Origin of the sequence: Limnothrix sp. FACHB-406 (assembly GCF_014698235.1) — a bacterium.
In the GTDB taxonomy this organism is placed as follows: Bacteria; Cyanobacteriota; Cyanobacteriia; order CACIAM-69d; family CACIAM-69d; genus CACIAM-69d.
This window is the reverse complement of the sequence record NZ_JACJSP010000004.1, coordinates 113,633-171,303: the sequence shown is the minus strand read 5'-3', so window position 1 is coordinate 171,303 and position 57,671 is coordinate 113,633. Positions and strand designations below refer to the sequence as shown.

Genomic DNA, 57,671 nt, shown 5'->3' with positions numbered 1-57,671 from the left:
GTTGTGGATGTTGTGACTGAACCCAATGGGATTGGGCAGATCGCCCGATCAAGATTCAATCGACTTTCTCGGGAATTCGCAAGGCTGTGGACGGGCTGCCCTAAACCCTGGAGTTGATTTGGGCGATCGAGTTGACCCTAGGGCAGATCCTTCTAAAATTGAGAGCGATTCCTGACCGTAGCGATTTGGATTCGCCTGCGAAGTCCTCGCGGGTCGAAACACCATTGCTGGCTATCGGTTTTTCAGGCTTCATTTCACGGATTTCGATATTGTTTTACCGCCGCTACTTGGCAACCCCGCGAGTTTTATGATGCAGATCCTCGCCCTCGTACCTGGTGGCATTGGCGACCAGATCTTATTTTTCCCCGCCCTGACCCAACTGAAGCAGACCTACCCGAAGGCGCAGATTGACGTGGTGGTGGAGCCGCGATCGGTTGCGGCCTACCAGGTCTGTGCTTCGGTGCGCGACACGATCGCCTTTGACTTCAAGGATCGCAACAGTCCCGCCGACTGGGGCAACCTGCTGGGCACCATCCGCGATCGGGAATATGACGCGGTGCTGTCGCTGGGGCGGCGGTGGGCCGTGGGGCTGCTGCTGTGGCTGACGGGGATTCCCAAGCGCGTGGGCTACGCGGCCGGCGGCAAGATGTTTTTGACCGATCCCGTGCCCCTGAATTTGGAGCAATACGCGGGCGATCTGTACCACGACTTGGTGCGCGGCTTTGGAATCACGGCTCCCCGGCCGGCCCTGTCGCTGCAAGTGCCCCAAAAGGAACTGGCCTGGGCTGAAGCAGAGCAGGCCCGCTTGGGGATCAAGGGCCAGGGTTATTTGCTGGTGCATGGTGGCTCCAGTGCCATGGCCAAGCTGAAGGGCTTTGATAAGGTCTATCCGGTGGACTCCTGGAAGGCGGTGTTGACCAAGGTGCAACAGGCCAAGCCGGAACTGCCGATCGTGCTAGTGAAGGGGCCTGACGATACGGATTTTGTGGCTACGTTGCAGGCCGCTTGTCCGAGCCTGAAACTGGTGACTCCCAACAACATTGGTCAACTCGCGGCGATGACGGCGGGGGCGAATGTGATGCTCTGTGGCGACAGCGGCCCGATGCATATTTCTGTGGCCCTGGGCACTTACACGATCGCCCTGTTTGGCCCCACCGATCCCGCCAAGCTGCTGCCGCCCGGTGACGATCGCTTCGTGGCCATCAAGTCCCCGACCGATCGGATGAGTGACATTCCCCCCAGCGCCATTCTGGAGAAGTTGGGTGTCTAGACCGGCGGTATTTCTCGATCGCGACGGCGTATTGAACCAAGAGGCGGGCTACATTCACCGCCTCGAAGACCTGCACCTAATCCCCGGCACAGCCCAAGCGGTGCGGCAACTGAACGAGGCGGGCTGGTTTTGCTGTTTGGCTTCCAACCAAGCCGGCCCAGCCCGGGGCTACTATCCCCAATCCCACGTAGACGCGCTGCACGATCGGCTCTGTCGCCTGCTTGACCAAGAAGCAGGGGCCAAGCTGGATGCGCTCTATTACTGCCCGTACCTGAGCGGCCCCGAAGGCGGCAAAGATCCAGAGTTCACCCGCTATAGCACTTGGCGCAAACCCAACACCGGAATGCTGGTGGCGGCCGCCTGGGATTGGGATCTCGATTTGTCGCGCAGTGTGATGGTGGGTGACAAGGCGACGGATATTGACCTAGCCAAGAATGCCGGTTGTACGGGCATTTTGGTGACGACGGGGTTTGGGGAGCAGGTGTTGGCGGGCAACTATCAACACGCGACGCAGCCGGACTTTGTGGCGGCTAATTTGCTAGAAGCGGTGCGGTGGATTTTGCGATCGCCCCGATAGTCTCAATTGCTCAACGGCTTTGAACGGCTTTGCTAATTCAATCTCAGGCGGGCGATCGGCTCCCCGATCGCCCGCCTGAACCCTAAGTTTTGGAGCGATCGCGCCGATCGGGCTGCGGAGACATCTCCGGCATAAAGGTTGGCACTAGGTTTGGCTCCCGATGTTTCACGGCTGTCACCTCCGGCGGCAACTCCGATAGCTGGGCATCGCCATCGGTTGCATCATCCTGTGGCAACCAGCCCACCAACGGCAGCGGCAACAGGGTTGACAAGTTGGCGATCGTCACCAACAACCACAGGCGATCGAAGTGGGTTTCATCCACCCCCAACCAATGGGTCAGCAGGGCCCCAAACTCACTGGACACCGCCCCCGCCAGGTTATAAACCGACATCAACAGCGCAAACAGCGTTGCCTCCACCCCCGGCGGACAAAGCCGCGCCGACAGCACCAACACCGGCATGAAGGTAATTTGTCCCGCCACGGTCAAAATCAGGCTATCGCCCAAGCTAAACCAGCGGTCATCAATGCCCAAAGCCCGGTTGGCATGGGTCACCAACAGCAGCGTTGTCATCCCCAGCGCCGTGGAAACCAGCGTGCTCCAAAGGAAAATTTTGCGGAAAGGCACGGTTTTGAAGAACCGCTGAAATGCCCAAACCCCAATCAAGGCCGCCACACTGGTCACCAGCCGCACCCGCCCCAAAAACTCCGGCGGAAACTGCAACTCATTGGTGGTGAAGTAGAAAAACGCCGTATCCGATGAGGGCGTGGCCTGCCAAAGGAACAGAAACAGCGTGGGCAGCCAAATCGCCTTCTGGGAAACCGCCTGCCATAGATCTCGCGCCTGCTGTTGAACCACGCTCAGGTCTGGACGGGCGGTTAAGGGGGTTTCGTGGATCGCAAAGGCCCCAAAACAAACCAACAGCGGAAACATGGAGGTCATCCAAAACACCGTTTGGGCGCTGAACTGCTCCAACAACACGCCGCTGAGATAGGCCGTCAACAGGCCCCCCAGCGCCGAAACCCCCCAACAAAGGGATTGCAGGGATCCGGCCGTGCCCGTGGACTCGTTGCGGGCCCGTTCCACCACCAAGGAATCGGCAATCACGTCACTGACGGCCACGGCCAGGGAAGAAAGGGCGATCGCCAGCATGGCCGCCCAGCCCGTATGCACCACCGTGGCCATCGCCACCCAAGCCAAGGCCCCACCAATGCCCGACAGAATGAGGTAGGGTCGCCGCCGGTAGCCCAAAATAGGCAACCCGTCAGACATAAACCCAAACAGCGGTTTCACCATCCAGGGAATGGCCACAACCCCCATCAGGGCCGCCACTTCCGCCGGACTCAGGTGCAACTCATCCTTCAGGAAAAAACTGACGGCCAAACGAGCCAGCCCCAAAATGCCCTGCACCAGATACACCAGCAAAATGGCAATCAGTTCCGGGGTTGGCTCGTTGCCAAAGAAAAGCTTTTCTACGATCACCGAGCGCAGACCAGACGATCGCCCCGTTGGCGGATCCTGGGGTGCGATCGCGTCGGAGCCGGAACTGATGTTTTGGTTCGGTGCAATGGCCATTGATAAGTTTCTAGCAAAAAAACTTCATAATTCTAAGCCTCTCCATCATAGCGGGCTTCCCCGACCCGATCGGCAACCCAGCGGGCGATCGGTCTCGTCCGTCGCGCCAAGAGACCCAAGCTCAGATCCATGAAATTAAATTCATATTGGGTCTGTATCTGGGGAATCTGTGCCGGTTGAGTCTATATCTGTAGATCAATAAGATTTTTCCTCAAGCAATGGGCAAAATGACAGTTTCGAAAAAGGGGGTTCATCCCCAAGGACTCAAAATTGTTTGCTTTATTGGGCTAATTATTTTGGGCTTACTCGGTAACTACTACCGAGCAAAGTTATTTTTAGGCGTTGATTTTATCTTTGGGAGTGTGGCCGCTCTACTGGCGGCACGATTCTATGGGCCCCTTTGGGGTGGCATTGCCGGGGCAGCGATCGGGAGCTATACCTGGGTGCTTTGGAGCCACCCCTACGCCATGATTATTTTCACGGTGGAAGCGGCCCTGGTGGGGTGGGTTCGCCAGCGCCATCGCCAAAGTTTGCTGTTGCTGGATGGTCTGTATTGGCTGGTGGTGGGATCGTTGTTGGTGGCTCTGTTTTATGGGGCCCTGTTGCAGGTGGGCGTTTTACAGGTGCAGCTCATTTTGCTGAAACAAGCCCTGAATGGGGTCTGTAATGCTCTAATTGCCAGCGGCATCCTTGGAATTTTTTCTTTTTTAGGACAGCGATTTCCACAAAGGTTTCAATCAGTTCGCTGGCCGTTACGGGATGTTTTAAACGATATTTTGGTGGCTTTTGTGTTGCTGCCGATTATGTTGCTCTTCACCCTGGATGCCAACCGAATGTTGGTGGATTTGGAGCGATCAGTCAGGACAGATTTACAACTGGCAAGTGCGCCAATCATTGAGCAAATTCGCAATTGGCAGCGACAAATTTGGGAAACAGCCACGGATTTTTCCCAACTCAAAGCGGAGTCCTTGACCGAAGCTCAATTAATCACGGCCCTGGAACAGAATGTGCTGATTGATGGTCTTTGGGTGCTGGATTCCAAACTACGTTTTCTGACCCAGGCAACCAATAATCCTGATGTGTCTCTCAGCCTTCAGTCCCTATCGCAGTTGGAGCTACGTGAAAGTCAACTCAATCAGCTTCAAGCCTGGCGAATTGTGGCAATTCCGAAGGACAAAACTGGCGATGAGCATCAGCTTTGGTTGGTGCGGCCCTTAACCCAGGGGTTGGAGTCCACGGGATTTTTAATTGCCCATCTGCGGTTCGATCGATTCATTGATGCGCTCACGAGTCCGGTGAAAATTTACGATCAGGCGGTGGGCGCGGTGTTGGTGAATGAAAACCAGCAAGTGATGGGCAGTGTGAATCCGGCCTATGAACCGCAGGATAGTTTTAATCTGAGTCAGCCGAAAACTTGGGTTAGGCAACTGGGAACCAGCAGCGCCGAGTTTTATCAGGTTTTGACCAACGATCCCGCTCGGCCGCCCATGGTTCGTGCTCGCCAGTCCACCTATTGGCTTGATAGTATCCTGCCGGGCAATTTAGGTTGGCATTTGTGGATTTCATTCCCCGCGCAACCCCACCTGGATGATTTGCAGGTGGACTATAACCAGCGATTTGGGATTGTGATGCTGGTGGTCTATGGCAGTATGCTGGCGGCCTACTGGGTGAGCAAGGCCTTGGTTAAACCCTTACAAATTTTGGCAAAAATCACCACAGACCTGCCCGATCGCGTGAATAATCAACAAGATGTGGATTGGCCACAAAGCCCAGTTCAGGAGTTTGATCAACTGTCAACCAATGGGCAGTTAATGGCCGAAAGTTTGCGGGAAAGATTTCTGGAAATTCACCAGGCAAATGAGCAATTGGAGCAGCGGGTGGCAGAGCGCACGGAGGACTTGGAAGCAACCCTCAGTCAACTAAAACAGACCCAAACCCAGCTCGTTCAAACGGAAAAAATGTCAAGCCTGGGAGGATTAGTGGCAGGGGTAGCCCACGAAATCAACAATCCTATTAACTTCATTGCGGGCAACTTAACCCACGCGGAAGAATATGTTCAAAGCCTGCTGAAGGCGATGAGTTTGTTTGACACATTCTATCCAGACCCAGAGCCAACCTTGCGCGAAGCTTTAGAGGAGTTGGAGCTGGATTTCTTGGTTGAGGATTTGCCAAAAACTTTTCAATCGATGCAGTTGGGTGCGCGGCGCGTGCAGGACATTGTGCAATCGTTGCGGACTTTCTCTCGAATCGATCGAGCAGAGTTGCAAACGTTTGACTTACATGAGGGCATTGATAGCACATTAATTATTTTGCAAAACCGGCTGAAGGGCCGCTCCGATCGCTTGGCCATTGAGGTAATTAAGCAATATGGCCCATTGCCGTTGGTGGAATGCTACGGGGGACATCTAAATCAGGTGTTTATGAATTTGTTGGTGAATGCGATCGATGCGATCGACCTGCGGGATGCGGGCCGAACCCTTGCGGACATGCGCCAAAATCCCAGCCGCATTGAAATCACCACGGCCACGTTGAATCAGCAATTGGTGATTGTTCGGTTTCGAGACAATGGCCCAGGAATGCCACCGGAGGTACGCGATCAAATTTTTGAGCCGTTTTTCACCACCAAACCCACGGGCAAAGGCACGGGCTTGGGCCTGTCCATTAGCTATCAAGTGATTGTGGAACAGCACGGCGGGGCGCTGACTTGCCAGTCCAGTCCCGATTGGGGCACGGAGTTTTACATTGAGCTGCCGATTTGCGGATCCAGCAAGCCCCAAAACACAATTCACCCGGGGCCCCGATCCACGGCGACGGTGTAGCCCGGTTCGATCGCCCTCCCCGATCGGCCATTTCTCCACAGCAGGCTGAAAAACCCTGGAAATCTTGCGATGATGGGGCTGATTTTTAGGCCTCGCTTCAGGAGTCGATCGTGCCCTCGCGTCGTACCGTCACCCGCTGGATTGCCCAAGGGGGATTGTTGGGATCCATGGGAGCTGCCATGGGCCAGCGGGCCAGCGAGCTGCGGCAACAGGCCGAGGCCGCGCCGTTAATTCCTGGACAACCCGCCGCCTGGGCCGATCGACTGCGGATGGCCGATCGCTTGGCCCAAGAACAGTTGGCCGCCGCCCAAGATCCCCGCGCCGAAGTGGAACTGCTGATTCCCAGCTTTTTGGGTAACCAAGCCCGCCGGTTCTATGGCCGAGGCATTCCCCAGGGATTGGGGGTACGGCGCAAGTTTTTTTTGGGATCCGGCCCAACAAGGATTGGGCGGCGATTGGAGGTTTGGAGCGGTGCGGGCTGGACGGGGCAATGCACCCTCGTGCGCGATCGGGGACGAGACTATCTGCTGATTGGCGCGTTTGACCACCACCTGCGCAAAATTGACCTGCAAACTTGGCAAGAGGTTTGGCGCTATCGATTTGACGACGTGCTGAAGGGAACAGCCACGATCTACATCGATCGCACCGCACCACCACTCGATCAAGTGATTGTGCTTCAGGGCAGTCGCCAGGGGGTGAATGTGCCCTTTACGGCGCGGGTGGTTCCCAGTTTGCGGGCCATTTCCTTTCGCACGGGCCAAGAGTTGTGGCGGTGGAACGTGCGCCAAACCGCCAGCTACAGCCGCGACAACGACAGCAGCCCCCTCGATTTGCGTAATGGGCTGCTGTTTAATGTGGGCGAAAACGGGATTGGTTCCTTTTTGGGGGCCGCGCTGAACACGGTCACCCAACGGGACGGCATCACCCAACCGGCGATCGCGGGGGAATTGCTGTTCTATGCCCCGGGCGATGGGGCCCGCCATGGCGGCAACCTGGTGGCGGAATCTTCCCCGTCACGACTGGGCGATCGGCTGTTTGTGGCGGCTGGCTCCGGTCACATTTATGGCGTTGACCTGAACAGTCGGCAAATTGACTGGGATTTCTTCACCGGTACGGATATTGACGGAACGGCGGTGGTTTCGCGCGATGGCAAGCTCTTTTGCGCGATCGAGCGGCAATATACATCCGGGCCCGGCGGTCTTTTTAAACTGAATCCGGCCAGGCCGCCCGCCGAGGCCGTGGAATGGTTTTTGCCCACCGGCTCCTTGCGCTACCAAGATTGGCAGGGTGGAATTATCGGCTCAGCGGCCCTGAATGATGACTATCGCGATCGGGGACAGCCGCCCCTGTTTGCCACGGGGGCGATCGATGGAATCCTCTACATTGGCTCCCAGTTACGCACCACCGGCCTGGCCCATTGGGGGCCGCAGCGGGATGGGCCACACAACTCGCCCTACGTGGCCTTTCAAACCCGGATTGGCCCCACCATTTCCACCCCGATTTTCACCGAGGGCGATCGCCTCGTGGCCGCCAGCTACGACGGGGTGCGGCTGTTTCAGTTGCGCTTTTTGCCCACCCAGTCCCAAGACCCGGCCGCTTTGCCCAATGGTCGGGGCCAGTGGTTTCGCTTGGAGGTCACTCTGTTGGCGCACTTTGCCCCGGGATCTTCCTTTGAGGCCACCCCGATCGTCTGGGATGGAACGGTCTATCTGAGTGGGCGCGATGGCTGGCTCTATGCCCTCGGCTAGTTGATCTTGGCGAGGCCCAAAACCTAACGGATGATCCTGATCGGGTCAGGTTTGCATAATTTTTTGAAGCTTTCTCGATAGATGACTAGTACAAATTTTTGAATGCAAAACAAGACGTAAAACGAGACGGATGGTTATGCGCCGTCTTCGTCATTTCTCGTCCTCTATTTTGCACTGAATTGACTTGACCTTGAGGGTCAACCAAAAGCAGCTTTCTTCACCAAAAGCTGTGCGGATTTGTGCTGTCTGAAATTTCCATCCTTTCAGGATCATCGATCAGGGAATTGAGCATGTGTTACGTTGTCGAATTGCCCGATGGCTCCTATTATGTCCCCAACGGTTCAGTGCCCGACGCTTGCAAAGCAGTCCACTTTACCGACAAAGACGAGGCCGCCGCGATCGCCAAGGCCAAAAAAGGGAAGGTCAAAGTCTGCACCTTAAAGGATGCCGCGCCACCACCAAAGGACAACAGCCAGCTTTGGGTGATGGGGCTAATTTTTATTGGAATTGCAACTTTTCGAGATCCCACCAACTTAGAAATTTTGCAGCGCATTACGCGCTTGGATCAGCCCAGCAATGGAGTCACGACCGGAACAGTGCAGTTCACCCCTTCCTGGTCAGATTGTCTGTGGTTTTGAGGTCAATTCAAGACTGGTTTTTAGACTGGTTTTGAGGCTGGTTCTGAAAGCCTCTTGATTCAGTTTTCCAATCCCGACTCAGTACCATTGATGATGGGGGCAAGGGGCTGAAGCCCCTTGTCTTTTTAGGGTGTCCTCTGTCTTTTGGTTGGTCTTTTGGTTAATCCTTTGCTATGTCGCCTCTTGTCCTGGCTTGCCTACTAATCCCCGAGGCAAATTCCCAGGCCCCGTGCGGTTTTCAGCAGCGTATCATTGGGGTCAACGATGCGGCAGTGGGAAATGGCCTCCAGTACGGGCACACTCACCACCTGGCGCTGTTGCCAAGTCACCACCCGATCGAACTCGCCCCGAGCAATCAGATCCACTGCCTCCACGCCAAAGGCCGAGGCAATCAGGCGATCGAGCGGCGAGGGCACGCCACCGCGCTGCACATGGCCCAGCACGGTGACGCGGGTTTCAGCGCCAGTGCTTTGGGCCAGCTCCTGGGCCAAATATTGCCCAATGCCCCCCAGGCGACATTCCCCAAAGGCCTGGGTTTGCGTCACCACGTCACCGCCGCTGGTGCAGACCGCTTCGGACACGATCACCACGGAAAAGGCCTTGCCAGCGGCCTGGCGATTGCGAATGGCCTGGGACACCACTTCCAGCTTGTAAGGAATTTCGGGAATCAAAATCACCTGGGCCCCGCCCGCAATGCCGGCGTGGAGGGCGATGTGGCCCGCGTCGCGCCCCATCACTTCCAGGATCATGACTCGATCGTGGCTGGCGGCGGTGAAGTGGAGCCGATCGAGAGCTTCCGTGGCAATGTTCACGGCTGTGTCAAACCCGATCGATTGTTCTGTGGCGGCCACATCGTTATCGATCGTTTTGGGAATCCCCACAAAGGGCACACCCACTTTCGTCATCAGATCATGAAGAATTTTCAGGCTCCCATCGCCGCCAATGCCAACAATGGCCGATAGCTCCAACTCCCGACAGCCCTTGGCAAAGTCCAAGGTGCGATCGTGCATCGTGCCATCGGGCAAGGTCACCTGAAAGGGTTGGCCCCGGTTAATGGTTCCGAGCAGGGTTCCCCCCAAGGTTAACCACCGCTCAACCTTGTCCGGTGTCAGCAGCAGGGCTTCGGTGGGCTGCCGAGTTAGCCCTTCCGTACCGTGGCGAATGCCCATCACTTCCCAGCCGTAGCTGGCAGCCCGCATCACCACACCCCGAATGGCAGCATTTAGCCCTGCGCAATCTCCGCCGCTGGTCAGCACTCCGATTCGTTTTATCTCACCCATAGGATTGCATCTCTTATGCAAACGCTGCTCATGGGCGATCGTACGCGATCCCAACGGTGGGGCAAGCCTGTGTTAATAACTGCAATGGGATTGGGCGATCGAGATGGGGCGATCGCGATGGGATGATCACCCTATTTCGATCGCCCTGCGACTCCTGGCCTAGACCGTGCCGCTGGAAACCGCTTCCGTGGGCGATCGGGGAACCGTGCGAGCCACGCGGGCCCGTTGCCCCCAAGTGAGGTCGATCGCATAGCACCGGGCCAGCACCCGCAACCACAGACCCGGCGCGCGCTGCTCCAACCAGGGCTGAATTCGGCGGGCGATCGCCGGTAGCCACCCCAGCAGCCAAGCCACCAAGCTCGACAGGGTAAAGGTGAGATAGCTGCCCATCCAGCGCCACAGATCCCAAGGGCCCGCCGAATCCCAAATCCACCACAGCAGCATTGGATTTTGCACCGCCGCCTTCAGGGCCAGGCGATTGAACAACCACCAATCAAACCGATCCTTAATGAAGCGATCGGCCACATCCTCCTCGGCATCGGCCAGCAGGCCAAAGAAGGTGTTCAGCATGGAATTCACCCGCTGGGGTGGCAGCGTGCGACCCGTGGGAACCATCATCCCCTTCGAGAACATCCAGGTGACCGCCACGTTGCTTTGGTAGGCCCGGATTGAACCCAAGTCCTGTTCCGTCAGCAAGTCATGTTTCAAGGCCGTATCCAGCAAGTCTGTGAGCCGGCCCAAGTTGCGAATCATGGAACCAAAACCGGTGAACACCAGGGGAGATTGCAATGAAGCGGCATCCCCCAGAGCCAAGAGGCGATCGAACGAGACGCGCCGCTCGCCCTCGCTTTGGCTGAAGTGACCGGGAATATAGCCAAAGGTGGCCTTGCCCCAGGTCAGCTTGTCCAAATCGCAGCGGCGATATTCCGGCAGGATGCTGAAAAAGTCCTCATACATTTCCAGCAGGGAACCAGGATTTTCGGGGTGAACTTGGTGGTAGTGGAACAGATAAACGGTCACGGCCTTGCCGCCAATGGGGAACAGCTCCCAAATCAGTTGCCGGCCACGGGAAATGTCCCCATGGCTGAACAGCACGTCGCCATAGTCCAAATCCCAGACCGGCCAATCAATTCCATTGGCAATCACGGCCCCCACCGTGGGACAAACGCTATCGAAAGCGCGGGTTCCGTTCAGTTGCCAGGCGATCGGGGAAGCCGTGCCCATGGCATCAATCAGCAACCGACCGGCCACTTGGCGAGTTTCCCCCGTGGGCAAGTGTTTGGCGGTCATGGTGATTCGATCGCCCATCACGTCCGCCCGTTCAAATTCCGTTTCGTCCCAAATGTCGCCGCCCGCTTCCCGCAGCTTTTGGCCACAGAGCTGAATGATGCGATCAGCCGCGATCGCCACATTCAGCACCGTCGGCGTGTGCAGCACATTGGCCCGCGCTTGCGGTGGATTGTTGGCATCAAAAAACTTGTGAAACCCATCGCGATATTCCGTGGCGATCAATCCTTCCACCTCAGCGGGCGTGAAGAGGCCCAGGTCGATCGGCACTTGCAACTCTTCCCGGGAAATATTCCACTCCCGATTCATGCGGCCAAAGGGCAACCGCTCCAGCAACAACACCCGATAGCCCAACCGCGCCATCATCGCCGCATGAATTACCCCCAAGGCCCCGCCCACATAGATCAAGTCATAGGTAATGGCCGGCAATGGGTCGGGGTTTTGCCCCTGAGAAGTTTGGCCCTGAGAAGTCGCGCCCTGAGAAGTCTGGCCCTGAAAAATAACCTGCTTATGTTGCTGAGGATTCCGCACCGCTTCCCGCCAGCGCTTTTCCCACCAATAGGCCCGCAGCAAATCCCGTTCACCATTGGGCATCCGTTGAAAATACTTAGCGGTTTGTGGATATTTGGGCGCAAGGGCCTCGAAAATATTGCTCTTTGTTAAGTCAATCTCAGGAAGCTCCGGGTAGGTGGTGGGGAATTTTTCGGCCACCTGTTGCCGCAGGGCCCGCACCAAGGCCCCTTCCCCCGCGATCGGGCGATCGCTCCACCGAAACAGCTTCAGATAGGTGGTGCGCTGCAAAGACCAAACGCAACCCGCCACAGTTTCCCCATCCCGATCGCCCGCCGGTTGCCAGCGAAACCCCGTGGGAGCCGCTACCTTCACCCCGCTGGGAACCATAAACTCTTGCTGCAACCAGTTCAGCACCGTTGCGGCTTCCGGAGTCGGCACTTCCAGATAAAGCAGTTCTTTCATGGATTGGGTTCTGATTACTCAAATCGTAAACGGGCGTAAAAAGAAGCGTTTTGCAACAAACTTGCAACCAAAGCGGGAGTGTTTCCTTTTTTAGGGTGAAGTTTTTCAGCCCTTGGGGTGCTGTGGACGCTGCAAAGCTCGCCTGAAAAGCATCTCAGGCTTTGGCGATCGTTTCCATCATCGCGTGTTTCCGAGGCCCTAGCCAAGCGACGGATCCCTGCTTAGCGGCCACGAACCCCGGAGGCGAGATGGTTTCACCTGTGATCTTAAGCAATCCTGGAAATATCCTTGACAGATGAAAGAAATGCGCTATCCTTCCGTTTACTCAAAATAATTAATAAACTTTACAGAAGTTTACAAATATCGAGAGTAATTGCCTAAGCTGACTTAACAGGGCTGACTTGGCAGGGCCGATCGCATCGGGATCGCTCCCTGAAGATTCGGAATTGCCCCGCCCGTATTGACCTGTTCTGTATTGACCTGTCTGTGAACACCTTGCGGGTTCCCTGGATCTGCAAGCGGTCTGGGGACAGGCGAGCTTGATCAAGCCGGATGGTTGATGGGTTGCCCCACCGCGCCACCGAATGGCCGACCTCGCCTGTCCCCAGGATGCCCAATTGAATTGGGTTTTGACTGGGGTTGGATGGGGGTTTCAGCGAGATTGCTACATGAGATGGCTACCCGAAATTGGGTTATCTCTTCCCGATCGCGCCTGCCCCTGCCAACCCAAAACCGGACAAATCTGTGGGCCCCAGTGCTCGTTGCCCGTTGCAGTTTCGCTTGCTGTCCTTGGGAAATAAACTTCCCGATCGCTCCCCGCTCAACACACCTTTTCGATTCGGAGTTTCGGTTGTGAATGCGTTTAATCCAACTTATGGCCAGCCGCGCCCCCGACGGGCGGAGTTAATCCCCTCAGGTGAAGGGTTGATCGATTCGATCGCGGATGCCATCACTGTGGCGATCGCGGCGGCCCGGGCCAAGGGCCAATCCTTGGAAGATCTGACGGCGGAAGTGCTGGCGGATGATAACTTGCTGGATGGCGAGTCCCGGCGCTGGCTGAGTGATGTGGTGGCTCGCACCTGGGAACAACTGCACTAGGCGATCGTAACTAGGCGATCAAACGATCAAACTAGGCGATCAAGCGATCAAACTGCGCAATCGCGGCTAGAGAGTCGCCCCTAGGCAACCCAGCGCCCGATCGCCACGCCCAAGGTGGCCACTCCCGCCATCACCAACAGGCGTTGGGTTTGGGACAAATTTTGCTCAACCATGATTGTCCAAAGGGGCATGGCGGAAAAGGTGAAGGCCAAGGCTCCCACCATGCCCAGCCAGACAACCCCCAATGCCAAATTAATGACCGTGACAGCGGAAGCCAAGGCCAACAGCGCGTTGCGCAGGGCCCCGCTCCAGGAAACATGCATCAGAAATTTGGTGAGCAGGCCAACGGTTAACCCGGTGGCCCCACCCAGCAGAATGCTCAATACCTGCTGAGGCAGCGGAACCGCCAGAACGATCGCCATGGCCCCGCCGGTTAGGGCCAAAAAACCCCATTGCAACCCCGCCATCCCCGCCAAGGAACTACAGGCCAGCAGCAACCAACTGTGGGGCGGTGGATCCAAAACGGCAAGGCTGCTGCCCCAGAGCGCATAACCCAAAAGCCAGAGGGTTAACAATGGCAACGGTAGGCGCTGGCCGGCTTCCCAAAGGTTCGCGGGTTTGGGCGGCGGCGGCGGCGGTCCGGCGTTGGGAACGGCAAAGTTGGGATTACTCAACAAATAGCGATGGGGCCGATCGGGTGGGGGTGCGTTTGTTGTTGCATCGGTGGGTTCGATCGCCTCGGTCACGGCGCGATCAACAGGATTCGATCGCCCTACATCGATCGCCCGATCGGTGGTTGGTGGCGCTGGGGGCAAGGGATCGACGGGGCCCGGTTGCCAATCGGCGCTGAAGGGTTGTCCATCGGGCATGGTGGCGGCGGTGAAATCCCCTTGGGCGATCGGTTCCGAGTCCCAGTCGAAGATCGCGTCGGTCAAGTCCGCGGCCGCAAAACAAGCCCCGGTCAAAGTTGCGCCGGTTAGGTTTGCCCCCCGCAAATTCGCCTGCCGAAAGTCAGCCGCCGACAAATCCGCCCCTTGCAGTTGGGCTGCCGATAGTTGGGCATTGACAAAGCTGGCTCCGCTAAAATTCGCCTTCTGGGCATTGACGCGATCGAGCCGGGCCGCACGCCATTGGCTTTCCGTGGCCGACACCTTCAGCAACGTGGCCCCGCTGCAATCCGTTTCGCTCAAATCAGCCCGATCGAGCTTGGCTTGGCGCAGGGACAGCCCCACCAACGACAGCTTTCGCAAACATTGCCCTTCCAGACTCACCCAAGGAAAGTCGCGCCGTCCCCGATCGAGCGCCAATTGAAACTCCGACAACTCCATGGCAACGAATCATCCCCCTACCGCGCAATGCGGCAACCCATGGCGTTAAGCTATGGAGCAGACTCCATCAGCAATCGTTCCCTATTTTGGCTTCAAAAGCAGCTTGACCCATGCCTCGAACTCAAAAAAACGACAATTTTATTGACAAAACCTTTACGGTGATGGCGGACTTGATTCTGAAAGTGCTGCCCACCAACAAAAAAGCGAAAGAAGCTTTTGTTTATTACCGAGATGGCATGTCTGCCCAAGGCGAAGGTGAATATGCAGAAGCCTTGCAAAACTACGAAGAAGCCCTGAACCTAGAAGAAGATCCCTACGATCGCAGCTTCATCCTGTATAACATGGCCTTGATTTTTGCCAGCAATGGCGAACGGGACAAAGCCGTTGATTACTATCACCAAGCCCTTGATCAGAATCCGCGAATGCCCCAGGCCTTGAATAACATCGCCGTGATTTATCACTACAACGGCGAGCAAGCCCAAGCCAGCGGCGAAGATGAAGCAGCCGAGCGTTGGTTCGACAAGGCGGCGGAATATTGGAAGCGGGCCATTCGCTTAGCACCCAACAACTACATCGAGGCCCAAAACTGGTTAAAAACCACCGGTCGATCGAACATGGATGTCTTCTTCTAGGTTGATTTTCCCATCGTTTTTCAATCGATTGGATGCTCATTTTTGAGTTGAGATCTAGATTGATTCCTGAGTCAATAGACCTCTTGCATCAATCAGAATCCTAATCCTAAATTCCTCTCCCAGATTACTGATTGACTGACAAAACGCTCAAACGCTTGGTTCTCCGGTAGGTTGGATTGAGCTTTGGGAAACTCAACTCGATTACTACGAACCCTGCTGTTGTTGGGTTTCGTACCTCAACCCAACCTACAAGATGATTGTTGATCAGCCGATCTTGAGCAGAGGAATTTTTGGAAAAGAGGTCTCATGATCTGGGCAAATTCTTTGAATCCCAGGTAATGACGACAGGCCCTAGGGCGATCGCCTAGTATTGCCACTTAGGATTCAATTTCTTGATCTGTTGAGATCCTGGAAATTGACCTTTCAACAAGCAAACCATCGCAATTAGAGCTGCTATGAGCCTCAGTTTGGACGAAGTTCGCAAGGTTGCCCATTTGGCGCGAATTCAACTGACTGCTGAAGAGGAGGAAAAATTCGCCGCCCAACTCAACAACATCCTGACCTATGTGGAACAGTTGAGCGAGTTGGACGTGACCGATGTGGAACCCACCACCCGGGCGATCGATGTGAATAACGTGATGCGTCCTGATCAACTCGATCGCTACACCGATCGGGAAGGTCTGTTAGGATGTGCGCCGGATCGCGATGAAGATTTCTTCAAAGTGCCCAAGATCTTGAACAGCTAAACGGGCGATCGGGTTAGGAACTCTGACCCGTCCAAAAATTACACGGGGTGGGCGGATTCAATTCCGCCCATTTTTATGGCTCACGCAAGCTGGCTCATGCAATATCGACGATTTGGCAAAACCAATCTTCAACTATCCGTCTTTTCCTTGGGGACAATGCGGTGCTTGGATTCTGCCGAGCAGGCGGCCGAAGTGTTTGCTCGGGCGATCGAGCTGGGAATTAACCATTTTGAAACCGCTCGGGGTTATGGAGCCAGCGAAGTTTTTGTTGGCCAGGCGATCGCCCAAGGAATTGTGCCGCGCGATCGAGTCATTCTCACCAGCAAACTATTACCCACCGGCAGCCCAGAAGAGATCGATCGGCAACTGACCGAATCCCTGGAACGCCTGCAAACGCCCTATTTAGATTGCCTAGCCATTCATGGGGTGAATCTGCCAGAACATTTGGATTGGATTCAAGACCAACAATCGGGAATGGCCGCGTTGCATCGGGCCCTAGCCGATGGTCGAATTCGTCATTTGGGATTTTCCACCCATGGGCCCTTGGCTTTGATTTTGCAGACCATTGCCACCGATCAATTTGAGTTTGTCAATTTACATTTCAATTACTTTTTTCAACGCAATGCCCCCGCTGTTCAGGCGGCCCTCGATCGGGATTTGGGCATTTTCATCATCTCCCCCGCCGACAAAGGGGGACAGCTCTACACCCCGCCGCCTACTTTGAGCCAACTCTGTGCGCCCCTGTCGCCCTTGGGAGCCGGTTACCGTTGGCTGCTGGCCCAACCGGGGATCACCACCCTGAGCGTTGGCCCCGCCAAGGTGGAAGAGTTGGGGGCGATCGAACCCTGGATTGAGCGCACCGAACCCCTCAGCGCGGAAGAGCAGGCAATTTTTAATCGGCTCGATCGACACCAAATTGCGGCCCTCGAAACCGATCGTTGTGCCCAATGCTATGCCTGCTTGCCCTGTCCCGAGGAAATTCAAATTCCAGAGGTGTTGCGGCTGCGTAATCTGGCGGTGGCTTTCAAAATGGTGGACTTTGGGCGCTACCGCTACGGCATGTTTGAAAATGCTGGACATTGGTTTCCAGGACAACGGGGCGATCGCTGCACGGAATGTGGGGATTGCTTGCCCCGTTGCCCCGAACAATTAAACATTCCCGACCTGTTGCAAGACACCCACGATCGACTCAGCGGCCGTTGGGGTCGTCGCCTTTGGGATTAGGCAACTGGATATCAGCATCGTGAAGGGTTTCAGGAAATATTTGAAAGAGTATTTGAAAGGATGTTTGGAGGAATATCTGAAGCCCGTAGGGTGGGCACTGCCCACCGAGCCGTTGCCTCATGGTATCTGTGATATGGCGTGCCAATTATTTTAGGTAAAGGCTGTATCTCTTCAGATATCTGAAGAGTGACTTTCGGCACAGCTCAAGCAATCATCATCGTCGGGGCAAGGGGCTTAGGGCATGTCGTCGTTTAGCCCGAAGCCCTAGATATGCCGTTAGCGGATCGTGGGGAACAAGATGCTCAAGCCCCTTGTCTTCGTCAGTTGGTGAGACCCGCAAGGTAGCCGTTTAGGCCTTTCAGACATCCCCTGAGAGCTGAAAGTAATTGCCGCCATCCAAATCTAGATAACAGTACAAACTTGTTTGAATTTCGTTTCTAAGCCGAAGTTCAGATCGAGGTATAAATTTTTTTGAGTTCCTCGTAAAACCTAGCAGGCAGCAGGTCAGACTGTTTTCTGATTTTTTCACTTTATTCTTTAATACATTACGCTTCAAATTGATTCAAGAAGTGAATTTTTTAGATCGTTTCTAAATATTTTTCAAATTATCTCCAAAGCATCTTTAAGTTTCTTTTGAACCATTTATAAAACACTTCTTTGTTATTTTTGCGACCATTTTTGCAAAAATACTACGTAATCTTTACAACACATAGACAGGGGATCTGAAATATACTGAAAATACACTCAAAATCTACCCAGATCAGACTTAAGACCCTTCTAGAAAATAATTCAAACATTAAATCTTTCTTAAAGATCCAAGAGATTCGAGTATGGATTTGAACCTTTAATCGAATCCGGATTCAAGAACCATTGTTGATGATCTTTAAAAAACACAGAGGTTTCTAAAGATTGCTGATAGTAAAAGCTAAAAAAACAAAAAGATTCCTCTATTTTCATGGCAAACGCGCTACATCTGACATAGGGAATTTTGAGCCTTTGAACCTGGTTCCTAGTCCCTGCTAAGGAAACCAACCTAAGTAAACCTGTATGTTTGATGCCGCTCCTTTGGGAGAATATGCCATGGCCAGCACTCAAGACGAGCAATCGTTGACGATGAGAGCCGAAGAAATTCGGGTCGTTGGCGTTGTCCAAGGAGTCGGCTTTCGTCCCACGGTTTATCGACTAGCGATCGAATGTGGACTGATGGGATCGGTGGCGAATGATGGAGTTGGCGTGGTGATTCGGATTGCGGGATATCCGGATCAAATTGATGTTTTTTTACAACGGCTTTATCAGGAAAAACCGCCCCTTTCCCGCATTGATACGCTGATCCGAACCCCGATCGCCCTGTCGGAATTGATGGAGCCAGGACTGCCGTTGCCGAGTGGCAACCTACCCGCTGTTTCTCCGTCGGAATCTGGTGCATTGGGCAAGTTGGCGGCCCCTGAGCAATTACCTGAGAAACTACCCGCAAAATCAGCAACCGAATCCGCGACAGAGCGGCTAACAAACTTGCCCACCGGGCCATCCAGGTTCACAGCGACCTTCGAGTCTGGATCCGACGATCTCACTTGGGATGAACATTCGATCGCCCTGGGGCAACAAACGGCGATGCAACTTCAGCGAAATCGCCAGGCAGCCCAGGCCGATGGCCATCCAAACAGTCATCAAGGGCCATCGATCGGGGACAAACCCCAGGGCCCCCGCTGCCCTTTGCATTTGCGACCAAAACATCGCCCTACCTATGCCCATGGACTGGAGGAGGAGTCGGTGGTGGCGAGGGAAACCGCGCAGCCCGTTCCTTGGAGGGCCGTGGCGGTTGCCGATGACGGCACGATCGAGCGACAGGCTGGGAAAACCTACGGAGAAGTGATGGCGATGGATCCTCGGGAAGGATCAAGCGTGGGGCAAGGGGAAGCGGGCAACCATGGCCGATCGCGCTGGTTAGACAGGGGCCCCGAAGGTGAGCGGCCGTCCCCGATCGACCCTGAGCATGGCGCGGAATCCGAGAGCGCTGGGCCGTTGGATCAGGTCGATCCGGTGCGGACTGAGTTGAATGGGCATTCCGGTGCGGATCAGAGGGATTTAGGCGATCGGGATGATCCCCGCTCGGCCGTTGATGGCAACGGAGCCGCAGCCCCCGCCAGCGATTCCCTGTCTCGATCGCGTTTGGATCAGTTGTTTGATAGCTCACCCACGGCTGCTCCCAGCGAACCATCGGGCGATTGGGGGCCGCGTTCTGGCATCCGTCCTGATGTCCGTCCTGGCATCTCAGATCGGCGATCGGGCGATCGGGTGGGGCCCAGCGATCAAGATTTGAACCATGGCCCGTCGGATCCCAAGTTAGATGCCAATCGGTTGGATCACGGTCTAGGCCAAGATTTAGCTCAAAACTTACATCAGCCCCTGGATCCAGAACTTTCCAACTCCTTGGCAGAGGAGTTGGCGGAACTCTTGGAGCCGGCCATCGATCGGTTGCGGCCCTTGGAACCGACGGAACCGCCCACGACTCCCCTCGGGCCGATCGTGCCGGTGGTGGTGGATGATGCGGATCCGGGGCCAGCGTTATATACGCCACTGCAACCCCCAACCCCGATCGTGTCTCGATCGGCTCCCTTGCCGGTTTCCCATCGCAGCCAAGCCCTGGATTTGTCCTCGGCGGAACTCCTGGGGCGATCGCCCTTGTCTTTCCGGATTTTGGAGAGCCAGTCGGGCCCGGTGCGCACCCAAATTGCGCCGGACACGGCTACCTGTGCCGCCTGTCTGCGGGATTTGCACGATCCCGACAGTCGGTACTATCACTACCCCTTCGTGAACTGCACCCATTGCGGGCCGCGGCTGACGGTCATTCGCTCCCTGCCCTACGATCGGGTGCGCACCAGCATGGTCGGGTTTCAGCTCTGTCCCGACTGCCAACGCGATTACGATAATCCGGGCGATCGCCGCTTCCATGCCCAGCCCACGGCCTGCCCGGAATGCGGGCCGCGCATTTGGTTTGAGCGACCCAGCCAGCAACGGCCGATTGTGAAGGATGAGCAGGCGATCGCCCAAGCAGCAGAAGCCATTCGCCAGGGGGCGATCGTGGCCATCAAAGGCTTGGGCGGCATCCACTTAGCCTGCGATGCCACCCAGGAAGCCGTGGTGCAACGGCTGCGGGCCCGCAAACATCGCCCCCACAAGCCTTTGGCGGTGATGTCCCGCAATTTGGAGTCCGTGCGGCAGTTTTGCGTAGTCAGTGATCACGAGCGATCGCTCCTCTTGGGGGGGGCTGCCCCGATCGTGCTGCTCACGATCCGCGATCCCCATTATTTGGCCCCGTCGGTGGCTCCTGACATGACGGAGGCGGGGGTGATGTTGCCCTACTCTCCCCTGCACCATCTCCTGATGAGCGCGGTGGATCGGCCCATTGTGCTGACCAGCGGCAACCGGGCCGGCAATCCCCAATGCATTGACAACCACGAAGCCCATCTGCAGTTGCAGTCGATCGCCGATGCTTTTTTGCTCCACAACCGATCGATCCTGAATCGGGTGGATGATTCGGTGGTGCGGGTGTTGCCCACTTCAGTGCAGGTGATTCGCCGATCGCGCGGCTACGCTCCCAGTTCCATTAACCTGCCGCCGGGCCTCACCAACAGCCCGCCGATCTTGGCCCTGGGCAGCGATCTGAAAAACACCATTTGCCTCTCGCGGGACGGACAAGCGATCCTCTCGCCTCACCTTGGAGATTTGGACTCACCCGCCTGCCTCCAGGCCTACAGCACCGCGATCGCGGACTTGCGCAACTTGTTTGACCACCGCCCCAGCGCGATCGCTGTGGACTTGCACCCGGATGGCCAAGCCGTGAAGGTGGGTGAATCCTTGGCCAAGGCCTTGGAAGTGCCGTTGTTGCGCATTCAGCACCACCATGCCCACATTGCCGCCTGCTTGGCCGACAACCAATGGGGATTCGATCGCCCGCCCGTGTTGGGCATTGCCCTGGATGGATTCGGTTGGGGCAGCGATGGCACGGTTTGGGGCGGCGAGCTGCTGTGGACAACCTACGAGCAATATCACCGAGTCGGGGCCCTGTGGCCGGCACGGTTACTGGGGGGCAACCGCGCTGCTCAGGAGCCTTGGCGCAATCTATACGCCCAGTTCCACGCCACGGGCCTGCTCGATCGGGTGGACTCCGAAAAGTGGTTTGCTCAAAAGCCGCTGAATCTGCTGACGGGCATGGCCCAAACGGGTTTCAACAGCCCTTGGTCTTCATCCTGCGGACGGCTGTTTGATGCGGTGGCGGCCTTTTTAGGCTGTGCGCCCGACTGCTTGAGCTATGAAGGGCAAGCGGCGATCGCCCTCGAAAACCTAGCCCGCCAAGCTTGGGATCAAGATCAGCAGGCCTACCCGATCGAGCTGCGATCGGAATCGCTGCTGTGGCTGCATCCCCAAGCCCTTTGGGAAGCCCTGATTTTGGATCGGGCCCTGGGGCTGCCCGAGGCGGTGATGGCCCTGCGGTTCCATCGCGGCTTGGCCCAGGCTTTGGTGCAAGCGGCCCAAACCTTGAAACAGCAGGGATTGCACTTTGGAGCGATCGCCTGTGGTGGTGGAGTCTTCCAAAATCGGCTGCTGTTGCAGTGTTTGGAAGCCGCCCTGATGGCCAGCAATCTGCATGATCCGTTGCTGTTGCCGCAACAGGTTCCCGTAAACGATGGGGGCTTGGCGTTGGGGCAAACGGCGATCGCCGCCGCTTGGCTCCAGTTGGGCCATGTTTAGGGTCTCGGTGATCCCGTGCTGGTCGCCAATGGGAATCACCGGGAATCACGAGCCATTCAAATCACAAGCCATCAAAATCACAAGCTATTCAACGCCAGCCCTTAGGAGTTATTGAGAGGTTTCAGGATGTGTTTAGCGGTTCCGGGCCAAGTGGTGGCCATTGTCAGTGGAGATCAACAGCTAGCCACGGTTGATTTGAGCGGTGTTCGGCGATCGGTCAGCTTGGCCTGTTTGGTCACGCCCGACCGCCCGATCGAGCAGTGGGTGGGGCGCTGGGTGGTGGTTCACGCGGGTTTTGCATTGGAAGAGTTAGATGTGGCCGCAGCCACGGAAACCCTGACTTGGATCGATCGTCTGATAACGCCCGCGTGATTTAGTTCCCGCGTGATTCAGTTCCCGCGCGATCCAGTCTGCCTGTCTCAAACCTTGTTCCAGAAACTGTGCCTTAAGAAGTCATTTCGAGAAGTCATTTCAAGAAGTCATTTGCTGAAGCAGTCATTACCCAAAAGCCGTTTGAAGAGCCGTTTCAGGAGTTTGCGATGAAGTTTGTGACGGAATTTCGTGATCCCGCGTCGGTGGCAGGGTGGGTGCGGGAAATTGCCCATTTAGCGCAACGGCTCGATCGCCCCGTGGCCCTGATGGAAGTCTGCGGCGGCCAGACCCACACCATCTTTAAACATGGCCTCGAAGCCCTGCTGCCGGAAACCGTGGAGCTGATCCATGGGCCCGGCTGTCCCGTGTGCATCATGCCTCGGGGCCGAATTGACGATGCGATCGCCCTAGCAGAACAACCGGGCATGATCTTTGCCACCTTTGGCGATGCCCTGCGAGTGCCCGGCGCGCGGGGCAGCCTGATGCAGGCCAAGGCCCGAGGAGCCGATGTACGCGTGGTCTATTCGCCCCTCGATGCGCTGACCTTAGCCCAAACCCATCCCGATCGGCCCGTGGTCTTTTTTGGCTTGGGCTTTGAAACCACCGCTCCCGCCGTGGCCATGACCATCCTGGCGGCGGCCCGCACCCAGCAAGCCAACTTCAGCGTCTTCTGCAACCATGTGCTCGTTGTCCCGGCTCTGGAATTTCTGCTCCAGGCCAGCGGCTTGCGTTTGGATGGGTTCATTGGCCCCGGCCATGTGAGCGCCGTGATTGGCACTGATCCCTATCAAGCGGTGGTCGATCGCTATCAGAAACCGGTGGTGGTGGGAGGCTTTGAACCGATCGACCTGCTCCAATCGATTTGGATGTTGCTGTTGCAGTTGGTTGAAGGGCGCTGTGCCGTGGAAAACCAATATCACCGGCTGGTGAAGCCCGAGGGCAACAGTCCAGCCCTGGCCGCCCTGGCCCAGGTATTCACGGTGCGGGAGCAATTTGAGTGGCGCGGTTTGGGATCCTTGCCCCGATCGGGTTTGGCGATCGCTCCGGCCTTTGCGGCCTTTGATGCAGAACAGCGCTATTGCCTACCCAGCCAAGCCAGTGAGGATTCACCCGTTTGCCAATGCGGCCTCATTTTGCAGGGCAAGCTCAAACCCTGGGAATGCAGTGCCTTTGGGCGCGGTTGCACCCCTGACCATCCCCTAGGCGCTTGCATGGTTTCCTCCGAAGGGGCCTGCGCTGCCTATTACAAATACGGTCACGGGGGCCCCCGATCGCCCATGGCTGCACCCCGCAGATTTGCCGAAGCGTCCGCCCGCCCCCCGCTGCAATCAGAATTGGCCCGATAGCTGCATTGGCCCGATCGCCGTGATTTCCGCCCTCACCTCCTGATGCTATGGCTTCTTCTAATCATCCGTCCGATTCCCTCGCCACCCCCCCATCTAACGTGCTCGAGTTTCAACAGCCCCAGCATCGCACCCGATCGAGCGACGAAGGCTACATCACCCTGGCCCACGGCAGCGGCGGCCGGGCCACCCATAACCTGATCACTGACATTTTCCTAGAAACCTTTCACAGCGATGCCCTCAATGCGCTGGATGACAGTGCGCGGCTGGACTTAGCCCTGTTCATGGCCCGGGGCGATCGGTTGGCCTTCACCACCGATTCCTTCGTGGTGGATCCGCTGTTTTTTCCCGGCGGCGACATCGGCAGCCTGGCCATCAATGGCACGGTGAATGATTTGGCCGTGACCGGGGCCCAGCCGCTCTATCTCTCCTGTGGGTTCATCATTGAAGAGGGCACCCCGATCGCCCTGCTACGCCGCATTGCCCAGAGCATGAAACTGGCCGCCGACACGGCCCGCGTCAAGGTGGTGGCCGGCGACACAAAGGTTGTACCTCGGGGCAAAGGTGACCAAATTTATATCAATACCGCTGGGGTGGGCGTGGCGCGATCGAACCAAGTGCCCGGGCCACGCTACCTGCAACCGGGTGATGCCATTCTGCTCAGTGGCCCCATGGGCGACCATGGCACGGCTATTTTGTTAGCCCGAGGAGACTTGGCCCTCGAAGCGGACATCACCAGCGATTGCCAGCCCCTGCATGATCTGGCGGCGGCCCTCTGTGAAGCTTGTCCCACCGTGCGGGCCATGCGCGATGCCACTCGGGGCGGCGTGGCGGCCGTGCTAAATGAATTTGCCCAAACCAGCCGCGTCAGCATGGTGCTCGAAGAGGCGGCGTTGCCCGTGCGGCCGCCCGTGGCCGCCGCCTGCGAAGTGTTGGGTCTCGATCCTTTGCACATGGCCAACGAAGGTCTGTTGGTGGCGGTGGTTCCGGGGGAATTTGCAGCTCGGGCCCTGATGGCCATGCAAATGCTGCCGGAAGGGCGGGAGGCCTGTTTGGTGGGCCATGTGACCAAGGCGGATCCACCAGTGGTGATTTTGCAAACGCGCTTTGGTTCTGAACGAATTATTGAGTGGCCGATGGGCGATCCCTTGCCTCGGATTTGCTAGGGCCGAATTTGCGAGGGCCGATGGATTCGGGCTAATTGATTTGAGCTAATTGGTTTGAGCTAATCAGGGCTAATTGGTTTGGGCTAATCAGGGCTAATTGGTTTGGGCTAATCGGGGCTAATTGGTTCAGGCCGATCGAACACGGGAGAAAGGCAATGCACGAACTAGGCATTACTCAGGAACTGGTGCGGTTGGCGCTGGCCCAGGCCCAAGGGGCCCCCATCCGCCGACTGGGTTTGGCCGTGGGGGCCCTGTCGGGCATTTCCACGGAGGCGATCGCCTTTTGTTTTGGCCCCTGCGCCATGGGCACGGCCCTGGAGGGGGCGGAGTTGGACATCACAATCGTGCCTGGCCGGGCCCGCTGCCACCATTGCGGCCGAGATTTCCCCCTGGATGATGTGGTGGGAATTTGCCCCCATTGCAACAGCTTGGATTGGGCGATCGAGGCGGGGCAAGACTTAATTTTAAAAACCTTGGAGATCATCCCATGTGCGTAACCTGCGGTTGTGATGAGGGGGCATCGGTCACGATCACCAACCTATCCCACAGTGAGCGGCCCCAAAGTAACCTGTCCCAAAATAAGCTGACCCAATCCGAGGCGATCGATCCCGCTTTGGGCCACTCCCCGATCGGCTCCGATTGGCACAGTCACCAACATCCCGATGGTTCAGTGGTGGTGCATCGCCACGGGCCCGCAGCACCCAGCCCCAGCCCCAGCCCTGCTCATCACCATCATTCCCATCCTCACCATCACGACCATCCCCAGGCCGGTTTGGATCATCACCTAGCCGATCGCCCCTCTCTGACGGCAACGGATCCGGTCACCCAAACCCTGCACCTCGAAGCGCGGCTGCTAGACAAAAACAACCAACTGGCCGCCGCCAACCGCCAATGGTTCCAAACCCAGGGCATTTGGGCCCTGAACCTGATGAGCGGGCCCGGGGCCGGCAAAACGACGCTGCTGGTGAAAACCCTGACGGATTTGGCCGATCGAGTCTCCTTCGCCGTCATTGAGGGGGATCAGGCCACCTTGAATGATGCGGAGCGGGTGCGGGCCACCGGTTGCCCCGTGGTTCAGGTCAACACGGGCACGGGTTGCCACTTGGACGCGGCCATGGTGCAAGGAGGCTGCCAGCAACTGCAACCGCCACCGGGCAGCATTTTGGCGATCGAGAATGTGGGCAACCTGGTTTGTCCTGCGCTGTTTGACTTGGGAGAAGCGTCCCGGGTCGGGATTTTTTCGGTCACTGAGGGTGAAGACAAACCCCTGAAATACCCACACTTGTTTCGGGCCTGCGATTTGGTGCTGCTGAGCAAAATCGATTTGCTGCCCTACTTGCCCTTTGACCTAGACCGGGCGATCGCCGCCGTGAAGCAGGTGAACCCCAAGGCGCGAATTTTGCCCCTCTCGTCTCTGACCGGCGAAGGGTTGGCCGACTGGTACGACTGGCTTTTGGCTCAACGCGATCGAGCCTGTCCTGTGGCCACCGCCGATTTGGCTCCCTAGGGCAACATCAATGCGCCCGCCGGTCGGTGGTTTGGGGGGCAGGGTTCCAAGCGCAGGCCAAACACCGCCGCAAACTGTTCTGCCACCACCGATCGCGCCTGGGCCACCGTCAATCCAGGCACAAAATCCGCCAAGCGGCCCACGGGGCGATCGGCAATTCCACAGGGCACAATTTCCCGAAAGCCCGCTAGCTCACAATCCACATTCAGAGCAAAGCCGTGCATGGTCACCCAACGGCTGACCTGAATCCCGATCGCCGCCACCTTGCACCCCTCTAGCCACACCCCCGTCAGGCCCGGCAGCCGTTCCGCACCCAAGCCCCAAGTCCCGATCGCCCGAATCAACACCTCTTCCAACTGGCGCAGATACCAATGGAGATCCGGTTGGTGGCGGCGCAAATTCAAAATTGGATAGCCGACCAACTGCCCAGGGCAATGGTGGGTCACCTCACCCCCGCGCTCAATGGGCACTAACGGCACGGGATGGGTTGCGGGGTCAAACCGCACAAAGGCGCGATCGGCCCCACGCCCCAGGGTATAAACCGGCGGATGTTCCAACAGCATTAACCCATCGGGCAGTGTCGGATCCGCGATTCGATCAGCCTGCCACTGGCGCTGCCAACCCCAAGCCACTTCGTAAGCTGTGGTTTGCAAATTCAGTTGCCAACAGGGGGCGATCGGCCCGGCACTTTCCCCATTGGTTTCAGTAGCAGCATCACAGACCATAAACTCTAGCCGAATGCCCTAACCATAAAGATTGAGAATTGCCAAGGGGAGTTTGGTGATGGTTTGTGGGGAATCACTGAAGAAAAGGTCAAGAATCATCAACAGATGCAAAAGATTTTAAAGGAAATTCTTCCCCCGATCCCAAAGTGCTACGTTGAAAGTATCACCCATCTCGAAGGGGAGGAAGCTCTATGAAGCTTGTCATCCAGGGTAAAAACATCGAGATTACCGATGCACTGCGTGACTATGTTCAGCAAAAAATTGAAAAGGCCGTCAGCCATTTTCAACACTTAACTCTTGAAGTGGATGTGCACCTGTCGGTAGCTCGCAACCCCCGGATTGATTCTAACCAAACGGCTGAGGTGACCATTTACGCGAACCGCACAGTTGTTCGAGCTGAAGAAAGCAGCGAGAACCTGTATGCCAGCATTGACATGGTTGCTGACAAAATTGCCCGTCAACTTCGCAAGTATAAGGAAAAACATCAAGAACGTCGCCGCGAGCCGGTGAAGACCGCAGAAGTGCTGGGCGAAATGCCGGTCGGAACCATTATTCCGCCCCGAGAACCCGAGTTGCCGGCGGATGTGGTGCGGACGAAATACTTTGAAATGGCCCCGATGACGATCGCGGAGGCCCTGGAGCAACTGGAGCTGGTTGATCACGATTTCTTCATGTTCTGCAACTCAGAAACGGGTGAAATCAACGTGATTTATGAACGGAACCATGGCGGTTACGGCGTGATTCAACCCCGCAAGGCCCAACGCTTTGCCGAGAACTCTTCCGCTGCTTAGAGGTTGCTTGAAAAGCATCGGGAAGCACTTGCTAAATATCTGCTAAATACCATAGCCCCTTGTCCCTAGGGGCTTAAGCTCCTTGTTGTAGATCGAGTAAGCTGCCTACCGGATCTAGCTTTTTAAACACCCGCTGAGGCTGAATTAGCCACCTGAAGATTACTCCTTCATGAGTAATTGATTCAGTAGCAATTTGTTGAACCATCCTTGGACAATTCAGACTTGCAATTAGGGTCTGTTGAGTATCCTATGCCACCACAATTTTGACTGCCTCAAGCCTTGGGACATCCTGATTTTTGAAGCATTTTCCACTCTTGTAAAACAAAAGGCGGTACGGGAATTTCTGCCTGATCAGCATCACCGACGGGGATGGTTAATCGCAAAATACCTAATTGGTTTAACCGACCTGCCACGGAATCAAATTCATATTCTCCGGTGTTGAGGGCTAATGAATCGATCGGGAACTGATCCGCAAGCTGGGCAACGGCCCCTGTGGAATTGGTGACGATTAAAGATCGATCGCGATTGACCCGCAAACTGGGAAACCCAACCACCCGCAACCGAAATCCTGTTGTGGGTGGTTGTCCGTTGGCCGCTTCGCCAAACAGCACCAATTGCCAACTACGATCGCGCTGATCTCGCAGGGATTGCAACGATCGACACAAGACCCGATCGCCCGGAAGGGGATAGGGATGCAGGCTCGCCATCGCGGGTTCCGGCATCAGCCCCCAACCCCAAAGCACAACCGCCAACAACAACCCCAAGGCCTTGCCTAACGCAGGCCAACCCATCCACCACTCGGGCAATTGGGGCGATCGAACGCTTCCCTTGCTTGTTTGGATATTTTGACTCTTTTGGCGATTCATAATGCTTTCCCAAATTCTCATAATTCTTCTCAATTCTGTGGAGTAACTCTTTCGGGCGATCGTGCTAGTCTAAATTCGTGTACTGCAATCAATGCGTTGATAGCAATTCAGCAACCCCAGCAAAGAAATCCAGGTCAAGAAATCCACGCCAGGAAATTCAAGCCAGAAAACCCAAGCCAAGATTTCAGCAACCTAAAATCAGCAGCGTCAAGTCAGCAAACGCCAAACCAGCAAACGCCAAACTAACTGGCTATCTGGTAAATGTTCGGGCAAGTTTTGGCCCTGGCGCTGAACCCGATTGGGGCAGCAAAACCGCCAACAAACCCATGGCCCACCGCTGCTTTCTTAGCTTACCGATCATCTTCAAAATTCAGCATATTCAATCCAAGGAGTCACTATGACCGGTCGAGGCGGTCGCCGTCCGGGCGCGGGTCGTCCCAAAGGCACAGGTAAATATGGCGAACCCACCAAAGCGGTTCGACTGCCGATCAGTTTTGTCGATCGCCTGCCGGAACTCCTGGCTCAATGGCAGCTCGATCAATTGGAAACGGAAGCCATCGCCGATGGCCGGCTCCAACGCATTGAAGACCACCCCACGCCACCCCTGCGCCTCTATGAAATGCCTGCGGCCGCTGGGTTACATGCCTTTGCGCCCCAAGAGGACACGGAACCCGACGCGATCGACCTGAACACCTATCTCAGTCGGCATCCCAGCGAGTCTTTTTTGGTGCGGGTCACGGGGGATTCCATGATCGGCATTGGCATCTATCCCGATGACATGCTGGTGATTGATGCCTCTGAGGCGGATAACGCCCAGACGGGACAAATCGTACTGGCGTTGGTGGATGACAAGGTAACGGTCAAGCGGCTGCAAGTGCTGGATGGTCGCATTTTTCTGCATTCCGAAAATCCGATCTATGCCCCTTTGCAAATCACCGAAGGGATGGTGTTTAAGATTTTGGGGATTGTGGCCAGCGCTATTCACCAATTCCGCTAACTGTTGATTAACCCAGAGCAATCTGATCCTAGTCTTCTGAGACCGGGGCCCGGTGACGCAAAAAATCTTGCAGATCCTGAGGGCTGTTGCAGTTGCGCAAGGTAGCCGCCTCTAGCGTCGTCAGCGGTAGATAAATGGCTCGCTGTTCCGTCGCCAGTTGGTCTAACCAGGCCTGAAACGATCGCCCGCCTTGATCAATAAAAGTCCGCAGTTGGGGCGCGATCGCGGGTCGATATAGCCCACACAGGGGCTCCCAACCGCGATCGGTGCGTGGAACCAGCGCCACTTGCTTGGAACTGAGGGCATGGCGGCGATCGAGCCAGGAACGACAAACGGGCCCATCCAAACAGGGCAAATCGCAAGCCAGCAGCCACACCCAGTTAATGTCGGTTAGGTCTCGGGCCGCGCGATCGAGCAACTCTGAAAAAGCCAACAGCGGCCCCCGATCGGCCACCGACTCCCGCCACCAATCCACCGGCAAGGCAGCCGTGGCGGGATGGGTTTGGTAGCGTTCCGGCCAGGGCGAAAAAATAATTGGTCGGCGTTCCGTCACCGAAATGGCCACCTCACAAACCCGATGGAGCATGGGCTGTCCGTTCCAAGGCAGCAACACCTTGTCGCGCCCCATTCGGCGACTTTGACCACCTGCCAAGATTGCTGCCTGAATCATGAGTGCTTATCCACCTGCGGGCCATGGTTCTCAGTGATGAGCACAATGCTCCCGGGCCATCCCTGAGTCTCCAATTTACTTTGCCAGGCGGACGGCATACCACTGCAAGAATCGATCGGGGCCCAAGTCCAGCTCGCAGGCTTCTTCAATGAGCGATCGCACTCGCGCTTCCGTGGTGGTCAACCGTTGCAAGTCACGCGGCAGGCGATCGCCCAAGGATTCCACCACGCCGGTCAGTTTTTCGCGCAACTCCTCCACGGACAAAATCACCTCGGGCTGATTGGTTTCGAGCACGACAAAATATTCATTTTCTTGATACAACATTGCATCAGCCATCGATCGCTTCTCCTGCTCGAAAAAACCGTTTTTACCGTCCCAAAATGCAAAGGGCGCACGGCGGTGCGCCCCTACCAATCATCCCAAAACTCTTGGGGCAAGGAGCTTAAGCCCCTTGTCTGGTGCTGGATTGGATTGGTGATCTGATCTAAATTCCGGCGTGACCCATGGCTAGGCCAGCCACCAACATTCCTAATACCAAAAAGGGCTGGGCGCTGGCTTGATATTTCACATCATTCTTCAGCGGATCGCGTAGGAAATACATATCCTGGAACACGATTTGCGGAATGATCAACAGACCCAAAATCGAGGCGTACAAATTCTCATGCAGGCTGACCAAATAGCCCGCAATACCGATTTGGAAGGTGTCGATCATGGCCACACAAATCCAAGCAGCCGTGCCAATCCCGAACATCACGGGCAGCGACTTCAGACCCAAGGTGCGATCGCCCTCCACGCTCTTGAAGTCATTGACGATCGCAATGCCCAAGCCCGCCAAACTATAAATCAGCGTCACCACCGCCACCGTCGGCGTGAGGGTGCCAAACAGCGCTTGGCCCGCCCACCAAGGCAGGGCGATATAGCTCGCGCCGAGGGCGTAGTTACCGAGCCAGCCGTTTTGCTTCAGCTTCAGGGGCGGCGCGGAATAGATATAGGAGACGATCGAACCGCCGATCGCCAAGACCGTGATGACTGGGAACTCGTGGCCCGCCCAGCGATCGAGGATGTAGGCCACGCCGATGCCCCCGAACAGCAACACCAAAATTTGCGTCACCACCTGCGGAATCGAAATCGCGCCGGAGGGAATCGGGCGATAGGGTTCGTTGATCGCGTCAATTTCCCGATCGTAGTAGTCGTTGATCGTTTGGGTGTAGCCCGTCAGCAACGGCCCCGACATCAACATACAGAGCGCCGACTTCAGAAAATTCTCCAGCGTCCATTCGTAGTGCCCCGAGGAAGCCGCCCCGCAGACCACGCCCCAAATCAGGGGAATCCAGGTGATCGGTTTCATCAATTGCAGGCGAATTTTCCAAATATTGGTTTCCCCACTGGCGGCTCCCTTCATCCCCAGCATTTGCCGGGCCTTGGAGCCGCTGTCTTCGGCGGGGGTGGGCGTTTCGATCGCCTCGGTGTTGGGTTCGGTGGTCATGGTTCGATCGATGGGTTGGATCTTGCTTGTCGTTGGGAGCCATGGTATCGCGTCTGCTCTCCTACTCAACCCGCCGTCAGCGTGGAATTAAAGAGCAAGACTGCCGATTGTTGCCACACAAACTGCGCCCAATTCCTATTAATACTAATTGCGCTAGAACGGAGGAGCGCCTGATTTGGTGTTGTCATCGGACGTAATTCTTCACGCAATCTGGATTGGATGAGATCGATCGCCCTATGGCCGAACCTCCCCCACCATCTTCTTCAGAGTCATCACCCAATGACTCCTCTAATCCCTTGTTAACTCACCGTGAACTGCCATCCCTTGCTGACAGCATGGCAGCACAGACCCAGCCCAAGCACCTGTCACCGACGCGATCGCCCCCGAAAGCGACAGCCTCTCCCGCTGGTATTGCGGCTCCCCCACCAGAGCAGAAACCAACCGCTCCATGGGTCATGTTTTTGGTGCGCTTTTTAGCAGGGGCACTCTTTGGGCCGCTTTTAGCCATTACCTTGGGCGTTGTTGGCGGTGCAACAACCGGCAGCAGTTTGCTCACAATTATGCTCGTGTCCGGCAGCATCATCGGCTTAATGTCGGCAATTGGCGGAAAGAGCTTTTGGATGTTCCTATCACGTTGTTTGCGGGTCATCTTTTTCATGCGCTGATCACCCTTCGAGATCACCATGCTGTTTTCTTACAAAAACAACAAACAGGTAGGGGCGTACCGCTGTACGCCCTCCGCCAGGGTCTCTCGTAGATTTCGCTTATCGGAGGGCGCATGGCGATGCGCCCCTACGGGAATCGATCGGGTTTGTCCGTTTCGCTGCTGTTTGTTGGCTGAGCGATCGGGGGCATTTCAGCCCAACAGAGCCGTAATTTGACCCAGCAAGCCGTTGATCGCACTCGATAGGCTGGGAAGAATTTGGGATATGGCTTTAAAAAAGCCAATCGATTTGTCGGCGGCTTCTTTATCGCAGAAAAATCGTAGGGTGCATGGGAGCAAGGCCCAATGGTCACGAAACGCTGCATTTGTTCTCCCATGCACCGAAAATCGATCGCCACCCAACCGATCGGGAATCGTCGTTGCAAGCGTGACGGGTGGCGGTGCATGGGAGATGAATGGGGATTGTTATGGCCTGCCAAGCTTTCTCCCATGCACCCTACGGGCGTTTCGTAAGGGAAAGGGGATGCCGCTAGTATAAGCAACCCACTCAATGCCCGTCTCTCTTGGGTTAGTCCCGCTCCGTTGACGCAGCACCCGCCAGCCAGCCAAAGAGCCGATCGCCCGTCAAATTGAGATCCAAATCCGGCAGCACCGGCAACCGATCGCCCCCGGCCAGCTCCACCGGAGCGCGATCGGGCAAAAACACCACCACCACCCGATCGCGCGGCAACACTAACCATCCCAACTGGCTGCCATGGGCTAGACAATGCGTGAGATTCCGAATCACACGGGTTTCGCCCTGGGCCGGCGACAAAATTTCGATCGCCCAAGCCGGGGCAAACTCAATCCCTTCAGCAATCACCATTCCTTGGGAGTCGATCGGCAACTCAGCGGTTTTCAGCACCGACAAATCGGGCACGATCGACCGATCGCCAAAGGTGCAACGCAACTCCGGCAACGCTTCCCAACCGGAAGCAATCGCGTTAATCGCCACCGCCAACCGAATTTGCAGCCGACTATGTTGAACTCCGGGCATGGGCTTTTGCTGGGCTAGGCGATCGTGAAATTCCCAAGCGGGCGATTCGTCAATCTCCGTTCGCCGCAAAAAGTCCGCCAGGGTCAACGCAGGGGTGATGGTTGGCAGCGTCATGGCCACATTGCCTCCAGAGGGTCAGCCGATCCCATTGTCTTGCACGATCGAGGGGTGGGGGCTGAGCTTAAAAGGAAATGATCAAGTAGCGATCGCTGAATTTTGCGCCCTTGACCGATCGCCCGGCCAGGGACGGCGGCAAGAAGATATTGCGGCGTTGTTCGCCCGCTTCGATCGTCACCTCTGGCCCCGATTGGGTCAGGTGGATTTGCTCCTTGGTGAACCCTGGCAGGAACAGCTTCACCTGTTGGGTGGCTAAGTCGATTTCGATCGGGCGGGGAGCCTGCTGGGCCAAGGCGGCAAAATCCGGCATCAGCGGGATCAGCGCATCCCAATTCGGGGTGGCGCTTTGCTCGGGAATTGCCGTCACGGTCAGGGGGTTGAAGTCCGAGCCGATCGCCCCCGGATCGCTCGATCGATTCAAAAACAACCCGCCCACGGTTAAGCCCGCCTGTTGCGCACTGCCCCACAGGTATTGAGCCAAGGCCTGCGACACCGGATCGCCATTGGCCACCAGCCAGCCCGCCACTCGACGCGGATCGGCCAGCAAGTTTCGTCCCCGATCGAGCAAGTCCTGAAACTCACCCAAGGGGCCTTCCCACGGCGTGCTAGACATGCCGCCACTGCTCAACACCGCCATGGAAATCGGCTGCACAAAGGGCGAAATCGCCTTGGCAAAGTCCGACTCGGCCACCACCTTTTGGAAGCGGCGCACGTACCAGGACAAAACCTCCGGTGCGCCGATGGTTAGCAGGGTGGCTCGATCGCTGTTGCCGTCATAGACGATCGCGTCGTAATTTCCCGATGCTTCGTATTGCCGCAGGGTGTTCAACGTCAGCGCCCGATCCATCCCCGGCAACACGGCCAGTTCTTCACCGTAGACGTTGCGGAAAAAGGGTTGGCGCAAATATTCCAACTCTAGGCGCTTAATTTCATCCCAGCCCCGTTCCAGCAGGGTGGTGGCAGCCGGTTGCACGGCCCAAAGGTTGGAGCCGATCGCCTGGGGATCCGAGCCGATCGCCCCCGTTCCCAACATCATGCCCAGGGTGGGCCCGGCATCTTGCCCAAACAGCAGCACCCGCTTGCCTTGGTTGGCCAGGGCCATCGCCGCCGCGATCGCCAGGGTCGATCGCCCCGATCCCCCTTTTCCCAACAGCGTCAGCGTGAAAGCCACGATCGCACTCCTCTAGCGTTGTCGCCCCCCATTGTGCCAACGATTGCCGACCGGCGTGTATTTACTGGCGCATCTCGCCCAAAATTTCGATCACCCGTTGAATTTCTGTTTTTAGGCCTGTGACATCTGTTTTCAGGCCCGTGACATCTGCTTTTAGGGAGGTGATGTCACTTTGCATCTGATCCATGCGGGCAAAGGTTTGGTCAAATAAGCCCAGGAACGTATCGGTGCGATCGTCTACGACCTGCTCCAATTGGGTGATTCGGTTATTTAACCCTTCCATGGCCTGTTGCAGACCGTTGATCGCCAAGCGCAATTCCCCGATCGCCTGTGTGTTGGTGGCGATCGCCTGCGTATTCGCGGCCGTCAGTTCGGCGAGGTGGCTAAACCGCTGATTCCAATCAAAGGACTGCTGCGTGGTGACGCTGGCCAGGGTGGTGACGTTGATCGTCAGTTGCTGGAGCTGGGCTTCGAGGGTGTTGAGGCGAGTTTCGGTGGTCATGGGGCGATCGGGGTGAGGTCGCTACCCACAGCCTAGCAAGTTCCTGTGGGGTGGTGCGAGGTCGATCGCTCTCCAGCTAGTAGGTTGGGTTGAGCTTTGCGAAACCCAACTCAATCACGGCAAGCCTTACTGCTGTTGGGTTTCGTGCCTCAACCCAACCTACGAGATGATCGTTGATCAGCCCATCGTGATTCAGAGGGGTTTCATTTGTGCAAGAGATCTAAATGAATGAAACCTGTCACGCCACTACTAGCGCTAGCCAAATCATTTGTCCCAAATAAAAACGCCAGCGGAACAACTCCCACTGGCGTAATTTATTCACTCGTTGCTTAGACCGCTTCGAGTTCGTCTTCAAAAAACCAAGTTGCCAAACCACCCGTAAACTCAACGACAACGCCGATGCCGCTGCCGTCAACCATTTTGTATTCCTTAACCGTACCGACCGGATTTTGTTTAATTTTTTCAACCATCGCGGTGGACATGCGATCGCGAATCCGGCGCACTTTGACGCGCTGACCTAGCTCAATCACCACTGGAACCGTCTCTAGTAAACTGAATCCACAGCTAATAAGACTACTGCATTTTGACCCGATCGCCGCGATCGATGGGGTAGCGCGATCGCGAGTTAGGGGCTTTTGGCCTAATCCACCAGATCCCCATTGGCGACATGGCGATAGCGCTCCATGATCCGCTTTTCGGGATCAATGCCCTCAAAGGTGGGCGGCAACCAAACCCGGGCCAACAGAATCAGAGTCAAAACCAACAGAAATACGCCCGTGGCCAAGAGTTGCTGCCAGGGCACTTCTAACACCCCCCGCACGATCGACTCCCGGAGCACGGAAACGATCGCCACTTCCACGGCCACCCCGATCGACACGCGCTGTTCTTGCAAGTAAATGATCAGCAGCCGGAACATTTCCACCAAAATCAGCACCGATAGGATATCTGCCGTAATCAGGTGAAAGTTTGGGGGTTCCAGCAGGGAGATGAAAATGACGCGCAGTTGCACCACCATCACGCCAAATAGCCCCAGGCAAAGGGACACGGCGATCGCGTCTTGCACCCGTTCCAACATCCAGACCAAGCGCGATCGAAACCCGCCGGTTTCCGTGGGCCGATCGCTGGCGGTCAACAACTGGACGGGGGGCAATCGACGGGAGGGGGCTGAGGACAGGTTCATGACGATTTCTCCAGCTTGCTGCGGGCTGTTCTTATTTTGATTATGGGAATCTTATAAATCAACCTCTGATTTATTTGTATTATTTATATTGACGCATCTGCTCAGACCACCGGGGCCAAGGTTCATCGCGATCGCGTAGTTTGATCTGTGGCTATTCACGGCTGTCCACCTTCCCTCCTCCGCCCTATGCTCGCCAAACGGATCGTTCCCTGCCTCGATGTCAAAGCCGGTCGCGTCGTCAAGGGCGTGAACTTTGTGAATCTGCAAGACGCGGGCGATCCGGTGGAGCTGGCCAGGGCCTACGATCGCGCCGGGGCTGATGAGCTGGTGTTTTTGGACATCACGGCTACCCACGAAGATCGCGGGATTATTTTTGATGTGGTCTATGAAACCGCCGAGCAGGTGTTCATTCCCCTGACCGTGGGCGGCGGGATCAGTGACTTAGAAACGATTAAAAAACTGTTACGAGCCGGAGCCGACAAAATTAGCATCAACTCTTCGGCGGTGCGGGATCCGGACTTGATTGATCGCGCCAGTGCCCGGTTTGGTAACCAATGCATTGTGGTGGCGATCGATGCGCGCCGCCGCCCCGGAACCGGCGAAAATGGTGTGCCCAGTGCCTGGGATGTATATGTGCGCGGCGGCCGGGAAAATACGGGTTTGGATGCGATCGCCTGGGCCGAAGAGGTGGTGCGGCGCGGCGCGGGAGAATTGCTAGTAACCAGCATGGACGCAGACGGAACCCAGGCGGGCTATGACCTGGAGCTGACCCGGATGATCGCCGATCGCGTGGCTGTGCCGGTAATTGCCTCCGGGGGCGCGGGCAACTGCCAACATATCCGCGAAGCCCTGACCGAAGGCAAGGCCGAAGCCGCCCTGCTCGCTTCCTTGTTACATTACGGTCAACTCAGCATTGACGAGATTAAGACCGATTTGCAGCAAGCGGGCTTGCCAGTGCGTCACACTGGGGCGATCGCAACTCTGTAGAAAACCTTAGGAAACGATAAATTGCTGGCAGATTGTCAAGATTTCCTTTACAATACGTAAAAACACACTCATAAATCTTGATCTGCACTCTGTCCATGGTTGTCGTTCTGCTGCTGGCGATCGCCCTAGTAGCTTGGTCATTGCACCTGATGCAACAGGCCCTCAGCAACAAGGAGTTTTCGCTGATGCTGGCCGGAACCCTCGTTGCTTCAGCAGCGGCAGCCCTGGTGGTGGTCTACTTCCTGGGCAACAGTTCGCTGCGCTACTTGCTCTCGGTCGATCGCAATGCCTATGCCACCTATAACGTGCCCGTCACCGCTAGCGATCCTCTAGCCGGGATGCGCCAATCCGCCATCCTCGCCGATTGGGATCGGTTGGTGGAGCCTCTGCAATAGCAGGATGGTTCTGCCGGTTCCCTGTTTTTTCGCACCCAAAGTGATTGATCATCAAAAATTGATCATCCAAGACTGATCATCAAAACTGACCCGCAATTCAGTTGCAGTCAAACAAACGAAATCGGCTAGACCTGAGGCAATACAACCGGTCTAGCCGATTTTGTTTTGTTTTTTGGGTTTCGAGTTTTTGGGGGTTCGAGTTTTTGGGGTTCGTGCTTCCCGAGGTGGAGCTTCAGTCCCGTTGCTTGCGGATTTGGGGCGCTGACCAGGCGATCGCCCCAATCGCCCCAGGTGCTATTCCTAGGGCACGCCCATTTGAATTAAGTCCTCGCCGGGTAACACTTCGCTAAATTCACCCCGATGGGCCACAAACAGGGCTAGGCGCAGCCCCCAATCAGGCTCCACGGGCAAATCATCCCAAGGAACCGCCAACTCCAAGCAGCTATCCACAGCGAAGCGGGCGCGGCTGGGTCGGGCCCGCCAGGTGTTGAATTCCGCCGCTTCCGAGAACCAGAGGGTTTTGGTGGGCAACTTCAGGCCAATGTGATGCCGGTAATGATAGTTGGCCGGGGCCAAATCGGGCAATTGCTCCAGGGGCACGGGACTGTTGTGGGCGGGGCGATCGGGATAGAACCAGCACAGGTGAATTTCATCGGGCTGTTTGCCGGTTTGGAAATCTAGCCGGACATAGAAGTGATGGTGATCCACCCCGTACCAAATGGTTTGGATCGGGCTGGATTGGTGCATCGTGCCCCGGGAGCCACCCACCGCAATTCGGCCCGCTTGGTTCCAGTCTTGATCGTCGCCACAGCCGTCAATGATCGGGTGAATGAAGTTTTGGGGAGTGCGATCGCCCGTGGCTTCATGGACTTCCACCGGCTCCAACAATTCCGGGGGGATGGGTTCGTTCAGGGCTTGGTAAATGGCGCACAGGTGCTCCCGAAACAGGCGATCGAAAATGGCATCTTGATTCGACGAGTGGCCAAACCCAAACCACCAAAACCAATCGGAACCCTCCGCCGCATAAAGCGCTTCCCAAGCGGCCGGATTGGTGGTTTCGGTGGCTTCCGGGTGGCGAGCCAGGGTTTCGCGGGCCGCCGTCAGCAAATCCCAGGCGCGGTTTTTGGCCGGGTCGCCAATCCAGGTGGAAAAGGAGCCATCCACCCAAGAGCCACTGTGCAGGCGATCGACCGGCAGGGTTTCACGGGGCGGGAATCGATCGAGATAATCGCCCACGGTTACCAGCTCAATTTCAGGATGCTGGCTGAGGCGGCTATAGAGCGCATCCAAGAACGGTAGCCCGTCTCGATCGTAATATTCCCAGCAGTTTTCCCCATCCAGGGCAATGGTCACCAACCAAGGCTGCTCTAGGCTGGTGCGATCGTCCCCTTGGCGTTGTTTCAGTTGCCGAGTAATCGCTTCCAAATGGCCAATCAAGTCTTGGGCAGCGTTTTGGGGTTCCATGCCCGCATAGCTAAAGCCAATCAGATCCGAAAGGCGGTGGTCACGGAAGACGATCGCCAAATCTCCCTGATCCGTGGCTAGGCGATAGGGCTGGTAAAGGTACTGTGGCTCCAGAACGTTGCCCGATCCGTCGCGGTGGAAGAAATGCTCGATCGTCCAGCCCAACACCGCCTCATCGGAAATTAACCATTGGAAACCGGCCGCCGCCACATCGGGCAACATTGCCGGACTCACGGACTGCTCCGAAGGCCACAGCCCCCGAGGCAAGCAGCCAAACCGCTCTTGGTACATGGTTTTGGCCCGTTCCAGATGCCGGGGAATATCTTCCGCCCACTGGAACCGGCTCGCGGGCAGTTGCATTTGGGGAATGGCCACCCGGCCCGCGTCCGTGTCGGCCAGCAGGGGCAAAATGGGATGGGTGTAGGGCGTGGTGGTCACTTCCAACTGGCCCGACTCCTGCATCGATCGGTGCTTGGGAATAATTCGCGCCAAAATTTCCCGTTGCTTGGCCCAAATTTCCTGGCGATCGGTGAGCGAAAAATCCTTGCCCCGTTCTAACCAACGGGCAATTTCTGGATCATCCCAAAACAGCGGATCAATCCAAGCCAGGTTATGCCAAGCCAACAGATCCCCAAAATCCTCGGGTTTCCAATGGTCTAAACACCAAGGAATTCCCAAATCATTGCGTTGTTCAAACAATTGGCAATAGCGAGGATGGGGATCCACCAAGGTGCGGTGGTTGCCATCAAAAAAATGCTCCAGCACAAAGCGCTTTTGTGTCGGTTGCAGTTGTTCAGCAGGGGTGAGCGCCAAGGCCAAGTAGGGGTCGATCGCCCGGCCCGCCACATAATCTTCAATTTGCAACATCAAAGAAGGAACCAAGTTCACGGTTTGGCGCAACCGGGGGAACCGTTCCAACATCAAAATCAAATCGAGATAGTCCTTGGTGCCATGCAACCGCACCCAAGGCAGTCGATATTGCGCTTCTTCCGACTGTTGGGGCACGTCTGCCAAGGCTGTTTCGGCCAGGTTGCCACGGCTTTTGTAGAGGGGCTGATGTTGATGCCAAACAAAGGCAACGTGCAGCGGGTAAGGCATAGGGGGCGATCGAACCAATCTTTCTCCCATTCTAGGCGCGAGGTCAATTCCCGGAGCAATGGCTGAGGGCCCTTGTGATTCATCCTTGATGTGATTCACGCTTGATGTTGTTCATAATGTTATGCACAACAAAACGCGGGCGGAAAGATTCCACCCGCGCCATGAACTAATGATTGGTCAAATGATTGATCAGTGGTTATTCTGGCTATTCGATCATTAGCCAATGACCAATTCGTGATTAGCCAGTAATTAGCAAGCAGTTAGAAAATTGCCAGTAATTAACTAGTAATTAACTATTCACTAGCAATCAACTGGTCATTAACTAGACAATCACTAGCAACAGACATCGACAAGGGCTAGCCAAGAGAAAGTTTGATCCAGCTTATCCTTGCAATTTCAAGTTGGAGAACGTCATGGTTGTGACGATTTCTTGGTCTCCTTCCTTGACTCGAATGGCTTGAGAACTCATCAAAACGTAATTGCCCACCCGTTCGTGGGTGTCTTCATAGCGCACCTGCTTCACCAGTTGGTTTTCCGGCAGCTTATAGAAGTTGGCATCGGTCAAGGTGGGCAAATAGCCTTCACCAGTATTCATCGTTGCTTGGGTATCGATGATGAATTTCATGGGGCCCACGGGACGCTCCACATGGCAAATTTCCCGATCGCGCACTTTGTAGCTGGATCCCATGGATTTCCCAGAAACCAACACCTCCACCGCGCCCGTTTCGTCAGTGGCTCCCAAGGTAAATTCGTTTTGGCCGTGGGCTTTGTCAAAGCTGCTGCGCTGACGATGGGTGACAATATCGCGCAGTTGATGTTCCAACGTTTTCAACACTTCGGGATGATCAATGCCGGTGACGCTGACGCTGAAATCAGCCGCGATCGCCACGGATCCCTGATAGCTTTCTTCCCCTTGGCACAGTTCCACATCGGCGGTGTAACCCGGAAAGTTAGCATCCCAGGTATAGCGATTTTCGTAGGCGGCCCGAAACAAATCCCGAGCGTTGGTTTCTTGGGCGCGATCTTGAGCGAGGGTCATAGCGATCCAGAGTTAGGGTGTTTGGAAGGTGATGATCGGGAACCGATCGGGAAAACCAACCACGAATCAATTACCGAATCATTGATCAGTCGCCAATGAGTTGCTAACCGATCGATGATGAATTGATCGTGGGTTGATCATGATTGCGTTGATCGTGATCTTGATCATGAACGAATTGCAAACCAATTGCAAATTAACTGCAAATTAACTGCCAACCAACTGCCAACCAATTGGCCATAAGCTGCTGATTGTTCATGAATGCATCAAGCACGATCAACCCATGGATGAATTGATCATCGACACATCGCACATCAATCATGAGTTGCGCATGAGTTAATGATCCATTGGTTAATGATCCATTGATTAAGAATGGGGCGATCGCCCTGGGCAATCTATCGCAAAGTCACGAACTCTTCAGCGGTGGAAGGATGAATAGCAATGGTGCGATCGAAGTCGGCCTTCGTTGCCCCCATCACCACAGGAATAGCCATGCCTTGGATAATTTCCGCCGCATCTTTGCCCACCATATGCACGCCTAAAATACGCTCGTCTTCACCTTCTACCACCAGTTTGACCAACACCTTTTCGGTGCAATCGGTCAGGCTGTAGATCATTGGGCGGAAGCGGGCACGGTAGATTTTCACCCGATCGCCATAGACGGCCCGGGCTTCTTCTTCGGTCATGCCCACGGTGGCGGCTTCCGGTTGCGAAAACACAGCGGAGGGAATGTTGCGATGGCTGATGGTGCGAGGCTGGTGACCAAATACCGTGTCGGCAAAGGCACGCCCTTCCGCGATCGCCACGGGGGTGAGATTGACCCGATCGGTGCAGTCGCCCACGGCGTAGATGTGGGGCTGGTTGGTGCAATGGTCGGCAGTCACGGCGATCGCCCCATTCACCACTTCCACCCCGGCAAGTTCCAGATTCAGCGGCTCAATTTGGGGTTTGGGTTTGCGGCCTGTGGCGCTCAGAATGGCATCGGCCATCAACTCATGGGCCACACCATCGGCGGTTTTGAACTGCATTCGCAGACCGGCATCGGTTTTTTCAATTTGAAGGGTGGCGATATCGGCGTGGGTATGGACAGCAATGCCCCGATCGACCATGGCTTGCTGGATTTGATCCCGAATGTCACTATCAAAGCCGCGCAGAATTCGATCGCCCCGCAACACCTGCGTCACCTCAGAGCCTAAGCCCTTGAGGATTCCAGCAAATTCCACACCGATATAGCCCCCGCCCAGCACCACAAACCGTTGGGGGCGCTCCTTCAGCAGGAACATCTCCCGCGAGGTGATCGTATGTTCAATGCCGGGCACATCTGGGCGCACGGCTTCGCCACCCACGGCAATCAGGATGTAGCGGGCGGTCACTTCGCGAGTGCCGCTGGGGCTAACGATTTCAATCCGGTGCTCATCCACAAAGCGCCCCAGACCCGAAATCAGCTCTACGCCCGCTTTTTCTAGAAAACTGATGTGTAGTTTGTTAAGGCGCATCACTTCCGTCTGCACCGCGTTGATCAGCTTAGACCAGTCGTGCTCTGGCTCCACTGCGGACCAACCGTAGCCCGTGGCATCCTCGTACCAGTGGGCAAACTGGGATGCATAGACCATGAGTTTTTTGGGCACGCAACCGCGAATCACGCAAGTGCCGCCCACGAGGTCGCTTTCTGCGATCGCCACTTTTGCGCCATAGCTGGCGGCTCGCTTGGAAGCGGCCAACCCGCCGGAGCCTGCACCAATAACGAAGAGGTCGTAGTCAAATGTCATGATATTGCCTTCTGATCCAGCCGGAGCGATCGAGCTTGCCCCGCCCTTCGATCGTAGCAACCGACCTCGCAAACGGGCGCACTGGATTGCGATCGAGCTAGCAGCCCAGAAGGAGCAAGGCGATCAAGAGAGGAGATTAAGGAAGGCGATCGAAAAAGGCGATCAAAGCACGATCATGACAAATGGCACGATCATGAAATGCCCTGACCCCGCGCCCTCGGCCGATTAACCATCGATGAGCCATGGGTTGAGCAGATTCTTTTGGGCAGATCCCTTTGGGCGAATCCTTAAGCCCCGATCGCCTCAGAACTGTCGGTCATCCGAGGAGCCGCATAGCCCGTGCCGCGTACCGTCAAGATAATTTCCGGGTTACGCGGATCGTCTTCCAGTTTCGATCGCAGCCGCGCCACATGCACATCCACCACCCGCATGTCCGCTTGGATCCGAGGGGCATAACCCCAGAGAGTTTGCAGAATTTCGCCCCGGGGCACGGCTTCTCCGTTGCGGCTAAACAGCAATTCCAACAGGCTAAATTCCGTATGGGTTAGACGAATCCGCCGATCGCTGCGATAAACCTGGCGCTTCCGGGTATCGACTCGCAGGGAACCAATTTGAATCGTGCCATTCCCGATCGGGGGCGGCGTGGTTTTGTCCTTCACCCGGCGCAGCACACAGGCAATTCGCGCCTCTAATTCTTTAGGGGAAAAAGGCTTAGCTAAATAATCATCGGCTCCCATTTGTAAGCCAGTGATTCGATCGCCCACATCGCCCAAGGCCGTCAACATAATGATCGGCACATCGGAGTTTTGGCGCAGGGTTTGGCAAACGCCATAGCCGTCAATTTTCGGCATCATCACATCCAACACCACCAGATCGGGATCCTCGCGGTCAAATACCTCGAGGGCCTCCTCTCCATCCGCCGCCGACACGACTTCATACCCCGCCAGCGAAAGGCGCGTAGTCAGGATCATCCGCAATGCCGATTCATCATCGACAATCAGGATTTTGCCGCGCGATCGCCCTGATTCTGTGATCGTCTGCAAGGAATTTTCTGCCAACATTTTTGTTGATTTCATTTAAAAAGCTTGCAGTTATTCATCAACGTTGGCTGCCGATTGGGCTGGTTATTTTGATTCATGAATTGTGTCAGAACAATTCGAGCAAAATCAGCCGATCACAGCCGATTGATGAACACTTCAGCAATCAACGGAGAAGGGGCTTCGACGGTTGAATGGTGTCATTCAGTCGCCAAAGAAAAATTAAGAAACGTGAATGCACGTCTGTCAAATACGGTGCGGTCTGAACGCAATCGCCCTTCAACCCAATGGATTGACAAGTCACCAGCAACCGACGGTTTAGGGAATGGATCACAACTGATTGAGATCAATTCCGGTTGGTTGCATTGACCAACAATGGGTCAAGGTCTTGATGGGCTAAGGATTCTCGCTCATCTGAATATTACCAGATGTAACGTTTTCGCCGCAAATCTTAAAGAAATCTGAGGATTAACCGTAACGGTTGGTTAATTGACCCCCTTGATCATGATCCATGATCTTGGTTGGTCATCTCGGCTCAGGGCGGCCGCCAGCGCGATCGGCTTTCCGATCCATTCTGAGACGCAGCCCAATTGGGGGGGCGATCGAACCGTCATTGAACCCATGGCAGAGTGCTAGAGTCTACTCGATCGCCCGGCCGGCGAGCGGTTCCCCGCACCAGGGCTGCTCGCACCCCCACGCTTTCATGTTCCCAATTTCTGCATTATTTCTGCGTTCCGAAGGAGCCTATTCCCATGACTGTCGGTGGCGACACCATCTTTGGCAAAATCATCCGCCGCGAAATTCCCGCCGCGATCGTGTATGAAGACGATTTGGCCTTGGCTTTTCGGGATGTGAATCCGCAAGCCCCTGTCCACCTGTTGGTGATTCCTAAAAAGCCGATCGAGAACCTGGCGGCGGCCACGGCGGAAGACCAAGCCCTGTTGGGGCATTTGATGCTTGTGATCCAAAAAGTTGCCCAACAGGAAGGCCTGGATCAGGGCTATCGCGTGGTGGCCAACACCGGCGAAGATGGCGGACAAACGGTTTTTCATCTGCACTTCCATGTGCTGGGTGGGCGATCGCTCGCCTGGCCGCCGGGTTGATGGATTTTTAACCGCCTGCCGCGCGGGGCCCGGGTACTTTCAACGGGCCCCGCGCTCCGTCTGCACCACCCACACTTAAGAAGCCGCCGTCGCTAGGGATGGCGATGGGGCAGCATCTTGATTTTTGAGCTGAATGAGTTCCACCTTGTAGCCGTCTGGATCCTCCACAAAGGCAATCACCGTCGAGCCATGTTTCATGGGGCCGGGGGCGCGGGTCACTCGCCCGCCCCGCGTCGTGATTTCTTCGCAGGTGGCATAGATATCATCTACCCCCAGAGCAATGTGACCGTAGGCCGTTCCGAGTTCGTAGGACTCCACGCCCCAGTTGTGGGTTAGCTCAATGACGGCCGTTTCCGACTCGTCCCCATAGCCCACAAAGGCCAGCGTGAACTTGCCATCAGGATAATCCTTTTGGCGCAAGAGTTTCATCCCCAACACATTGCAATAGAAATCGAGCGATCGCTGCAAGTCGCCCACCCGCAGCATGGTGTGAAGTAGTCGCATGGTTCTCTCCCGCAAACGGTTCGATCTAACAAAGCCACGAACAAGCAAAGCCACTAGCAAGGTCAGCCTGATGCATGGCCCGTTAGGGACAATGCTTTTCAGTTTAAACTCGAAAACTTCAACCGGTTCCCCAAAAGCACCTCCAGCAAGACTCACCCCGAACACCCAAAGTTAATGGCGACTAAAAATGCCCATAAAAATGCCAACTAAAAAACCCATGCCGGATGCAGCGATCGCGTCCAGCACGGGTTTAGTTTAGGGGAACCTAAGCAGGGATTGGAGCGTCAGTTAATCTAACGAGCCGCCCGTAGTCCACCGCTCGGCAAGAAGGCCATCGGGTTCACTGCGCCTTTGCCCGATGGGCGAATTTCAAAATGCAGGTGGGGGCCAGTGCTGCGGCCGGTGCTGCCCATTTCTGCAATCAATTGACCTTGGCGAACGGTTTGACCAGCCCTTACCAAAAGACGGCTGTTGTGGGCGTAGCGAGTGAAGCTGCCGTCCGGGTGGCGAATGTCCACCTTGTTGCCGTAGCCACCGCTGTCCCAACCGGAGACTGCCACCACACCGTCAGCCGCTGCCACAATCGGTGTACCCACAGGGGCTGCAATATCAATGCCTCGGTGCATCCGGCCCCAGCGCCAGCCATAGCCAGAGGTTAGAATGCCTTGGCTCGGCCAGATGTAGCCGCGCATGGCCTGGGGTTGTGCGCCCGGTAGGTAAGCCGAAGGATCCGACAGAGGCGGTAGTTGGGGTGAAACACTGGCATTCAGCAGCGTTTGCACGCGGGGATTACGGGCGTTCAGCGGTTCAGAGGCGGCTGCAATTAGTTGGCTGCGGCGCGGATCCGCTTCCGGCATCGGTTGGCTCAGGGCCAGCGGGCGATCGCTCAGGGGTGCAGAGGGCGGCTGCACAGCCACGGTTGCCGCCTGATTAGCTACGGTGCTGGCTTGGCTGGCGGCCACGGCGGTGGCGGCGGCCGGAGCCAACAGGCTGATTGCACCGCTGCGGCTCGATTCGCCGGTTTGGTTTTGGTAGCGAGCTTGCAGGGCCTGAATTTCAGCTCGCAGACCGTCGATGTAGGGGCTGTAGCGCGGGCTGGCTAGGTCGCTGTTGGCCGTCCCCTGTTGGAGGCGGCTGCTGGCGGTGGGCACATCGGCAGCGCCGGCCAGCGATTGAGCAGTGGCAGCATGGCTCAGAAGATTGACCGCACCACCGCCGGCTTCTTCCGTTGCAACCGTGCGGGCGGCGGCGGCACTCACGGGCACAGCCGGGCGATCGAGGCGCTGCGTGGGAACCGCAACGGCCGTGAGTCGATAGTCAGCGGCGGTGGGGATGCTAACCACCAGGTCATTGGCAGTGGGGGTCACCGCATCTGTAGAAGCACGCTCGGCCGTAGTCGCCGGTTGCAGTGCAACGGTTTCTTCGGTGCGATCGGTCGTGGGACGCTCTGCTGATTCAGTGGTTGGTTGCGGCTCCAGGGCCAGCAGCTCGATCGCCTCGGTAGTCGAACCCAGCAGGTTTCCAGTGTTCGCTGCCAGCGATTGCAGTGCTTGGCTCAGTCGATCGCTCTGAGCCTGCAAGCGATCGATGCTCCGGATGGCAGCAGCATCCGCCAGCAGGTCGATCGTGTTGGGCGAAGAGGGGGCTTCCGCGACGGGAACTTGCGTCACAGCAGGACTGTTGGCGCTGGGCGACTCGGCCTCAGTGGCCGAAGCATCAATCACAACCGCCGCTTCAGGGGCAACCGCAGCCACTTCAACCTGGTTTTCCGGGAGGGCTGGGATTCGGCTGCGATCAAGAGTGATTGCTGTGGGCTGGCTGTCGGCTTCGCTTTCGCCGTGGGCCAGGGAGGCGGAAAATTGCTCGGAATTCGCTTCAGCCGTTGTCTGACTCGGTTCGACGGTGGGCGCGCTCAAGGTCGCCGTTTCCACTTCGGCGGTGATTGGCTCGATCGCGCTAACAACGGTGCGTTGGGGAATGCTGCGGGCTGGAATGGTGAGTTGTTGACCAGCGCTCAGGACAGCATCAATCGACAGGTGGTTCGCCGCCGCTAGGGCTTCCGGCGCAACATCGTATTGGCGGGCGATGGTCGCGATCGTGTCGTTGGCTTGAACCGTATGGGTCTTGCTGGTGGCCGCCGCCACGGTCTGGCTACTGAGGGACGGAGCCTGGTTGGGTTCTGCCGCAATCGCGTGGTCGCCTTGGCGGGGCAACAGCAACCCTGTTGCACCCATTGAGATTGCCAACCCTAGCGTCGCGATCGAGGCGCGGGTCTTCCGACTAGTCTCCGTGGGAGCTTGTTGGTACTGTTCGGTCATCGCACGATGTGGATTGTTGGTCATTGGGGCGCTGGCAACTCAGCAGTCAGCAAGCCTTGGGCTGGTAAACCACAGAACTCGCCTCGACTCTGGTCGTGGGTGGGGTGCTCAATCGTTGATTGCCCATTGGACTGCGATTGAATCAGCCTTGCCGTCCCAAGCGCCTTGGATGGCTAGATCACCGCTCAGGTGCGACGCGGCGGCCAGCGATAAGCTCGGTTAGACCGGGGTCTTAATACGAGTTAAGGCTTAGGCAAGACTACCCTGCTTTTGTGGTTTAGGCAAGTTTAACCAGATTGGCAACTGATTTGTGACAGTTTCGGTATTTATTTTCTTGATGAATATTGGGCCTTTCGGTGATGTTTTGCTGTTCAGGATTGCGCCCCTTATTTGATCATCATTTTTCCAAAGCCCTTTTCTCAAAAGACTTTCAGGCGCTCAAACCATTGACAACGCGTATCGGATTACCTGCCTTTCAAGACTTAGCCGACAGGTCAGGATCACCGTAATCCTACGCTGTGTCTTGGATTGCCTAGTCAAGATTTCCGAGGAGGGAATATGTCGTTTTAGAGCCTGATGAATTAAAAAAAATGTAAAATTCGCTGCAAAATTCGGACGATTCATCGATAGGATTTTCTTATTAATCAGACTCCCGATCGCCCCGACTAAGGCACGAAAGTCCCGCCACGGCGATCGCCCCGAAAAGGTGAAAGGCTGACTAAGCCTGAGCAATCACGGCCCAGCCATGGTTCAGCCGCGATCGACCGGCGATCGGGAGTCAGAAGCCGCCTTAATCGACTTTATTTAGCCCCTGACGGACGATCGCGATCGGCTCCCATCTGCCTGGATGGTCAAATTCAGACAGTTGGCTATCCATGAACCCCGTCAGCACTGGGCAAGATGAGCCAATTCCAGACGATCGCCATCCCGTGACCGTCCTCGCTGCTCATTACCCCTCAACCTCCTCATTACCCAGGGCCTGTACTCGCAACAGGACTTACCCCAACAATCCCAACTGCCGCCGAGCCTCAAACAGCCCGATCGCGGTGCTTGACGATAGATTCAGGCTACGAACACCCGCGCAGTCCATGGGAATACGAGCAATCAGGTCACAAGTTTCCAGCACCGAAGTCGGCAACCCCTCCGTTTCGCTGCCAAACAGCAGCCAATCCGTAGGGGCGTAGGCGATGTGGTGATAAGACGTGCTGCCACCGCTGGAAAATCCAATCAGTCGTCCCCCGATCGGGCGGTGAAATTCGGCAAAGACCGACCAATCGGCGTGATAGCGAAGCTTGACAAACGGCCAGTAGTCCAGTCCAGCCCGTTTGAGGTAGCGATCGGTAATTTCAAAGCCCAAAGGGCCTACCAGGTGCAGTTCCGTACCGGTGGCAGCGCAGGTACGGGCAATATTGCCCGTATTAGGCGGAATTTGCGGATTAACCAACACAATTTGCGGTTGCATACAATTTCTTAGCGACTGAGGAACTGAGACGACGGTATTTCAGGGAAATGCACCCCAAACCGCTCAATTGCGATCGTCAAACGAACCAAGATTTTTCACCCTGATTCGCCTGCCCCGGGAGGCTGACAACTATAGATTTTTTTAATCACTGACCGGGAATCTCAATTGATTATCAAAAATAATTTAAAACTCGTTAATTATCATGATTGCCAATCATTAATCACGATTGAAAAACATAATCAATCGTGAATCGATCGCGATCGCCCCTCAGCAGGCCCCAAAGGAACTTCCCCAGGCAAACAGCGGCCCGACCACCCCTGTGCTGCCCATCCAACCCCGCTTGGATCAGGCCCCCAGTCCACGGCCACGAACGACAACCGGTGATTGCTTCCTGAGCCGGCCCAACAGTTGTGTTCAACAATACATATATATGGATGTGTACAGAGATGCCGACAAACACGCCGCACTGTCCCACTGCGATCCACAGCACCTGGCATGATTCGGTATCGTGAAAGATTGGGCTTTGAGCGGTAGAGCGCATTTGGATCGCCGCCGCCAAGTTGCCTAGGTCAAAATCATACCCCCCAACAGCTTGCGATACCGATAGCCCAGTTCGGCAGCAATTCGAGGATGGTTTGCCAAATCTGGGTCGGTGTTGATCAAATCCTCAGCGGCCGATCGAGCCAAGTTCAACACATCGCGATCGTCCACCAAGCTGGCCAGGGCAAAATCCGGCAACCCCGATTGGCGCATGCCCAACACTTCACCGGGGCCACGAAACCGCATGTCCATCTCTGAAATGAAAAAGCCATCCTGAGATTGGGCCAACACCTCCAGCCGCTGGCTGGCTTCCGGGCTTTTGCTGGTGTTCATCAACAAACAAAAAGACTGGGCCGCCCCCCGCCCCACCCGACCGCGCAACTGGTGTAACTGAGACAAGCCAAAGCGCTCTGCATGTTCAATCACCATCACCGTGGCGTTGGGCACATCCACCCCCACTTCAATCACCGTGGTGGACACCAAAATCTGGGTTTCGTTTTGCCGAAATTGCTCGATCGCCCGGTCTTTATCGGCCGAACTCATGCGCCCATGGAGCAACCCCATCTGAAACTCCGGAAACACGACCTCAGAAAGGTATTGATATTCCTCGATCGCGGATTTCAAATCGAGCTTTTCCGACTCCTCCACCAGCGGCAACACCACATAAACCTGGCGACCTTGGGCAATTTCTCGGCGCATCAGGTCATGGGCCGCCGGGCGATCGCCCGATCGCAGCACCGTGGTTTGAATCGCCTGCCGACCGGGCGGCAACTCGTCAATTTGGCTCACATCCAAATCCCCATGGATCGTCAGCGCCAAGGTGCGCGGAATCGGCGTGGCAGTCATGGTCAACACATGGGGCTGAAATCCCTTTTGTTGCAGCTTGGCCCGCTGTTGCACCCCAAATCGGTGCTGCTCATCAATCACCGCCAGGCCCAAACGGGAAAATTCCACCTTGTCTTGGATCAGGGCATGGGTTCCCACCAACAGGGGCAACTCTCCCGTTTGCAATTGGGCATGGATGGCGCGCCGTTTTTTGGCTCCCGTGGAACCCGTCAGCAACTCCACGGGCAAGTGCAACAGGTTAAACCAACCGACAATTTTTCGGTAATGTTGCTCCGCCAGCACTTCCGTGGGAGCCATCAGGGCCGCTTGGTAGCCCGCTTGGATGGCCGCCAGGATGGTGATCACGGCCACGACGGTTTTTCCGGATCCCACATCCCCTTGCACCAGACGGTTCATGGGGGTGGGCCGTTGTAAATCTTCCAGAATTTCGCCCACCACGCGCTTTTGGGCCCCGGTCAGTTCAAAGGGCAACACCTGATGAAATTGGTCAATCAGAGGGCCGGTGGTGGCCAAGACCACGCTGGTTTCCTGGCGTTTTTGCTGCGATCGCCGCTGGAGCAATCCCAACTGGAGGTAGAAAAATTCATCGAAAATCAACCGCCGTCGGGCCGCCGCCAACTGATCATCGTCGGCGGGAAAATGCACTTGGGCGATCGCGTCGGCAATTTTGATCAGGTTGTAGCGTTCACGAAAGTTACGGGGCAAAGCTTCCGGCACTTGGCTGGCGGCGGGCAACACAGCCAAGACCGATCGCCGCACCAAATCCGCCGTCACCCCTTCCGTGAGGGCATAGACCGGCACGACCCGCCCCACCGTTAAGGAGGCGATCGTCCCGTCGGCGCTGTCGATCACTTCCAAATCGGGATTATCGAGCGTAATGCCATATTTATCTTGCTTCACCAGGCCGGACGCGGCCACCAGTGTGCCCGAGGAGTAAAGACTCTGTTGGCTCTTTTGCCAGGCGATCGAACTAAAGCGGGTTCCTGCAAAAAACTTGCTAATTCGCACTTGGCCCGTGCGATCGCGCAGAATCAGTTCAAAAATCGTGAGTTTTGAGTTTTTGGGACTGGTAAAGCAATTACAGCGCTTCACCGTCCCCACAATCGTCACCGTTTCGCCCCCTTCCAAGTCGCGGATATTCACCTGGCGGGCGTAATCGATATAGTCGCGAGGGTAATGGCACAGCAAATCCTGCACCGTCAACAGCCCCAACTTGGCCAACCGCCCCCCCGATCGCGTCCCGATCGCCCGTACCTGCGACAGGGGCAGATCCAAAGTCAGCGATCGGGCAATGGTTGCCGGTTGCAGTTGGTTCAAATCCTTCGTTTTTGGGCGCTTGGGCGATCGGGGGGCCGCCTCTGGAGCCGCGGCCTCGGCGATCGCCCCCTCGCAGGCACGCTGCACCTGGTGCAAAAACTGCCGCGTGTTCACCACAATCCGCTTGCGTTGGGCCAAGTCCAAATGGGGATATTCCGCAAACTGGGCCGCTGTTTCTCGCCACCGCCGTCGATCGCTCGCAGACAATCCCTGGGGCGGCCGGCCAAACTGCAAACACAAAAATTCACTGAATCGATATTCCCGCCCAGCCAAATCCCCAAAGCCCCGTTCCGCTTCCACGGCCAGGGCCTTTTGCAAACGAATCCAGTCGGGTAGATCAGACAAGGTGAGAGCTAGGGCGGATTAGTTCAAAAACCAACTAACAGCTAATGACCAGCCAACCAACAACAAGCTCGTCAGGCCACACAAGACCACAAACAAGCCGCAAACAAGCCGCAAACAAAACTGGGCGATCGGGCAAAAGGCGATCGGGCCCACCGAGGAATTTGTTGCAGAACTTCACCCAAGGTAGGAATCGACTGCCCACCGGAATCATAGCGATCTTCTGGATTGGCTCCCAAATTCAATCGCAAGGTATGGATTGGGCAGCGGCAACCAACAGCGTCCAGTCTCGCAAATTGGTCTCTGAGCGATGATTTGCTAGCTTTGAAAGCGCCGAGATTTTCCGAATCTCAGTCGCGGGCCCCACAGCATATCGTCAGTTACTGGCCCGTTGCGCTGCCTAGTTCCCTTTTCCTTTGCCTATGTCTCCTGAAACTGCCACCCCCACGGCTGCTCAACCAGCCAAGACAGTACCCCTACGCGCAACCGGCATCGACCCCAACCATTGGTATGTGGTGGCGAGCGATCGGGAAGTCACTCGCCAACCGCTGGGCGTGGAACTTTGGGGGCGGGCAATTGTGCTTTACCGCGACACCCAAGGGCAAGTGCAAGCCCTGGAGGATTGCTGTCCCCACCGACTGGTGAAGTTGTCGGATGGGCGCGTAGTGGGCGATCGGATCGAGTGTATGTACCACGGTTGGCAGTTCGACAATGCTGGGGCCTGCGTGGATGTGCCCTACCTGGGAGATAACCAAAAGCTGCCCACTTGCCGAATTCGTACCTACCCGGTGCGGGAATTGGATGGGTTCATTTGGTTGTGGCCAGGGGAATTGCAACCGGGACAGGTGTTGCCGGAACCGATGGGACTGCCGGAATGGAGCCATTTAAACTACATCGCTTCCATGACCACGATCGATTGTCAGGGGCATTTTTCTTTTCTGATCGAAAACCTGATGGATATGTACCATGGGCATTTGCATCAGGACTACCAGGCTTGGGCTTCCGCGAAGTTGGAGCAGCTCACCGAATCACCCGATCGAGTCGATGCTCTCTACGAAGCCCAAAGCTACTACCGAATTGACAAAATTTGGGCGGTGGCGCAACTGTTTATCCCCGCCATGCGCAAACTACACCCGGAACCACTCCGGGTGAGCTATGTCTATCCCCACTGGGCTTCTAGCTTGGGCCAAGAGTTCAAGATTTATTGCCTGTTTTGTCCCGTCAGCGCCACCCACACCCGGGCCTATTTGGTGCATTTCACCTCCCTACACGCCTTCGAGCGACTGCATCAGTTGCCGGTGGCGATCCGCCAGTGGGTGAAAGATCGGATGTTTAATGCGGCGGCCAAGTTGCTGGAAGGGTTGGTGGAGCAGGATGTGTTGATGATTGAGCAGGAGCAACGATCGTTTGAGGCAGATCCTCACCGCAAGGGGCCAGAACTGAATCCCGCGATCGCGGCAGTGCAGCGCCTCATTCGATCGCGGGGTCGATCAACAACCGCTGGGCTGGCCCATGAATGATTAGGAGCGCGTGGGAGTGATGAGGGGTAATTAGGCGTAATTAACCGTAATTAACCGTAATTAATCGACCGTTGATTAACCCATCATTCAAAAACAGCATGGGCCGGAGTCGCGCAATGTTCAGGGCGATCGCGCAAGGAAACGGGGAACTATGGCAAAGTTTGCTGGCTTAGGCCGCGATCGGGTCTTGATGCGGATTGTTTTCCTAACGTCCCCGATCGCGCCCTTGGGTTCCTTGCTTGCCCCAGCTCATGCGACTCGAACAGTTACAGGCCTTCCTCGCGATCGCGGATACCGGTAGTTTCCAGGCCGCCGCTAAGCGTTGCGGAGTCACCCAATCCACCATCAGCCGCCAACTTCAGAGCCTGGAGTCTACCCTGGGGCTAACCCTGATTCGTCGCAGCACCCCCATCCAACTCACTCTTGCTGGCAACCAACTGTTACCCCACGCCCGCCGAATGGTGCAGGAGTGGGACTTGGCAAATCGGGCGATCGCCAACCTGCGCGAAGGGCAACAACCGGAACTCTGCATCGCCGCCATTCACTCTGTTTGTGCCTACCGACTGCCCGCCATTTTGCAGGACTTTATCCAAACCTATCCCCAAGTGCAGTTACGGGTGACGGCCTTGGGCAGCGATCGATCGCTCAAGGTGTTGCGCGATGGGCTAGTGGATGTGGCCGTGGTCATGAATAACCGGTTTTTGACCAATAACACCGATTGGGTGGTGGATTCACTCTATAAGGAACCCGTGGTGGCCCTCGTCAGCGCATCCCATCCCCTCGCCAACCATGGGCAAGTGTCCTGGCTGGATCTGGGGGAATATCCCCATGTGGTGTTCAAAGATGGCTACGGAATGCAGCGGTTGGTGCAGGAACAGTTTGCCCGCGAGGGAATTACCCTGCGGGTTGCCTTGGAGTTGAACACCCTCGATGCCTTTCGGGGGGTTGTCCGCCAGGGAAAATGCGTGGCCCTTCTGCCAGAGTCGGCCGTGCTGGAGGCGAAGGAGGATCCAGGTTTACGAGTGTTACCGCTGGCGGATCCATCGATCGAGCGGGAAGTGGTGTTGGTGACCACGCGCGATCGACTGCAATTACAACCCATCAGCTATTTCCGACAGTTGGTGCAAGCCACCCTCCATCAACAGGCCTTGCTCCCCAACCGCCCATTGGCCAAGTGAACAGATGAACCCGTTATCCTCCCTCGATCGACCAGGGACTTGACGGGGACTTGAGCAAAGCAAACACAAGGCGTGATCGTCCCTGCCACCCGTGCTAGCCTACGGGAAACTGCTGTTTTCTGTCCCGATCGCCCCTGGCCCCATGGTTTTGCTCCTCCTTCCGCCTGTTGTGGGCACAGTGCCTTCGGTTCCCAGCGCGATCGGCCTGTGGGCGGTTGTGGGAATTGACGGCCTCCTCTCGATCGGCCTGCTGTGGCTGGCTTGGCAACTGTGGCAACTACGGCGCACCCTTCGGAACACCGCTCAGGGACTGGAATCCGCCGCCCGCAGCACCCATGCCGTCCTGGGCAATGCGCCGCAAAACATCGCGATCGGCCAGCGCGGCATCTATGGATTTCGCCAAACCTACCGGGCCTTTGAACCAGCCCTCGAAGCAAACCTTCAGAAAATCACTTGGGTGCTCTCTTTAATTCAACAATTCACAAAACTTCAATCTCGCATCAAGCGATCCACACCCAAGCAATAGCCAGTTCATGGTTCATCTGCGAACCTTCGCTGATCCGAGTTAAATCACCGGGGCGATCAATCCATGTGACCAGCGATGTGACTAAAAATACCCGAGATTGGACATTAACATTATCCAATCACAGGCTCCTCAGTTTCTCTAGAGGTGCTAATTTTGCTGACTCAATGCCGCCAAACCCATTCTGAGACCGGAATTTCAGTCTTCGCCTTAGCCCCTGCTGGTGACCTCGCAACACCTGTCGCAAAATCCACACTCGATCGGCCTTTAAATTACCAAACCGCACAGAATTATCTCTATCGATCGCCTCGTGCCAAATTTGTGCAATTTTGACTTCAATTTATTTAATCCAGTTTTTGATCCCGACAGTTTTTGTTTATAAGTCTTGTGATCTGATTTTTTGATCACCTAAAGTTGTCATAAGCACACATCTACAGAAAGCTACTCCCTCCTGGTAACAATGCCAAGCTAGGTTAATCCATGGACTAATTATTTTTACTAACCAGGTTTCTAGGATTCTGGGTAGAACATGGATTAAGACCGGATGCTTAATGGTATGGGTGTTAACCATCGTTGGGGATCAGAGCCTGAATTGTGCCGTTTTCTCAATCAAGTCTGTAACTCGTTGCTGATGTCGATCCATCCTTGGTGAGCGAAGTCATACTAGCCAATCACTGTGAGCAAGCCTGTCTCAGCTCAAGTCAGCAGCAGTTACACACAAGACAACCCTCAAAACGAGAACCCTCATGCATAAGATCCACCTGAGTTTGGTGTCACTGCTTACAGGAGCAACTGTTTGGACATCACTTGCGCCTATTTCTCTTGCCGGTAGCATGATCACTGGCACTACACCTGGCACACCTGTAACCCCATCTACTGTCAATGTTTTTCTAGAACCAGAAGATCCCTTGACTTTCCGTGTTGAAGTGGAAACTAAAGCCCCATCAGAACTTGATGTCTTTTTGCTTAATGATTTATCTGGTTCTTTTGGCGATGACCTGCCGAATGTTAGGGCATCGGTTCCCGGATTGCTTAGTGGTCTAAGTAGCATCTCTTCCAGCGTGCGTTTTGGCCTGGGTTCGTTTGTGGATAAGCCAATCGCTCCATTCGGATGGGCTGATACGGCAGACTATGTTTACAACACCGATCTAGCCCTTGGCAGCGATGGATCTGCACTACAAACCGCCGTGAACGGTCTAGCCATTCGTTTCGGATCCGATGAACCTGAGTCGCAGCTAGAAGCGCTGTTCCAAGTTGCCTTACGGAGCAAATCAGAAATTGGGTTTCGTGACAGTGCTTTCAAAGCTGTGATCTTGCAGACGGATGCGAGCTATCACAAGGCTGGTGATGGCACTAGCGTTGGTTTAATCCCTAACAATGGGGACGCAAATATCGACGCTAACGAGGATTATCCCTTTGTAGAGCAGGTTCGTAAGGCACTGCTTGATTCAGGAATTGTTCCAATTTTTGCCGCTACGACCAACGTAACCTCGATCTATCAGGATCTGGTGAGTCAATTGGGTTTTGGTCAAGTTGTGACTCTGAGTGCAGACAGCTCAAACCTAGTTGATGCCGTCCAAACGGGTATCAAGAACGCACTGAGTGACGTGAAGCTGTTTGTTGAGAGTGACGACTATAACTACGTTCGTCAAATTGCTAGTGATATCTCGGGTGAAAAGACTGGAACAGACC

General features: G+C 56.0%; 47 protein-coding genes and 2 pseudogenes (1 of these 49 cut by a window edge). 26 read left to right on the top strand and 23 right to left on the bottom strand.

Annotated features, from left to right (window positions below):
* The first annotated feature begins 310 nt into the window (after window positions 1-310).
* Both H6G53_RS05960 and H6G53_RS05955 read left to right on the top strand, forming a co-directional pair.
* Window positions 311-1,270, top strand: coding sequence for a glycosyltransferase family 9 protein (locus H6G53_RS05960; protein ID WP_190353980.1), 960 nt, complete (start codon window positions 311-313; stop codon window positions 1,268-1,270).
* Window positions 1,263-1,847 carry an HAD-IIIA family hydrolase gene (locus H6G53_RS05955; RefSeq protein ID WP_190531463.1) on the top strand — a complete coding sequence of 195 codons (585 nt, stop codon included), beginning with the start codon at window positions 1,263-1,265 and terminating at the stop codon, window positions 1,845-1,847. The genes H6G53_RS05960 and H6G53_RS05955 overlap by 8 nt, the downstream gene beginning before the upstream one ends.
* Window positions 1,848-1,929: 82 nt before the next feature.
* Here the strand turns inward: H6G53_RS05955 and H6G53_RS05950 are convergent, their stop codons facing one another.
* Window positions 1,930-3,420, bottom strand: coding sequence for a folate/biopterin family MFS transporter (locus H6G53_RS05950; RefSeq protein WP_190531461.1), 1,491 nt, complete (start codon window positions 3,418-3,420; stop codon window positions 1,930-1,932).
* Between the two features lie 227 nt (window positions 3,421-3,647).
* Between H6G53_RS05950 and H6G53_RS05945 the strand changes: the two genes are divergently transcribed.
* From H6G53_RS05945 to H6G53_RS05935, 3 genes are all read left to right on the top strand, one after another.
* The gene (locus tag H6G53_RS05945; RefSeq protein WP_190531459.1) at window positions 3,648-6,239 is read left to right on the top strand and encodes an ATP-binding protein; all 2,592 of its coding nucleotides are present in this window, start codon (window positions 3,648-3,650) and stop codon (window positions 6,237-6,239) included.
* Window positions 6,240-6,349: 110 nt separating this feature from the next.
* Window positions 6,350-7,987, top strand: coding sequence for a PQQ-binding-like beta-propeller repeat protein (locus H6G53_RS05940; protein ID WP_190531458.1), 1,638 nt, complete (start codon window positions 6,350-6,352; stop codon window positions 7,985-7,987).
* Window positions 7,988-8,277: 290 nt separating this feature from the next.
* On the top strand, window positions 8,278-8,625 hold the full coding sequence (locus tag H6G53_RS05935; protein ID WP_099533368.1) for a hypothetical protein: 348 nt from the start codon (window positions 8,278-8,280) through the stop codon (window positions 8,623-8,625).
* A 200-nt stretch (window positions 8,626-8,825) separates the two neighbouring features.
* Here H6G53_RS05935 and H6G53_RS05930 read toward each other — a convergent pair whose 3' ends face one another.
* Window positions 8,826-9,905 (bottom strand): ATP-dependent 6-phosphofructokinase, encoded by a 1,080-nt coding sequence (locus H6G53_RS05930; protein ID WP_190531456.1) that lies wholly within the window; start codon window positions 9,903-9,905, stop codon window positions 8,826-8,828.
* Window positions 9,906-10,064: 159 nt separating this feature from the next.
* The gene (locus H6G53_RS05925) at window positions 10,065-12,167 is read right to left on the bottom strand and encodes a flavin-dependent dehydrogenase (protein WP_190531454.1); all 2,103 of its coding nucleotides are present in this window, start codon (window positions 12,165-12,167) and stop codon (window positions 10,065-10,067) included.
* Window positions 12,168-12,911: 744 nt separating this feature from the next.
* Here H6G53_RS05925 and H6G53_RS05920 point away from each other — a divergent pair.
* Entirely contained in the window at window positions 12,912-13,265 is a 354-nt protein-coding gene (locus tag H6G53_RS05920; RefSeq protein WP_143473019.1) for a hypothetical protein, read from the top strand.
* Between the two features lie 80 nt (window positions 13,266-13,345).
* Here H6G53_RS05920 and H6G53_RS05915 read toward each other — a convergent pair whose 3' ends face one another.
* Complete coding sequence (locus tag H6G53_RS05915; protein ID WP_099533371.1) at window positions 13,346-14,593, bottom strand: pentapeptide repeat-containing protein; 1,248 nt, start codon at window positions 14,591-14,593, stop codon at window positions 13,346-13,348.
* A 110-nt stretch (window positions 14,594-14,703) separates the two neighbouring features.
* Here H6G53_RS05915 and H6G53_RS05910 point away from each other — a divergent pair, with 110 nt between their 5' ends.
* The 10 genes and pseudogenes from H6G53_RS05910 to hypB all read left to right on the top strand — a co-directional run bounded on the left by H6G53_RS05910 (window position 14,704) and on the right by hypB (window position 26,335).
* Window positions 14,704-15,225: a photosystem I assembly protein Ycf3 gene (locus H6G53_RS05910; RefSeq protein ID WP_099533372.1), complete on the top strand. Its 522-nt coding sequence runs from the start codon at window positions 14,704-14,706 to the stop codon at window positions 15,223-15,225.
* Between the two features lie 455 nt (window positions 15,226-15,680).
* Entirely contained in the window at window positions 15,681-15,971 is a 291-nt protein-coding gene (gene gatC, locus H6G53_RS05905) for an Asp-tRNA(Asn)/Glu-tRNA(Gln) amidotransferase subunit GatC (RefSeq protein WP_099533373.1), read from the top strand.
* 96 nt (window positions 15,972-16,067) lie between these two features.
* Complete coding sequence (locus tag H6G53_RS05900; RefSeq protein ID WP_190353932.1) at window positions 16,068-17,195, top strand: aldo/keto reductase; 1,128 nt, start codon at window positions 16,068-16,070, stop codon at window positions 17,193-17,195.
* Window positions 17,196-18,308: 1,113 nt separating this feature from the next.
* Window positions 18,309-18,536 (top strand): annotated as a pseudogene (locus H6G53_RS19175) (acylphosphatase); the annotation flags it as partial.
* Window positions 18,537-18,554: 18 nt separating this feature from the next.
* Entirely contained in the window at window positions 18,555-21,947 is a 3,393-nt protein-coding gene (hypF, locus tag H6G53_RS05895) for a carbamoyltransferase HypF (RefSeq protein ID WP_370567792.1), read from the top strand.
* Between the two features lie 126 nt (window positions 21,948-22,073).
* Window positions 22,074-22,319 carry a HypC/HybG/HupF family hydrogenase formation chaperone gene (locus tag H6G53_RS05890; protein WP_099533376.1) on the top strand — a complete coding sequence of 82 codons (246 nt, stop codon included), beginning with the start codon at window positions 22,074-22,076 and terminating at the stop codon, window positions 22,317-22,319.
* Between the two features lie 167 nt (window positions 22,320-22,486).
* Window positions 22,487-23,665, top strand: a complete 1,179-nt coding sequence (hypD, locus tag H6G53_RS05885; RefSeq protein ID WP_190531450.1) for a hydrogenase formation protein HypD — start codon at window positions 22,487-22,489, stop codon at window positions 23,663-23,665.
* A 47-nt stretch (window positions 23,666-23,712) separates the two neighbouring features.
* Window positions 23,713-24,828, top strand: a complete 1,116-nt coding sequence (hypE, locus tag H6G53_RS05880; protein WP_099533378.1) for a hydrogenase expression/formation protein HypE — start codon at window positions 23,713-23,715, stop codon at window positions 24,826-24,828.
* A 155-nt stretch (window positions 24,829-24,983) separates the two neighbouring features.
* A complete protein-coding gene (locus tag H6G53_RS05875; RefSeq protein WP_099533379.1) occupies window positions 24,984-25,325 on the top strand; it encodes a hydrogenase maturation nickel metallochaperone HypA in 342 nt (113 codons plus the stop codon).
* Window positions 25,316-26,335: a hydrogenase nickel incorporation protein HypB gene (gene hypB, locus H6G53_RS05870; protein WP_190531448.1), complete on the top strand. Its 1,020-nt coding sequence runs from the start codon at window positions 25,316-25,318 to the stop codon at window positions 26,333-26,335. The genes H6G53_RS05875 and hypB overlap by 10 nt, the downstream gene beginning before the upstream one ends.
* Here the strand turns inward: hypB and lipB are convergent.
* The gene (gene lipB, locus H6G53_RS05865) at window positions 26,332-27,060 is read right to left on the bottom strand and encodes a lipoyl(octanoyl) transferase LipB (protein WP_190531447.1); all 729 of its coding nucleotides are present in this window, start codon (window positions 27,058-27,060) and stop codon (window positions 26,332-26,334) included. The two genes, hypB and lipB, sit on opposite strands and share 4 nt — an antisense overlap.
* Window positions 27,061-27,251: 191 nt before the next feature.
* Here lipB and hpf point away from each other — a divergent pair, with 191 nt between their 5' ends.
* Window positions 27,252-27,851, top strand: a complete 600-nt coding sequence (gene hpf / locus H6G53_RS05860) for a ribosome hibernation-promoting factor, HPF/YfiA family (RefSeq protein ID WP_099533382.1) — start codon at window positions 27,252-27,254, stop codon at window positions 27,849-27,851.
* Between the two features lie 272 nt (window positions 27,852-28,123).
* Here hpf and H6G53_RS05855 read toward each other — a convergent pair whose 3' ends face one another.
* Window positions 28,124-28,738, bottom strand: a complete 615-nt coding sequence (locus H6G53_RS05855) for a DUF3122 domain-containing protein (protein ID WP_190531445.1) — start codon at window positions 28,736-28,738, stop codon at window positions 28,124-28,126.
* Between the two features lie 376 nt (window positions 28,739-29,114).
* Between H6G53_RS05855 and H6G53_RS05850 the strand changes: the two genes are divergently transcribed.
* On the top strand, window positions 29,115-29,714 hold the full coding sequence (locus tag H6G53_RS05850) for a LexA family transcriptional regulator (RefSeq protein WP_099533384.1): 600 nt from the start codon (window positions 29,115-29,117) through the stop codon (window positions 29,712-29,714).
* A gap of 28 nt (window positions 29,715-29,742) precedes the next feature.
* On the opposite strand, the gene H6G53_RS05845 is transcribed toward H6G53_RS05850, so the two are convergent.
* From H6G53_RS05845 to chlG, 3 genes are all read right to left on the bottom strand, one after another.
* Window positions 29,743-30,384, bottom strand: a complete 642-nt coding sequence (locus H6G53_RS05845; protein ID WP_190353939.1) for a molybdenum cofactor guanylyltransferase — start codon at window positions 30,382-30,384, stop codon at window positions 29,743-29,745.
* A gap of 75 nt (window positions 30,385-30,459) precedes the next feature.
* Window positions 30,460-30,720 (bottom strand): chlororespiratory reduction protein 7, encoded by a 261-nt coding sequence (locus tag H6G53_RS05840; protein WP_099533386.1) that lies wholly within the window; start codon window positions 30,718-30,720, stop codon window positions 30,460-30,462.
* Window positions 30,721-30,868: 148 nt separating this feature from the next.
* Complete coding sequence (chlG, locus tag H6G53_RS05835; RefSeq protein ID WP_190531443.1) at window positions 30,869-31,870, bottom strand: chlorophyll synthase ChlG; 1,002 nt, start codon at window positions 31,868-31,870, stop codon at window positions 30,869-30,871.
* Window positions 31,871-32,325: 455 nt separating this feature from the next.
* Here chlG and H6G53_RS05830 point away from each other — a divergent pair, with 455 nt between their 5' ends.
* The gene (locus tag H6G53_RS05830) at window positions 32,326-32,535 is read left to right on the top strand and encodes a hypothetical protein (RefSeq protein ID WP_190531441.1); all 210 of its coding nucleotides are present in this window, start codon (window positions 32,326-32,328) and stop codon (window positions 32,533-32,535) included.
* Between the two features lie 567 nt (window positions 32,536-33,102).
* Here the strand turns inward: H6G53_RS05830 and H6G53_RS05825 are convergent.
* The 5 genes from H6G53_RS05825 to H6G53_RS05805 all read right to left on the bottom strand — a co-directional run bounded on the left by H6G53_RS05825 (window position 33,103) and on the right by H6G53_RS05805 (window position 36,540).
* Window positions 33,103-33,684, bottom strand: a complete 582-nt coding sequence (locus H6G53_RS05825; RefSeq protein WP_190531438.1) for a Uma2 family endonuclease — start codon at window positions 33,682-33,684, stop codon at window positions 33,103-33,105.
* Between the two features lie 67 nt (window positions 33,685-33,751).
* A complete protein-coding gene (locus tag H6G53_RS05820; RefSeq protein WP_190531436.1) occupies window positions 33,752-34,858 on the bottom strand; it encodes an ArsA family ATPase in 1,107 nt (368 codons plus the stop codon).
* Between the two features lie 61 nt (window positions 34,859-34,919).
* Window positions 34,920-35,360: a hypothetical protein gene (locus tag H6G53_RS05815; RefSeq protein WP_190531433.1), complete on the bottom strand. Its 441-nt coding sequence runs from the start codon at window positions 35,358-35,360 to the stop codon at window positions 34,920-34,922.
* 329 nt (window positions 35,361-35,689) lie between these two features.
* Entirely contained in the window at window positions 35,690-35,893 is a 204-nt protein-coding gene (locus H6G53_RS05810; RefSeq protein WP_099533394.1) for a DUF2862 domain-containing protein, read from the bottom strand.
* 107 nt (window positions 35,894-36,000) lie between these two features.
* Window positions 36,001-36,540 carry a phosphate-starvation-inducible PsiE family protein gene (locus H6G53_RS05805; RefSeq protein WP_099533395.1) on the bottom strand — a complete coding sequence of 180 codons (540 nt, stop codon included), beginning with the start codon at window positions 36,538-36,540 and terminating at the stop codon, window positions 36,001-36,003.
* Between the two features lie 186 nt (window positions 36,541-36,726).
* Between H6G53_RS05805 and hisF the strand changes: the two genes are divergently transcribed.
* Entirely contained in the window at window positions 36,727-37,527 is an 801-nt protein-coding gene (hisF, locus tag H6G53_RS05800) for an imidazole glycerol phosphate synthase subunit HisF (protein ID WP_190531431.1), read from the top strand.
* A 95-nt stretch (window positions 37,528-37,622) separates the two neighbouring features.
* Window positions 37,623-37,805 (top strand): annotated as a pseudogene (locus H6G53_RS19170) (hypothetical protein); the annotation flags it as partial.
* A gap of 417 nt (window positions 37,806-38,222) precedes the next feature.
* On the opposite strand, the gene H6G53_RS05790 reads toward H6G53_RS19170, so the two are convergent.
* From H6G53_RS05790 to rpaB, 4 genes are all read right to left on the bottom strand, one after another.
* Window positions 38,223-40,484, bottom strand: a complete 2,262-nt coding sequence (locus tag H6G53_RS05790; protein WP_190353946.1) for a glycoside hydrolase — start codon at window positions 40,482-40,484, stop codon at window positions 38,223-38,225.
* A gap of 382 nt (window positions 40,485-40,866) precedes the next feature.
* Window positions 40,867-41,523 (bottom strand): DUF3386 domain-containing protein, encoded by a 657-nt coding sequence (locus H6G53_RS05785; RefSeq protein WP_190531429.1) that lies wholly within the window; start codon window positions 41,521-41,523, stop codon window positions 40,867-40,869.
* Window positions 41,524-41,915: 392 nt separating this feature from the next.
* On the bottom strand, window positions 41,916-43,289 hold the full coding sequence (gor, locus tag H6G53_RS05780; protein ID WP_190531427.1) for a glutathione-disulfide reductase: 1,374 nt from the start codon (window positions 43,287-43,289) through the stop codon (window positions 41,916-41,918).
* Between the two features lie 287 nt (window positions 43,290-43,576).
* Window positions 43,577-44,350, bottom strand: coding sequence for a response regulator transcription factor RpaB (gene rpaB, locus H6G53_RS05775; RefSeq protein WP_099533402.1), 774 nt, complete (start codon window positions 44,348-44,350; stop codon window positions 43,577-43,579).
* A gap of 728 nt (window positions 44,351-45,078) precedes the next feature.
* Here rpaB and H6G53_RS05770 point away from each other — a divergent pair.
* Window positions 45,079-45,429, top strand: coding sequence for a histidine triad nucleotide-binding protein (locus H6G53_RS05770; protein WP_190525925.1), 351 nt, complete (start codon window positions 45,079-45,081; stop codon window positions 45,427-45,429).
* A 75-nt stretch (window positions 45,430-45,504) separates the two neighbouring features.
* On the opposite strand, the gene gloA is transcribed toward H6G53_RS05770, so the two are convergent.
* The 5 genes from gloA to H6G53_RS05745 all read right to left on the bottom strand — a co-directional run bounded on the left by gloA (window position 45,505) and on the right by H6G53_RS05745 (window position 53,009).
* On the bottom strand, window positions 45,505-45,933 hold the full coding sequence (gene gloA, locus H6G53_RS05765) for a lactoylglutathione lyase (RefSeq protein WP_099533404.1): 429 nt from the start codon (window positions 45,931-45,933) through the stop codon (window positions 45,505-45,507).
* A gap of 293 nt (window positions 45,934-46,226) precedes the next feature.
* On the bottom strand, window positions 46,227-48,251 hold the full coding sequence (locus H6G53_RS05760; protein ID WP_190531425.1) for a LysM peptidoglycan-binding domain-containing M23 family metallopeptidase: 2,025 nt from the start codon (window positions 48,249-48,251) through the stop codon (window positions 46,227-46,229).
* A 997-nt stretch (window positions 48,252-49,248) separates the two neighbouring features.
* The gene (locus H6G53_RS05755; protein WP_099533406.1) at window positions 49,249-49,713 is read right to left on the bottom strand and encodes a tRNA (cytidine(34)-2'-O)-methyltransferase; all 465 of its coding nucleotides are present in this window, start codon (window positions 49,711-49,713) and stop codon (window positions 49,249-49,251) included.
* Window positions 49,714-50,277: 564 nt separating this feature from the next.
* On the bottom strand, window positions 50,278-52,761 hold the full coding sequence (gene recG / locus H6G53_RS05750; protein WP_190531423.1) for an ATP-dependent DNA helicase RecG: 2,484 nt from the start codon (window positions 52,759-52,761) through the stop codon (window positions 50,278-50,280).
* 71 nt (window positions 52,762-52,832) lie between these two features.
* On the bottom strand, window positions 52,833-53,009 hold the full coding sequence (locus H6G53_RS05745) for a hypothetical protein (RefSeq protein WP_190531421.1): 177 nt from the start codon (window positions 53,007-53,009) through the stop codon (window positions 52,833-52,835).
* 171 nt (window positions 53,010-53,180) lie between these two features.
* Here H6G53_RS05745 and H6G53_RS05740 point away from each other — a divergent pair, with 171 nt between their 5' ends.
* From H6G53_RS05740 to H6G53_RS05725, 4 genes are all read left to right on the top strand, one after another.
* Window positions 53,181-54,278: an aromatic ring-hydroxylating dioxygenase subunit alpha gene (locus H6G53_RS05740; protein ID WP_190531419.1), complete on the top strand. Its 1,098-nt coding sequence runs from the start codon at window positions 53,181-53,183 to the stop codon at window positions 54,276-54,278.
* 251 nt (window positions 54,279-54,529) lie between these two features.
* Window positions 54,530-55,456: a LysR family transcriptional regulator gene (locus tag H6G53_RS05735; RefSeq protein WP_190531417.1), complete on the top strand. Its 927-nt coding sequence runs from the start codon at window positions 54,530-54,532 to the stop codon at window positions 55,454-55,456.
* Window positions 55,457-55,547: 91 nt separating this feature from the next.
* Window positions 55,548-55,982: a hypothetical protein gene (locus H6G53_RS05730; protein ID WP_190531415.1), complete on the top strand. Its 435-nt coding sequence runs from the start codon at window positions 55,548-55,550 to the stop codon at window positions 55,980-55,982.
* 743 nt (window positions 55,983-56,725) lie between these two features.
* Window positions 56,726-57,671, top strand: the 5' portion of a protein-coding gene (locus H6G53_RS05725; RefSeq protein WP_190531413.1) for a PEP-CTERM sorting domain-containing protein. It continues 236 nt past the right edge of the window; 946 of the gene's 1,182 nt are visible here — the first part of the coding sequence; it begins with the start codon at window positions 56,726-56,728; its stop codon lies off the right edge, out of view.

Excerpts from the sequence above, each read along its gene's own strand:
- hypB (WP_190531448.1), top strand. The coding sequence starts at position 25,316 with ATGTGCGTAACCTGCGGTTGTGATGAGGGGGCATCGGTCACGATCACC.
- H6G53_RS05770 (WP_190525925.1), top strand. The coding sequence starts at position 45,079 with ATGACTGTCGGTGGCGACACCATCTTTGGCAAAATCATCCGCCGCGAA.
- H6G53_RS05740 (WP_190531419.1), top strand. The coding sequence starts at position 53,181 with ATGTCTCCTGAAACTGCCACCCCCACGGCTGCTCAACCAGCCAAGACA.
- H6G53_RS05805 (WP_099533395.1), bottom strand. The coding sequence starts at position 36,540 with ATGAACCTGTCCTCAGCCCCCTCCCGTCGATTGCCCCCCGTCCAGTTG.
- H6G53_RS05735 (WP_190531417.1), top strand. The coding sequence starts at position 54,530 with ATGCGACTCGAACAGTTACAGGCCTTCCTCGCGATCGCGGATACCGGT.
- H6G53_RS05945 (WP_190531459.1), top strand. The coding sequence starts at position 3,648 with ATGACAGTTTCGAAAAAGGGGGTTCATCCCCAAGGACTCAAAATTGTT.
- H6G53_RS05785 (WP_190531429.1), bottom strand. The coding sequence starts at position 41,523 with ATGACCCTCGCTCAAGATCGCGCCCAAGAAACCAACGCTCGGGATTTG.
- H6G53_RS05900 (WP_190353932.1), top strand. The coding sequence starts at position 16,068 with ATGCAATATCGACGATTTGGCAAAACCAATCTTCAACTATCCGTCTTT.
- H6G53_RS05840 (WP_099533386.1), bottom strand. The coding sequence starts at position 30,720 with ATGGCTGATGCAATGTTGTATCAAGAAAATGAATATTTTGTCGTGCTC.
- H6G53_RS05760 (WP_190531425.1), bottom strand. The coding sequence starts at position 48,251 with ATGACCGAACAGTACCAACAAGCTCCCACGGAGACTAGTCGGAAGACC.
- H6G53_RS05890 (WP_099533376.1), top strand. The coding sequence starts at position 22,074 with ATGTGTTTAGCGGTTCCGGGCCAAGTGGTGGCCATTGTCAGTGGAGAT.
- hypD (WP_190531450.1), top strand. The coding sequence starts at position 22,487 with ATGAAGTTTGTGACGGAATTTCGTGATCCCGCGTCGGTGGCAGGGTGG.
- hisF (WP_190531431.1), top strand. The coding sequence starts at position 36,727 with ATGCTCGCCAAACGGATCGTTCCCTGCCTCGATGTCAAAGCCGGTCGC.
- H6G53_RS05755 (WP_099533406.1), bottom strand. The coding sequence starts at position 49,713 with ATGCAACCGCAAATTGTGTTGGTTAATCCGCAAATTCCGCCTAATACG.
- hypE (WP_099533378.1), top strand. The coding sequence starts at position 23,713 with ATGGCTTCTTCTAATCATCCGTCCGATTCCCTCGCCACCCCCCCATCT.
- gatC (WP_099533373.1), top strand. The coding sequence starts at position 15,681 with ATGAGCCTCAGTTTGGACGAAGTTCGCAAGGTTGCCCATTTGGCGCGA.
- H6G53_RS05815 (WP_190531433.1), bottom strand. The coding sequence starts at position 35,360 with ATGACCACCGAAACTCGCCTCAACACCCTCGAAGCCCAGCTCCAGCAA.
- H6G53_RS05910 (WP_099533372.1), top strand. The coding sequence starts at position 14,704 with ATGCCTCGAACTCAAAAAAACGACAATTTTATTGACAAAACCTTTACG.
- hypF (WP_370567792.1), top strand. The coding sequence starts at position 18,555 with ATGGAGCCAGGACTGCCGTTGCCGAGTGGCAACCTACCCGCTGTTTCT.
- H6G53_RS05960 (WP_190353980.1), top strand. The coding sequence starts at position 311 with ATGCAGATCCTCGCCCTCGTACCTGGTGGCATTGGCGACCAGATCTTA.
- H6G53_RS05935 (WP_099533368.1), top strand. The coding sequence starts at position 8,278 with ATGTGTTACGTTGTCGAATTGCCCGATGGCTCCTATTATGTCCCCAAC.
- H6G53_RS05875 (WP_099533379.1), top strand. The coding sequence starts at position 24,984 with ATGCACGAACTAGGCATTACTCAGGAACTGGTGCGGTTGGCGCTGGCC.
- H6G53_RS05850 (WP_099533384.1), top strand. The coding sequence starts at position 29,115 with ATGACCGGTCGAGGCGGTCGCCGTCCGGGCGCGGGTCGTCCCAAAGGC.
- H6G53_RS05925 (WP_190531454.1), bottom strand. The coding sequence starts at position 12,167 with ATGAAAGAACTGCTTTATCTGGAAGTGCCGACTCCGGAAGCCGCAACG.
- H6G53_RS05950 (WP_190531461.1), bottom strand. The coding sequence starts at position 3,420 with ATGGCCATTGCACCGAACCAAAACATCAGTTCCGGCTCCGACGCGATC.
- gor (WP_190531427.1), bottom strand. The coding sequence starts at position 43,289 with ATGACATTTGACTACGACCTCTTCGTTATTGGTGCAGGCTCCGGCGGG.
- H6G53_RS05845 (WP_190353939.1), bottom strand. The coding sequence starts at position 30,384 with ATGATTCAGGCAGCAATCTTGGCAGGTGGTCAAAGTCGCCGAATGGGG.
- chlG (WP_190531443.1), bottom strand. The coding sequence starts at position 31,870 with ATGACCACCGAACCCAACACCGAGGCGATCGAAACGCCCACCCCCGCC.
- H6G53_RS05930 (WP_190531456.1), bottom strand. The coding sequence starts at position 9,905 with ATGGGTGAGATAAAACGAATCGGAGTGCTGACCAGCGGCGGAGATTGC.
- gloA (WP_099533404.1), bottom strand. The coding sequence starts at position 45,933 with ATGCGACTACTTCACACCATGCTGCGGGTGGGCGACTTGCAGCGATCG.
- H6G53_RS05790 (WP_190353946.1), bottom strand. The coding sequence starts at position 40,484 with ATGCCTTACCCGCTGCACGTTGCCTTTGTTTGGCATCAACATCAGCCC.
- hpf (WP_099533382.1), top strand. The coding sequence starts at position 27,252 with ATGAAGCTTGTCATCCAGGGTAAAAACATCGAGATTACCGATGCACTG.
- H6G53_RS05825 (WP_190531438.1), bottom strand. The coding sequence starts at position 33,684 with ATGACGCTGCCAACCATCACCCCTGCGTTGACCCTGGCGGACTTTTTG.
- H6G53_RS05915 (WP_099533371.1), bottom strand. The coding sequence starts at position 14,593 with ATGGAGTTGTCGGAGTTTCAATTGGCGCTCGATCGGGGACGGCGCGAC.
- H6G53_RS05855 (WP_190531445.1), bottom strand. The coding sequence starts at position 28,738 with ATGAGAATTTGGGAAAGCATTATGAATCGCCAAAAGAGTCAAAATATC.
- lipB (WP_190531447.1), bottom strand. The coding sequence starts at position 27,060 with ATGGTCTGTGATGCTGCTACTGAAACCAATGGGGAAAGTGCCGGGCCG.
- rpaB (WP_099533402.1), bottom strand. The coding sequence starts at position 44,350 with ATGTTGGCAGAAAATTCCTTGCAGACGATCACAGAATCAGGGCGATCG.
- H6G53_RS05830 (WP_190531441.1), top strand. The coding sequence starts at position 32,326 with ATGTTTTTGGTGCGCTTTTTAGCAGGGGCACTCTTTGGGCCGCTTTTA.